This window comes from Salegentibacter salinarum (assembly GCF_900168115.1).
In the GTDB taxonomy this organism is placed as follows: Bacteria; Bacteroidota; Bacteroidia; order Flavobacteriales; family Flavobacteriaceae; genus Salegentibacter; species Salegentibacter salinarum.
Window position 1 is genome coordinate 171,625 of record NZ_FUZC01000002.1, and the last position, 57,671, is coordinate 229,295.

Here is a 57,671-nt window from a genome sequence, read left to right on the forward strand (position 1 = left end):
CGAGCATTTTTTTTGCAACATCTTCAAAAACATAGGGCGAAAAACCTTCTTTTTGCTGAAGAACGGTATCAAAAAAATTCCAGTTGAAGAAGGAATCCGGGGCTTCAGGCTCCAAGGTTTCAATTAAATACCTGGCACCATCCTGGAAAGTTTTTACCACAAAATCGCCTTTTCTAAACCTCACCGAATCCATCTTTTTAGATACTTTGGTTTCACTATGCATATAGTGACCTTCGTAAGCTTGATTGCGGGTTTTAAAATTCTCTATTTTGTAAGTTTCAACATATAAAGTAGTATCACTTTGCAAAGGTTCCAGTTTAATTTTGTTCAGCTTTAAAAGATCAGTAAGCTGCCACCAGCCCTGGGGAACAATATAAGCCCGTGGAATTTCAATAGTATCTTCAGCAATAAAATTATTATAGTAATCTATTTCTTTGTTGAATGGTTTGCTACTATCATATTGTAAGCGGTCGCCACCGGTAATTTCACTTTTTATCTTTTCACCTTCGTAACCTTTAAAATTCCGTCGGCTGGGATTTTCCATATCAGGTTTAAAGTTAATAGGATACCATCGCTCTGTCAGGTATTTTCTTGAGGCCCGGTTACGAATATCTTTCATTCGCTCTCTGTCATTTTCAGCAATATCAATCATACTGCGCATTAACTCGTAAGTTCCTCTAACCCGTTTTGGATACGGTTTTAGCATATGCGTTTCTACCATCATTCCAATGGTATTCCACAGCGTGGTATAACCCGTAGAATATCGAGGATGATCGTTAAACTGGGAAAATCCCTCTTCGGGAACTTCATTAAAAACATTTACATAAGGCGTAATATCCCAATCTTTCTTTGCGAGTGAATCTTCCAGCGCAGGCATAATTTGTTCATTTAAATAAGAGCCTAGTTCGCCGCCAAGTTTATTATGTTGCGTAAAAAGATGGGTGAGGGTGTATTGATAATCGGCGCCATTACTTACATGATTGTCAATAAAGATATCGGGTTTTACGTGGTGAAAAATCTCGTAAAAGCTTCGGGTGTTTCGGGTATCGGCTTTTATAAAATCCCGGTTTAGGTCGTAGTTTCTCGCATTTCCTCTAAAACCGTATTCAGCAGGACCATTTTGATTGGTTCGGCTGGTAGAATTTCGGTTTAAAGCGCCACCTATATTATAAACAGGAATTGTTGCTAAAACGGTATTTGTTGGAGTTTTAATAGAATCTCCCGCCAGATCCCTAAAGAGCATCATCGTTGCATCTATCCCATCACTTTCCCCCGGGTGAATTCCATTATTTATTAGAATTATACTATTTTCTTCTCTTAATTCTTCAAAATCAAAATCTTCATTTGGACTGTAAATGGCAAGATGAAGCGGTTCGCCACTGTCAGTTTTTCCGAATTCTTCCAGGCTTATTTTGCCAGAGCTTTCAGCAAGTTGGGTGTAAAAATCAATAACTTCTTCATAAGTACCGGTTTCTTTACCATCACTTTTCTCAAAACGGGTTTCAAGATCATAATCGGTAACCAGTTGATATTTTTCTAAATCGCAGGAAATCAGCGAAAGTAGCCCCACACTCAAAACGAGAATTTTTTTCATAGTATCCTTTGCAATTGAAAGTATAAACTTAACTAAAACGTGCCTAGCCACCAAAAAACTTGGACTAATTGGCGTTTGTTAAAGTAAACCTAATCTGCTTTAAAAACTTTTCAGCCGAAATATTAAAAGCTAATTTTAAACTAAAATGCTGAAATTATGAAAAAGCTTACTACAATTATAGGCCTTTCTCTTTCCTGCTGCTTAGCCATTCCGGCTCAGGCTCAGGTAAATACAGACCTTAGTGAAGAGAAGAAAAAAGAACTGTCGCAACAATCTGCAGACGTGGTAGAAACTGCAATTGGCGAACTTAGGTTAGTGCCACCTTTTTCTTCAGAATCTGTTACTAAAGAGAGTGAAGTTATTGGCTGGGGAGATAAAAAACCACAGGCGCCCGCGGGATTTAAAGTGACGATGTTTGCAGAAAACTTAAAGCATCCGCGTAGAACTTATATCGCACCTAACGGTGATTTTTTTGTTGTTGAATCTAATACAAAAAACAGCGCCGACAGGATTATCTTAATTCGTGATAAAGATAGTGATGGTAATCCAGATTATCAGGATATATTTTTGGATGACTTAAATCAACCTTACGGAATGTTAGTTTTAGATAATTATTTCTACGTTGCCAATACCGACGGACTTTACCGATATCCATATACTGAAGGGGATATGAAAATTGAAGCTGAAGGAGAGAAAATTCTTAGTCTTCCTGCAGGCGGATATAATAATCACTGGACGCGTAATTTACTCGCTAATGAAGATGGAAGTAAAATTTATGTGTCCGTAGGTTCTGCCAGTAACGTGGGTGAGTACGGAATGGATAAAGAAGAAAGACGTGCCGCAATTCTGGAAATTAATACCGACGGAAGTGGGGAGAAAATTTATGCTTCAGGATTAAGAAATCCTGTTGGAATGGACTGGAACCCGGTAACTGGGGAACTTTGGGCTGCCGTAAATGAACGAGACAAAATTGGAAATAATCTAGTGCCAGATTATATTACTAGCGTAAAAGAAGGCGGCTGGTATGGCTGGCCTTATTCTTATTTTGGGCAAATTCAGGATCCTCGCTGGGCCGATGATCCACATATGGAGTTGGTGGAAAAAACTATTGTACCAGATGTACCCGTGGGACCACATACCGCATCTTTAGGATTGGCATTTTACACCAAAGATAAATTCCCTGAAAAATATAAAAACGGTGCTTTTGTAGGGCAGCATGGTTCCTGGAACCGGGCCGTTTTCTCCGGTTACAAAATTATTTTTGTGCCTTTTGATGAAAATGGAAAACCAGGCCAGCCCGAAGATTTTCTTACCGGATTTATAGCTGATGAAGCAGAAAGTAAAGTCCACGGGAGACCTGTAGGAGTTACAGTTACTCCAGACGGAGCTCTTCTGGTAAATGATGACGATGCAAATGTAATCTGGAAAGTTTCAGCTGAATAAAATATAAAATATTGGAAAAAAAATTACTGGCACTTTTGTGCCTACTTTGGATAGGAAACCTGTTTTCTCAGGAAAATCAATTTAAAATACTGAATGCGAATAATAACGAACCTATAGAAGATGTTTCAATTTACAAGGCTTCATCGCTGGTTGCTGTTACAGATAAAGATGGGAATTTTAGCTTTACTTCAGGGGAATTACCTGGGGATTTTCAGATTTCCGTCCTTGGTTTTGAAACCCTAGAAGTTGAACTTACCTCAAGCACTCCGCAGGAAATATATTTGAGTCCGACTTCCGAAACGCTTTCAGAAGTTGTGGTGCGTAGTACCGTAATTCCGAAATCACTTAGAGAAGTTCCGGCTTCGGTGAATCTTGTAACACAAACAGATTTTAATAGAACCGATGCTACCAACGTTCTGGAAACTTTTAATAATGTCCCCGGAATGTTTGTAAATCAGGGAGCTTTAAATACCAATAAGATCAATATTCGTGGTATTGGTGCGCGTTCGCAATACAGTACCAATAGAATTCAGGCGTATTTTGATGGTATACCGTTAACAACTGCAGAAGGAGAGCTCACCTTAGACGATTTTGACCAGGAAAGTTTAGATCGAATAGAAGTGATTAAAGGTCCTACTTCCAGTATTTACGGCGCTGGATTGGGCGGTTCCATAAATCTATACTCCAAACAGTCAGGAAAAGAAGAAGCCCGCTTAGGATTAAAAACGCAGTATGGAAGTTTTAATACCCGCAAACAGGTTTATCAGGCTTCAAATACAACCGCTAATTCTGCTTTATTTGCAACTTTTAGTAATTTAACCAGCGATGGCTACCGCGACAATGGAAATTACGATCGGAAGTCGGCTTTAGTAAACGGAAGTCTTAAAACCAGCGAAAATGGAAGTTTATCTTATCTCGCAAATTTCACCCGCTTAAAAGCTTTTATTCCCAGTTCTATTAACGAAGATGATTTTCTGAATAACCCGGAAACCGCGGCATTTACCTGGGGCCAATCGCAGGGATATGAATCTTACGATCGTGGCATGCTGGGAGGTTCTTATACACATTCACTTTTTGATAATTTAAAGAATACCACCAGTATATTTCTGAGTTTTAGAAATGCCTACGAGCCGCGACCATTTGACATTTTAAAGGAAGAGCGTGTTTCTGCCGGCGTTCGTACAAAATTCAATTTAGATACACGGGTTTTTGAACTGCCTTCAGAAATTAGTTTTGGTGCCGAATATTATAATGAGTGGTATGAAACCGGAACTTTTGAGAATTTATATGAAGATTTTCCCGGGGAAGGAAGTGTGTTAGGTGAACGTGAAAGCAACAATGAACAAGACCGGAATTACGCCAATTTTTTCGCCCAAATTAATTTTGAATTTACTGAAAAATGGAATCTGGAGGCAGGTTTTAATCTGAATACAACAAATTATAGTTTAACTGATCTTTACAATCAAGACGAGTTAGATCAAACCGGGGATTATGGTTTTGATCCCGTTTTTTCTCCAAGAATTGGAACGAGTTATGAAATTGGGACGGGAAAGAATATTTTTGCCTCTGTAAGCCACGGATTTTCAACACCCACAGTTGCTGAAACTCTAACTCCCGAAGGACAGATAAACACCAATCTAAAACCTGAAACCGGAATTAATTATGAAGCCGGATTTAAAGGAAATTGGCTTCGAAATAAATTGTATACCGAAGTTTCTGTTTTTTCCATTCAGATTGAAAATCTGCTTGTGGCGCAACGGGTGGCAGAAGATCAATATGTGGGAATAAATGCCGGAAAAACCAATCATAACGGAATAGAATTCCTGACTAATTATCGTTTTTTAATAGGACCAGATATTTCGATTAAGCCTTATGTAAATGGAGCCATCAATTTTTTCGAATTCGATGAATTTGTAAATAATGACGAAGATTTCTCTGGAAACCAGCTGCCGGGAGTTCCAAAATACACTATGAACCTGGGAGTAGATATTCAAAGTGAATCTGGTTTCGAATTCTATGGAAATTTTCGAAATGTAGGAGAAATTCCTTTGGATGATGCGAATTCTGGATATACAGATCAATACAGTCTACTTAATTTTAAAGCTGGTTATACTTTTAATATTTTTCAGGAATTAAACCTGAATTTATACGGCGGAGTAAACAATGCTTTGGATGAACATTATGCTGCGAGTGTGTTATCCAATGCAGTAGGTTTTGGAGGTGCCGCTCCGCGCTATTATTATCCCGGTAATCCTAGAAATTATTTTGGAGGCGTTCAACTAAATTATATTTTTTAAAAGAAGTTAGTTCTCACAGTTTTTTAAACCTGTGAGGTTTTAAAAAACTTTAATATTAAACGTCATCGCTAGTGAAGAATGATTGTGGCGATCTTTTTTAGTCATAACAACCCGACCTGTAAATCTGCACCCAACCCGAAACTCCTACTCACTCACAACCGAAAACTTTTATATAAAATTTAGCATAAAATAGAACCCATTCCTCTGAATGTTTTAATAGTTTTCAGCAACAACTAAGTATTGCTAACTAATTAAACTAAAAAAATGAAGATTCAGAAAGTATTGGTGGCTAATCGTGGAGAAATCGCGATTCGAATTTTTAGGGCCTGCACCGAAATAGGAATTAGAACCGTAGGTATTTTCACCTTCGAGGATCGCTACTCCCTTCACCGCTATAAAGCCGATGAATCTTACCAAATTGGTCCCGATAAGGAGCCGCTAAAACCTTACCTGGATATAAATGCCATTATTAACCTGGCTAAAAAGGTGGGGGCCGATGCTATTCATCCCGGTTATGGTTTCCTTTCTGAAAATGCCAATCTTGCGCAGGCCTGTAAAGACAATGATATAATTTTTGTTGGTCCTGAAGTTTCAGTTTTAAAAAGTCTGGGCGACAAAGTAACGGCCAAAACCGTAGCCGTGAAGAATAATGTTCCAGTGATTCAAAGTAACGAGAAGGAACTGGAAAGCCTGGATATAGCGATAGAAGAAGCTAACCGAATTGGTTATCCTATTATGCTGAAAGCTGCCAGCGGCGGTGGAGGACGCGGAATGAGAGTGTTGCGTGAAGAAGCAGAATTAAAAAAAGCATTTTCAGAATCTAAACGTGAAGCGCTCAACGCTTTTGGGGACGATACTGTTTTTATTGAAAAATTCATTGAAAACCCTAAGCATATTGAAATTCAGATCGTGGGAGATAACCACGGGAATATGGTGCATCTTTTTGAACGGGATTGCTCGGTGCAACGCCGCTATCAAAAGGTAATCGAGTTCGCACCTTCCTATAACCTGGATCAAACCACCAAAGAGAAACTGTATGAATATGCCGTCAACATTTGTAAGGCGGTAAATTATAATAATATTGGTACGGTAGAATTTCTGGTAGATCAGGATGGAATTATTTATTTTATTGAGGTAAACCCCAGGATTCAGGTAGAACATACCGTTACCGAAGTCGTAACCGGAATAGACCTGGTAAAAGCCCAGCTGTTTATTGCCGGCGGATACAAACTTAGCGACGAACAAATTAAAATTAAAGATCAGGAGTCGTTAAGTACTAACGGATTCGCGCTGCAATGTAGAATCACCACCGAAGATCCCGCGAACGATTTCCAACCCGATTATGGCACTATAACGACTTACAGAAGTGCCTCCGGATTTGGTATCAGGCTTGATGCCGGGAGTTTGTACCAGGGCGTGACCATTTCGCCATTTTTTGATTCCATGCTGGTAAAAGTTTCTGCCAGCGGAAGAACCCTGGATGGTGCCTGCCGAAAAATGCGCCGGGCTTTAGCCGAATTTAGAATTCGTGGGGTAAAAACCAATATTCCGTTTTTAGACAATATTCTTCAGCATGAAAAATTCAGGGATGGTAGTGTAACCGTGAATTTTATCGCCGATAATCCCGATCTTTTTAAGTTGAAGGAAACCCGTAACCGCGCTACCAGGATGGTAGAATTTCTGGGCGATGTGGTGGTAAACGGAAATCCCGATGTCAAGGACGTAAAAGATAAACCGAAACTTATAAAAGCTGATGTTCCTGCGTTTGATCCTCACGCAGCTTACCCCAAGGGAACTAAGGATTTACTTACCGAGCTGGGCCCTGAGAAGTTTGCTGAATGGTTGAAGAATGAAAAGAAAATTCATTTTACCGATACTACCTTTCGCGATGCACACCAGAGTTTGCTGGCCACCAGGATGCGAAGTATTGATATGCTGAAAGTAGCCGAAGGTTTTGCCAAAAACCATCCAGAAACATTTAGTATGGAAGTTTGGGGCGGTGCTACTTTTGATGTTTGTCTTAGGTTTTTAAAGGAAAATCCATGGGAGCGCCTGCAATTACTTAGAAAAGCAATGCCTAATATTTTGCTGCAAATGCTAATGCGCGGTTCTAACGGCGTTGGTTATACCGCTTATCCCGATAATTTAATCGAAAAATTTGTTGCCGAAGCTTGGGAAAACGGAGTGGATATTTTCAGGATTTTTGATTCCCTAAACTGGATGAAATCTATCGCGCCCTGTATAGAATATGTCCGAAAGAATACTTCTGGACTTGCGGAGGCTTCAATTTGCTATACGGGCGATTTACTTGATAAAAACAGCAAATATAATATGGAGTATTACCTTCAGCTGGCAAAAGATATAGAAAATGCTGGGGCCCATATTTTAGCGATAAAAGATATGGCCGGGCTGCTTAAACCTTACGCTGCCGGTGAGTTGATTTCCGCATTAAAATCTGAGATCAATATTCCCGTGCATTTGCATACTCACGATACTTCGTCAATCCAATCGGCTACTTATTTGAAAGCAATGGAAGCCGGGGTAGATGTAGTAGATGTAGCGCTGGGTGGACTTTCCGGACTAACTTCGCAGCCTAATTTTAATTCCCTGGTAGAAATGACGCAATCCAGCGAGCGAAAAGCTGATTTCAATATGGATAAGCTCAACGAGTATTCACATTACTGGGAAGCGGTACGAAAATATTATTTCCCATTTGAAAGCGGACTTAAAGCTGGAAACGCCGATGTTTATAAACACGAGATTCCCGGTGGGCAATATTCCAACCTAAAACCCCAGGCCGAGTCTTTAGGTTTGGCTTCCAGGTTTCATGAGATTACTGCGATGTATTCTAAAGTGAATAAACTTTTTGGCGATATTATTAAGGTTACGCCAAGCAGCAAAGTAGTGGGGGATATGGCGCAATACCTGGTGAGTAATAATTTGAGTATAGAAGATGTAATGGAAAAAGGCGAAGATCTTTCTTTTCCGCAGTCGGTGGTGAATTTCTTTAAAGGAGATCTGGGACAGCCTTATGGTGGTTTTCCTGCTGAGGTGCAAAAAATCATTCTAAAGGACCAAAAACCTTATACCGATAGACCTAATGCACATCTCGAGCCTATAGATTTTGAAAAAGAATTTGGAGAATTCTGTGATATTTTTAGCGAGGGAATGGGACGAAAACTGGAAATGACCGATTTCCTTTCGTATAAATTATATCCAAAAGTATTTACCGAATATTTTAATCATTACCGAAAATTTGGCGAAGTTATGAATATTCCTACTCCTAATTTTTTCTACGGAATGCAACCCGGTGAAGAGATTACGGTGGAAATGGATAAAGGGAAAACCCTGCTTATTGAATTTTTATCGGTAGGAACTGCAGATGAAGACGGGCTCGTTGATGCATTCTTTAAAGTAAACGGCCAGACCAGAACGGTGAAAATTCAGGATAAATCGGTAAAGGTTGAAAAAGTTGTTCATCAAAAAATCAATAAATCCAATGATAAAGAAGTAGGGGCACCTATCCAGGGTTCTATTTCCTCAATTTTAGTCGAAAAAGGACAGAAAGTAAATAAGAACGAACCTTTATTTGTAATTGAAGCGATGAAAATGGAAACCACCATAACCGCCACCAAAGACGGCGAAATAGACGAAATCATCCACACAGAAAGCACCATGGTCTTTGCGGATGATTTAGTAATTAAACTTAAATAGTTATAACTGAATGTTTGGCCTATCCAAAAATTTAACGTCAGATTTGAAGCGAAAACACGTAAAAATTTAGGCTGTTTGGAGCTAAACGCACTTTTGAAGTTTAACTTACTATGATGGTGAGTTCCTAAAATTCAGTGGTTGAGCGATATATCTAGTTAAAGTTTCGTAAGCCTGGACTTTTTTGTTTCTTTTTTTAGTAATGCAAAAAAGAAAAAGTACTACGATTTATTTCAATTTTTTATTTTAAATATTTAGGATAGAAACGATAAAGAACAAACCCAAAATAATAAACGCGAAGCACAATGTTTCACCACACACATCCCTACAAACCTTACATCCCGGAAAATGCTACAAAACTAATTGTAGGAACTCTACCGCCACCCAGGTTTACCAAAAGACAGTTAAAAGAAGGTGATGTTGATTTTTGCTACGGCAGCCGCGACGGACTCTTATGGATCGTTTTAGATAATATTTTCGGTTTGGATTTGAAATTTGAAAACACGGATGATGCGGTAAATCAGCGTAAAGAATTTTTAGAAGAACGGGGAATAGGAATTTGTGATATGGTAGAGAGTAGTCGACGGAAAAAAATAGATGCTTCAGACCTTGGAATGCAAGAAGTGGAGCTTCGGAATATGATTGATATCCTAAAGGAAAATCCGAAAATTGACACCTTGCTTTTTACCGGTGGGAATTCCAAAAATGGTCCGGAATATTTCTTCCGAAAGCATTTGAAAGAAATTGATAGTGAAATTCGGTTAAAAGTAATTTCTAATGAAGTTCCACGGGTTCACCAATTTATCTTGGATGGCCGCTTGATTAAAACAGTGTCTTTAACCGCGCCGTCCGGTTCAGCCAACCGTGCTATTGGTAGTATGGAACTCTACAAGCAACTAAAACATAAAGATAAAGATTTTAATACCATAGATTTTAGGATATTGCAGTATAAGGAGTGGTTTTAAATTTTATTGTCTCACGCCATACAGGACTTGTTTTCAGTATCTACCTACCATGCTTAAAAAAGATAAACTTCTTTTCAACTTAGATCCCGAAATAAATTCGGGATGATGAATATTACATCATGCTGAACTCGTTTCAGCGTTTATTCAAAATCGCAAATCTAAAAACAAAACCCTGAATCTAAAAGCTTAAACTTTCAAATTCAGGGTTTCAAGACGTAGTCAACTTACAACTACTGTAACTCTTTCTTTTCCTGTTGGGCCATGGTGGTTGGTTTTACCTTAAACTTCTTACGTTTAGGTCGTAATTTTCCATGGGTACCAATAGCAATTTTTCCTCGTTTGGTTTTTTTATCACCGCGTCCCATAAATTACTTTTTATTCTGTTGGTCTTTTATGGTTTTCTCGTCAAAATCCACCTCGTTAGTCCGTTTTTTGGTATCTCCCGTAGGATTGGTTGGATTTTCCTGATCTTTATTTCTCTTTCTTTTATTTTCTTCAATTTTCCCTGCCATAATTCCTATATTTTAGATTCATTCACTAAGATAAGAATCGATAATCTTAAAACCTGCCAAGAGCATGTTAGAATTTGGTTAAACCGGCCTGATGCTTTTTACAAAATCGGCTGTATTATTCTTACCATTTTTGTTAAGGTGTTTAATAAAAGCAGAACCAATAATAGCTCCTTTAGCGTGTTGAGTTGCTTGCTGAAAACTTTCGGAATCGCTAATTCCAAAACCAACTACCTGTGGATTTTTCAGCTGCATATCATTTACCCTTTGGAAATATTTTTTTGTCTCATCTCCAAATCCGCTGGTAGAACCGGTAACACTTGCTGAGCTAACCATATAAATAAATCCATTTGAAACCGAATCTATAAACCGAATGCGTTCTTCTGAAGTTTGCGGTGTAATTAAAAATATATTCTGCAGTCCGTTCTCTTCGAAAATCGACTTGTATTCTTCATTATAAACATCAACTGGAAGATCTGGGATTATAAGTCCGTCAATTCCTGTTTCCGCACATTTTTTACAGAATTTTTCCACCCCATACTGAAGAATAGGATTAAAATAGCCCATAATAATCAACGGAATTTCCACAGAATCCCTGATTCCCTTAAGTTGTTCAAAGAGTTTGTTGGTGGTCATCCCGCTTTTTAAGGCTTTGGTAGAACTTTCTTGGATGGTAGGCCCGTCGGCAAGCGGATCGCTAAAAGGCAATCCAATTTCTATAAAATCCACGCCATTTTTTTCCAGATCCTGAATTATAGAAACCGTATCTCCGGTTTCAGGATAACCTGCTGTAAAATAGATAGACAGCAATTTCTGTTCTTCCTTAAGTTTTTTATTTATTCTGTTCATTTGTTATGATTCAATATTCTTATTTAGCAGCTCGAGCGCAGTCGAGAGCGTTTTTGGTTCCTGGGTAAATTCTGCCACGAATACACGAATATTTTTATTTCGTCATTGCAAACGCAGCGTACATTTGAATCTCTAATTTTCTCCGTTCTTCTGAACTTGTTTCAGAATTTAAGATATTATATCAAACTCATCTTAGAACCTGAAGCAAGTTCAGGTTGACGATCAAATCTTAATTCGTCATTGCGAGGGCAGCGCCCGTGCTAATCTTTTATTTTACAGACCTCCCAGGTTTTCAAAACCTGTAAGGTCTCATAGTGGTTTTTTAAAGAAAACATTCGGGAATTCGTGGCTTAAAAACAAAAACCTTCTACAAATCAAAATAATCTATATAAGTACTCAGATCTTTATCCCCACGTCCTGAAAGGTTGATCACAACAACATCATCCTTTTCAAACTTGCGGTCTTCAAAAATAGCCAGGGCGTGAGAGGTTTCTATCGCCGGAATGATTCCTTCCAATTTGGCTAATTCTAAACCGGCGTCCATCGCGGCTTTATCAGTTATGGAAATAAATTCTCCGCGGCCGCTTCTAAATAGGTTGGCGTGCATTGGTCCCACCCCTGGATAATCCAGTCCAGCGGAAATTGAATAGGGTTCAGTAATTTGTCCATCTTCGGTTTGCATAAGCAGCGTTTTACTACCGTGGATAATGCCTTCTTTTCCCAAAGCTGAAGTCGCTGCACTTTCACCACTTTGAATACCTTTTCCGGCAGCTTCAACCGCGATAATGCCAACTTCAGGATTATCTAAATAATGAAAATAAGCCCCGGCAGCGTTGCTTCCGCCACCAACACAGGCCACCACATAATCGGGATTTTCACGATCTTCTTTTTCCTTTAACTGCACTTTGATTTCTTCCGAAATCACCGCTTGAAATCGGGCTACCATATCGGGATAGGGGTGAGGGCCTACCACAGAACCAATTATATAATGTGTATCCAGCGGATTATTAATCCAATCCCGAATCGCCTCGTTAGTAGCATCTTTTAGCGTTCTACTCCCAGATTTTGCCGGAACTACTTTTGCACCCAGCATTTTCATTCGGGCCACGTTAGGCGCCTGTCGCTCGATATCAATTTCGCCCATATACACGATGCATTCAATGCCCATCAGTGCGCAAACCGTAGCGGTGGCGACGCCGTGTTGTCCTGCACCGGTTTCAGCAATAATGCGATCTTTTCCCAGGCGTTTTGCCATTAAAATCTGGCCCACAGTGTTGTTCACTTTATGCGCCCCGGTGTGGCAAAGATCTTCGCGTTTCAGGTATATTTTTGTATCGTATTTTTTACTAAAACGTTCTGCGTAATAAAGCGGTGTTGGTCGCCCCACATAATCACGCAGCAGATCTTTAAATTCTTTCTGAAAAGATTCCTCTTTCATAATATCCAGGTACTGCGAACGCAATTCCTCTACATTTGGATAAAGCATTTCGGGAATAAAAGCCCCGCCAAAATCGCCGTAATATCCTTTTTCGTTAGCCTGATAGCTCATTTTTATTTGTTTTATTTAGTAGCTGTCGCCACGAATACACTAATTATTTTCGTGTCAGTGCAAGGGGGAGGCCCGTGGCAATCTTAACTTTGATAGAAAAGATTGCTTCTCCCGATTTTCATCGGGATCGCAATGACGTTTTTATTTCTTAAATTCTAAACTCCACAACCTATAACCGAGAACTCATATCTGCTTAACAAACTTTTCCAGTTTTACCACATCTTTAAACCCTGGCTGTTCTTCAAATTTACTGTTTACATCTATGGCATATAGTAAATTTTCATTTCCATTCTGCTTAAAATAAGCTTTTAGTTTTTTGATTTCTTCAATTTCATGCGGTCCAATTCCCCCGCTTAGGAAAAAAGGGATTTCCGAAGGATATTCTTTTAAAATCTCCCAATTGAAAGTGATCCCGTTTCCGCCCTTGTTTTTTCCTTTTGTGTCAAAAAGAAAATAATCTACCACGGTTTCATATTCCTTTAAACGCTTAAAATTGAAATCGTCATTTACCGAAAATACTTTAATTATTTCCACGGAAGTTTCCATCAATAATGTTTTTAGTTCAGCGCAAAAAGCCGCAGACTCATCCCCGTGAAGCTGAAGAGCATTAAGATCGTATTTCTTCGTTCTATCCAGTATTACGTTAATTTTTTCATTGACAAAAACACCGGTTTTCTTAATTTCTGAAGGAATTTCCGGGATTTCAGCGTCAAAATTTCTGGGTGTGTTTTCATAGAAAATAAAACCCATATAATCCGGCGGAAGTTTTGCCACTTCGCTGATGTTTTCGGGATCTTTCATCCCGCATATTTTGAGTTTTAGATTGTTCATTTTTACTTGTTTTAACCACTTCTTTATCTTCGGGTACTCCCTCCTCCTTTAAAAGGAGGAGAGCTGGTTTTGGTAGTCATCATCCTAAACCTGTTTCAGGTTATAAATTTATACCAGCTTAGACCCCCGAGAAAAAACAGGGACAGGCTCTGAAAAGAGTCCGCCTGAACGGACGGGCGGGTTCAGGGTGACGTGCTTAACTCTCTCACAAACTCTACCGCGGCTTTGCCGGGATTGTTAGTTTTCATAAAATTCTCACCGATTAAAAAGCCTTTATAGCCGTATTGCTGTAAATCTTTAATCGCTTTAACCGAACTTATTCCGCTTTCTGAAACTTTGACAAAATCTTCTGGTATCTTTTCTGAAAGTGTTTTGCTAATTTCGATACTGACTTCAAAAGTTTTTAAATTTCGGTTGTTTACGCCCAGCATATCCAAACTGGGCATAATAGACTTTTGTAATTCTTCTTCGTTATGAACTTCCAGCAATACTTCCAGCCCTATGCTTTTCGCAAATTCTGAAAGCGATTTTATTTGTTCACGTTCCAGCACTGCGGCGATAAGTAGAATAACATCGGCGCCATGTGCTTTTGCTTCCAGAAGTTGGTATTCGTCAATAATAAACTCTTTCCGAAGCAATGGCATTTTAACCGCTGCACGGGCATAAAGCAGATCGTCTAAAGAGCCGCCAAAATATTTGCCATCAGTTAAAACAGACATTCCCGAAATTCCTGCATCTTCATAACCTCTGGCTACATCCTCCACATTTAAATCCTGATTGATAACCGATTTTGAAGGGGAACGTCTTTTATGTTCGGCAATAATCCCGGTTTTACTGGTTTTCAATTCTTCAGCTAAAGAAATTGTTTCGCGCTCAAAAAGCGCTGCTTGTTCCAATTGAGATATGGGTATGACCAACTTTTTTAGAACCAGTTCTTTATGTTTATCGGCTATTATTTTGTCTAAAATATTCATATTTTTCGGTTGTCAGTTATGAGTTCCCTGTTTTTCCTATCGTCATCCTGAACGTGTTTCAGGATCTAAGTCGATTAATAATCAAAACAGCTTCGAAGCTGAAATAATCCCGAAGCTTCGGGACAGCGTGACGAAAATAAGACTTCATAAATAATTTAGATGTATGTTGTTTCATTTACTCAACTCCTGTAACTTTTCTAATGCGTTTAAAGCTTTCCTCGAATTTATCGATTCTTTTGCAGCTTCAAAACCTTCTTTAACACTAATTTGTTTGGCGGTGGCGATGGCCATTCCGGCGTTGGCGCACACCACATTGTTTTGTGCTTTGGTGCCTTTCCCTTTTAAAATATTTACAAAAATTTCTGCTGAACTTTCTATAGATCCGCCGCCGGCAATTTCTTCCTGTTTCAAGGTTTCTACGCCAAAATCCTCAGGACTCAACATTCCTTCAGAATTATTGGAAATGGTTTTTGTGTTTCCGGTGAGGGAAATTTCATCATAACCATCCAAAGCGTGCAAAATAGTGAAATTCTTATCGGTGTTCTGATATAAATAACCATACATTCTGGCCAGTTCCAGATTAAAAACACCCACTAGCTGATTTTTGGGGAACGCAGGATTTACCATTGGCCCGAGCATATTGAAAAAAGTTTTTACCGCCAAAGATTTCCTGATGGGCGCCACATTTTTCATCGCCGGGTGGAAGAGGGGAGCGTGCAACACACAAATTCCTGCTTCAGCGATACATTTTTCTAAAAATCCGGCGTCGTTGCTAAATTTAATCCCCAAACTTTCCATCACGTTAGAACTTCCACTTACCGAAGAAACTCCGTAGTTTCCGTGTTTTGCCACATTAACTTCCGCGCCTGCCGTTACAAATGAAGAAGTAGTTGAAATATTAAAAGTGTTTTTTCCATCGCCACCGGTTCCGCAGAGATCTATGGGGTTGTAATCGTTTAAATCTATAGCCACGCAAAGTTCCAAAAGTGCATCACGAAAACCTTCGAGTTCTTCTATAGTGATGCTGCGCATCATATAAACCGTAAGAAATGCGGCAATCTGGCTTTCGTTATATTCTCCGTTAGAAATGCTGAAAAGGGCTTGCTTCGCCTCATCCTTGGAGATGGTTTCGTGATTAATGAGCCTGTTTAATAGTTTTTTCATAAGTTTAACTGTTTACCCAATTCTGAATCATCTTTTTCCCATCAGGCGTTAACACCGATTCTGGGTGAAATTGAACACCGCGAACATCAAATTCGCGATGACGAAGCGACATAATTTGACCGTTTTCATCATAAGAAGTGGCTTCCAGTGAATCTGGTAATCCCTTTAATACCACCCAGGAATGATACCGGCCAACATTCATCGTCTTTGGTAAATCTTTAAAAAGTGGTTCATCGTCTACACAGAGATCCATGGTGGTGGCAATACCGTGATAAACCGATTCCAGATTACCTAATTTTCCACCAAAAACTTCTCCAATGGCTTGTTGGCCCAGGCAAACGCCCAGAATGCTTTTTGTTGAAGCATACTTTTCTATAATTGGTTTTAGTAACCCGGCTTCACTGGGAATTCCGGGGCCGGGAGAGAGAAGAATTTTATCGTATTTCTGCACATCTTCCAGTTCCAATTGGTCATTTCTAATGACCGTAACCTCGCAATCAAATTCTTCAAGATAATGCACAAGGTTGTACACAAAAGAATCGTAATTATCTATAACTAATATTTTTTTCATTCTACCTGGTGTGAAATTATGTATTTATTTGTTTAATCACTTAAACTCCACGTCTATCTGAATTCGTTTCAGATTCTAACATTCATTATTATCAGCTTGTTAGATCTCCGAAAAAATCGGAGCAAACTCTGAAATGAATTCAGGATGACGATTAGTTTTATTTCTTTAAATATCTTCAGCTATATCGAGGGCCTTGGTTAATGCTCCGAGTTTGTTGTAAACTTCCTGTAATTCGTTTTCTTCTACAGATTCAGAAACCACACCCGCACCAGCCTGGTAATGCAACTGATGGTCTTTACTCACAAAGGAGCGAATAATAATTGCGTGGTTAAAGTTTCCGTGGAAATCCATAAAACCAATTGCTCCCCCGTAGGCATCGCGGTTTACATTTTCGTATTTTTCTATGAGTTTCATCGCGCTGTGTTTTGGTGCGCCGCTTAAAGTTCCTGCCGGAAAAGTATCCGCTACCACCTGCATTGTAGGGGTCTCTGGATCTTTGGTGCCGGTTACTTTGCTTACAAGATGAATCACGTGCGAGAAAAATTGAATTTCCCGGTATTTTTCCACTTTTACATTATTCCCGTGCCGACTAAGATCGTTTCTGGCTAAATCTACTAACATTACGTGTTCAGCATTTTCCTTTTCGTCTGCGGCCAGTTTTTTGGCTAATTCGGCATCTTCTTCATCGTTTCCAGTACGTTTAAAAGTTCCGGCGATGGGATGGATTTCTGCCTGACCGTCCTGAACCACCAATTGCGCTTCTGGAGAACTTCCGAAGATTTTAAAGTTTCCGTAGTCAAAATAGAAAAGATAGGGGGAAGGATTTACGCTGCGCAATGCCCTATAAACATTGAATTCATCTCCTTTAAACTTTTGCGAAAATCGACGGGAAAGTACAATTTGAAAAACATCACCACGATAGCAGTGTTTTTTCCCCAGTCTTACATTCGCCTTAAATTCTTCATCGGTTAGGTTTGAAATTGGTTCCTGCTGACGTTCAAAATTGTAGGTCGCGAAGTTTTTAACCTTAATAAGTTGTTCGATTTCCGGAATTTTTGAACCGGTATCGTAGCTATGGTCAAAAATATAAGCTTCGTTATTGAAATGATTAATGGCGATTATATTTTGATAAACCGCATAATAAATATCCGGTAGCTTAAGGTCACCATTGCGTTTCTTAATCTCCAGGTCTTCAAAATACCGAACCCCATCGTAAGCGATATAACCAAAAAGCCCATTATTGATGAATTTAAAATCGGAATCTTCAGTCTTAAATTGTTTTGAAAATTCCTGTATTCTAAGTGGTACGTTTACCTCGGGCGTGATTTCGGTAGTTTTCTTGCTTCCGTCAGGAAAAACTTCAGTAATTCTTTCATTCTGAATTTTGATGGAAGCGATAGGATTGCAGCAGATATAAGAGAAACTATTATCGTTGGCGTGGTAATCGCTACTTTCCAAAAGGAGACTGTTGGGATATTTGTCCCGCACCTTAAGATAAACACTCACTGGTGTAATCGTATCTGCCAGGAGTTTTTTATGGGTGGTTTTTAGTTTATACATAAATTGGTTTTTATCACTTCCGCTAAGATGGAGTATATTTAAATTGATTTATTTTTTAAACTTTCATTTTTTGATTTCCGACTTCTGGGAAATGACAAAAAACTGAATAAAAAAAGGCTTGTCGTGAGACAAGCCTTTTGTATGATTTTATACTATAGCGATGTTACTTCACGACGTTTGACGTAAATTTTTCCACCACCAGGTATTTGCTATTCTGTTTTTCATTACTTCAAAGATAGAAAGCATATTTTAATAAACAAGTGAAATTCCTAAAAAGAAAGCCGGAAAAGCGATTTTAACTTTTCCGGCTGGAATTGTGCAATTCAACTAATTAAAATTTCAACTCAATATTCAAATCGAAATTATCGTAAATGGTTTGATCTCCAAGTCCGCTAAAGAAACTACCGGAGTTGTATTTTACGTCATATTTAGAACGATCTATACTTAACTTAGTGGTAGCGGTATTGTTGCTCCAGTCTAAATCGAAAGTTACCGGATGCGTGTTTTCTTTAATAGTAAGATCACCAACCACACCATAAGTACCGTCGTCTTTTTTAGCAACGCTGGTAATTACCAATTTTGAAGTCGGGTGATTATCCACACCAAAGAAATCATCAGAATTTAAATGACCTTCCAGTCCGGCTTTATCGTCACCTTTAAGATCGGTTACGGTAATCGTGGTCATATCCATTACAAATTCACCACCAACTATTTCTTCGTTTTCAAACTGGAATTTACCGTCTTTTAAATCGATAGTTCCTGAGTGGGATCCTAATACTTTTTTTCCTTTCCAGGCGATGTTACTTGCCTGCGCGTTTACTTGTTTTTCCATAATTAATTCAATTTTTATTTTTCAATAGCAATTTCTTTCCCCTCGTAATTAGAATTTCAACTCTACGTCTAATTCAAAATTATCGTAGATAGTTTTATCTCCAAGATTGTCGAAAAAACTCCCTGAACCATAACGTACATCGTACTTAGAACGGTCTATAGTTAGTTCAGTAGAAGCTGAATTTTCTTCCCAATCTAAATCGAAAGTCACAGGATTTGTTTTATCCTTAATAGTAAGATCGGCTACAACACCATATGTTCCATTACTCTTTTTGGCAACACTCGTAATCACCAATTTTGAAGTTGGATGGTTATTTACGCCAAAGAAATCATCAGATTTTAAGTGACCTTCTAATTTTCCTTTGTCTTCACCGGTAAGATCGGTAACGGTAATAGAACTCATATTTATTACAAATTCTCCTCCGGTAAGTTCACCGTTCTGCATAGTGAAATGACCGTTTTGCAAGTCTATGGTTCCGTAGTGAGAGCCGGTAACTTTTTCACCTTCCCAGTTAATGTTGCTTTCTTTTACATCAATTTTTTTATCCTGGGCATTCACTGTTGAAAATGATAGGAATGATACAAGGAATGCAGATGCAAATACAGTTTTTAATAGATTCTTTTTCATAGCAATTTTTAATTTAAATTAATTTTACTCGATAATCGAGATTTAAATGCTCCGAGGTTTGCCTCGAAAATTAAACAATGTTTCTCAATGAATGCCTCGTGCACTTGCTCCGAGGTAGTTTACTTTTGTTTATATTAAATGGAATAATTCTTCTTCTTGTTTTCTAACTTTTTTAGCGTGTTGTAACTGGTCTTCGTCACTTCTATATCCAGCGGTAGCGATCACTGCAGTAGTTAAATTCGTTCCTGAAATTCCAAGGATTTCATCAAACTTTTGCGCATCAAAACCTTCCATAGGACAGGTATCAATCTTTAAATTTGCTGCTGCAGAAAGTAAATTCCCAAGTGCGATATAAGCTTGTTTTTGTGCCCAAATAGTTTGTTGATCTTCAGTTTGACCTAATATATTAGAGGTTAACATATCTTTTAATCCGCCTAAATCCTGAAACTGAACTTTTCTAATTTTACTGATATTCTTCAGATAGGCATCTATATAAGCTTCGTTTAATTTCTTAAGTCCTACAAACACAAATACGTGGGAAGCATCAGTAAGTTGAGATTGGTTCCAGGCAGCAGCTTTCAATTTCTTTTTGGTTTCCTTATCGGAAATTACAAATACCTCGTAAGGCTGAAGCCCGTAGGAAGATGCCGAAAGTTGAATACTTTTTTGAAGTTTCTCTAAATCTTCCTGGCTTAAAGGTTTTGCAACATCAAATTTTTTGGTGGCGTAACGCCAGTTTAAATTTTCTATATAATTTTCCATAATTATTTTCTTATTTTATTTAAGCAATTAGTAACAATTTCAATTTCTTCTTCAGTGATATCCTGTATTAGCTCTTTTTCTACTGCGTCCACTTTTGGATCAATTTCCTTCAAAAGATCCAAACCTTTTTCAGTAATACTTATTTCAACCTTGCGCCTGTTAGCTTCGCAGATAACCCTTTCCGTAAGTCCTTTGGTGATAAGCTTGTCTACCAAACGGGTGGTATTGCTCATTTTACTCACCATCCGTTCCTGAATAGTACTAAGGTTCGCCGGTTTTCCTTTTTGTCCTCTTAGAATTCGAAGAACATTAAATTGCTGAACAGAAATATCAAAAGGTTTGAGCGCAGCGGCTACATTCTCGTCTATTAGATTTGCGGTCACCAAAATGCTAAGACTTAGCTTCCTGGCCGGAGGCAAATTGTTCGTTTTTAATTGGTCTTCTATATTCATTTGTCTAAACAACATTTGTATGTACAAATATAAGTTAGTTTTATATTTTAGTTGTAAAAGAAATGTTAAAATTTTAAAGAAGGAATCATAAGCGAATGGAGGCCTGTTTTTTAAAACTTTCAATATCTTTACTAAAAAATATATTAGGAATTACAGATCACCTCTTTTAGGTGATTAATAAAAAAATAAAATTTATGAAAGAACTTAGTCAGGAAGAATGGCAATCTCAGCTACAGAAGGATGAAAAAGCAGTGATTTTAGATGTAAGAACAGAGGAAGAAGTAGAGGACGGGTATATCCCTAAGGCTAAAAACCTGGATATTTATAAAGGGCAGGAATTTGTAAATGAGGTTGAAAAACTAGATAAAGATAAAAATTATTATATCTATTGCCGTTCCGGAAAGCGAAGTGCGCAAGCCTGTACTATTTTAGACCAGATGGGTTTTGCCAACACGTATAACCTTGAAGGTGGATTTATGGAATGGAAAGGAGATAGGGCTGAAGATTAAGTTTTAGAAAGCAGCAAAGATAAATTTTGCTGCTTTTTATAATTAGATTTATTTATCAGCAACCATCTGGTGCCAATACCGAGAATATTTAGGATTTCCCCATTTGCTATACTGGTTATGCTATTATCCTGAATATCGGGGATACTTCGTCGCCAAAAATGTAGTTTCCAGAAGCGGTTCCTGTACTAATATAATTTTTGGTGTGATTGTGTTTCCTCACCGCGTGTATCAGGGAAGCGATATTCTTCAGCCTCAGTTCTGCCTATTTCAACGGGACCTGCAAAGTAACCCCCAAAAACCCTGGAACTTGGTTACCTATAGTCGGGACAAAAATTCCATAGATCTTACCTCTACCGGTAACTTCACCAATTTCAGTATATAATTCATAATTAGAGCTGTTACCACCCTCTGTTCTCCCCACCGAATATAAATCCCCTAGATGTTAGAACCGCTGGATCCCTGAGAAGTAGAATTATAGAAGCCATATCTTTCCCCGTTACCATCACCGGTTACGTGATTTTTAATTCCGTATTTTATATGATTAGTTTTACTACGATTTCTTATTTCAATTCCGTCTGTATTTCTGGTTTCCGCGGAATTATTATTATCTATTTCCAGACCTTTTTTAATATCCTGGGAATCATCGGTATTTATGGCGATTTGAAGTTTTCTGATAATCTCTTCAGTGCCAATACCGATATTTCCTTTTCTGAATATGTTATCTAAATATTGCCGGGGCTTTCGGTAGAATTCGGATCGTAGAAATTCGCAGCTTTAGCATCTGCAACTATAAACTTCCAGTTGTTTTCCTGATGATGCCAATAGTAAAATCCCTATGGAAGATTATTAAAATCTTCACTGAGAAAAATTAACATTCCGTGCTGTGCACTTACAGGATTTTGGGATGAAAATTTTTTCAGAGGGGGAATTAATATTCCGTCTATGTTCCTTGGACTGTCCTTATCTAACTCAACTATATCCAGCTGAGCTCCCGGTTCGGCAGTTCCAATTCCTACCTGGGAGAAAACTGTGGTTGCTAAAATTAAAAAAATAGAAAAGTATAATTTTTTTCATCCTACTAAAAATACCGGTTAAGACTAAGGTGTTTTCTAGTTAGGGGTGCTTTGGATTTTTAAATATACTTTTTGAAAAGCTTTTTTAAGGAGTCTTCTGATAATAAGGGATTTACCTAGCCCTGCGTTTCTTTTATTTTATTCTGAAGCATTTTTATTTCGTCCCTGTGTTTTGCCGCCGCCATAAAGTCAAGATCTTTTGCAGCTTTTTCCATTGCCTTTCTTTTCTGCCGAATTCTTTTTTCCAGATCTGCTTTGCTCATATAGGCGACCTCGGCTTCTGCAGCTTTTGTAGTTAAAGGTTTTTCAGCATCATAAACATCCAGTTTTTCTTTAATAAGTGTGCTGTTCTCCAGTCGTTTAACCAGCGCGGTAGGACGAATGTTGTTTTCTTTGTTATAATTTATCTGCTTGTTTCTTCGATATTCGGTTTGATCCATGGTTTTTTGCATACTGTCGGTAATCTTATCGGCATACAATATCGCTTTTCCTTCAACATGACGCGCTGCTCGACCAATGGTTTGGGTTAGCGAACGGTTACTTCTTAAAAATCCTTCTTTATCCGCATCAATTACTGCTACTAGAGAGACCTCCGGAAGATCCAGACCTTCCCTTAACAGGTTTACCCCAATTAAAACATCAAACAATCCCCGGCGTAAATCCTGCATAATTTCTACACGTTCCAGGGTATCAACATCAGAGTGAATATAGCGGCACCTTATATTAATACGGGTGAGATATTTAGTAAGTTCTTCGGCCATTCTTTTAGTAAGCGTAGTAACCAGAGTTCTTTGATCTTTCTCATTTCTGGTATGAATTTCTTCAATAAGATCGTCAATTTGGTTTAAGCTGGGTCGTACTTCGATTACCGGATCTAGAAGTCCGGTTGGTCTAATTACCTGTTCTACATAAACACCTTCAGATTTCTGTAATTCGTAATCGGCAGGAGTTGCACTCACATAAATCACCTGATTTTGCAAGGCTTCAAATTCTTCGAATTTTAAAGGGCGATTATCCATTGCGGCTGGCAATCTGAATCCATATTCTACCAAGGTTTCTTTCCTTGACCTATCTCCTCCATACATCGCGTGTACCTGCGGAATGGTTACATGGCTTTCGTCTACCACCATTAAAAAATCATCCGGAAAATAATCCAAAAGACAGAAAGGACGTGTACCGGGTTGCCTTCCGTCCAGATACCTGGAATAGTTCTCGATCCCCGAACAATAGCCCAATTCCCGTATCATTTCCAGATCAAAATTGGTGCGTTCATCCAGACGTTTTGCTTCCAGATGTTTACCTATGTCCCTGAAGTAATCTACCTGTTTTACAAGATCGTCCTGGATGTGGTGGATCGCATTTTGCATCACATCAGGCGATGTCACGAACATATTGGCAGGGTAAATATTCAGGCGTTCGTATTTTTCTATTATATCGTTGGTACCAGGATCAAAAGCTTCAATTTCTTCAATTTCATCTCCAAAAAAGTGAATTCTGAAAGCATTATCGGCATAACTCGGGTAAACATCTACGGTGTCCCCTTTGATTCTGAAATTTCCGTGGGAGAATTCAGCTTCGGTACGGGAATACAAACTTTGAACTAGTTGATGTAAGAATTTGGTGCGGGAAATTTGCATATCCCTTTCAATAGAAACTACATTTTTACGAAACTCAACCGGGTTACCAATGCCATATAGGCAGGAAACCGAAGCTACCACAATAACATCACGTCTTCCGCTTAAAAGGGAAGAAGTGGTACTGAGTCGTAACTTCTCAATTTCTTCATTGATAGAAAGATCTTTTTCAATATAAGTTCCCGAACTGGGGATAAATGCTTCCGGTTGATAATAATCGTAATAACTCACAAAATATTCCACGGCATTATTCGGAAAGAATTGTTTGAATTCTGAATAAAGCTGAGCGGCGAGTGTTTTGTTATGTGCCAGGACCAGGGTGGGTTTTTGCACCTCCTGAATTACATTAGCTACGGAAAAAGTTTTACCCGAACCCGTTACCCCAAGCAGGGTCTGGTATTGATCGTTATTGTTTATTCCGGTTACCAGTTGTTCTATCGCTTTTGGCTGGTCACCGGTAGGCTTGTAATCTGATTCTATCTGAAATTTCATTCGTGTTCCTCGCTTATTATCACGAAACTAATCAATAATCCTGCCTATTCAAACTGATAAACTTTTCCTTAACGTTTTTATTGCGAAAGCTTTAGGAACCAAAACTGATATTGCTAAAATGTCATATTTTTTGAACTACAAATCACGCTTTTTAAGTAAACGGTATGAAAGAAAAACAAAGATGGTAGTCCAGAAGATAACAATTAATAGCTGGTCCCAATGGATTCCATAATCTTTATCAAATTCAGATCCTAATTGGGTGGCGGCGGTTTGCACGGCAGATAACCTTGAGAACGGTTCTTTAATGAGATTGCTCATAGATTCCAGCGGAAAAAATCGTGCGATATTATCGGCAATTTCGGAATCCCTAAAAATCTGCCATTTTAAAACTCCATACACAATGCTTTCTAAAATCCACCAGATAAATAGAAAACCAAGTGCAAAGGCCGATCGTTTTATGAGAATTCCCAGGAACATACAAAAGGCAAAAAAGCCGGTAAGTTTCACGAAATAGGCGATCATATATTCCATATCTGAAAAGATGATGGAAGCTTCTGTAAAATCTGAGAATGAAAGTCCTAAAATCAACGAAACGATGAATAGAAATAAGGTCGAAATTAAAGAAAACACCGTGACAGTTAAGAATTTTGAAGCGATGAACTCCTTTTTGCTCAGGCCGTCTATCAGGTTTTGTTTTAGGGTACGGTTACTATATTCATTAGACATCATCGAGACGATTACGATGGCCAGGAATAGTTTTAACAAAGCCGCGATATAGGAATTAAAATGCCAGATATATGGGAAATTAAAAATCCCCTGATCGGCAACGCGAAAGTTTATCGACCCTAAATTGAATTCAATAGAAGCAATTAAAGCGATGAAAGTTATTAAAATGAAATAGGTGAAAACCAGTATTTTTGCCGAACGGCTATAGCGTAATTTATGATATTCTATCTCTAAAAGTCGTAACATTATACAGCAGTAGTTTGATTGGTTAATTGAAGGAATTGCTCTTCCAGGCTTTCTTTGCGTTTTACCAGGTAGGAAAGCGAAAGTCCTTTTTCAAACAAATATTCGTTAATAGTTTCAGCATCCATTGGCTCTTTAAGAATAGCCGTGACAATATTTTCTTTTTCCGAAACATTTTCTATACCGGGATGGGCAATAAGTAATTCCTGGAGCAATTGCATATTTTTTGCCTGCAGTTCAAAGAAGCCGTGGCTGGCATTTATAGCATCTACAGGCCCGCTGTAAAGTTTCTTCCCATTTCTTATAATAACGACATGAGAGCAAACTTTTTCAACTTCATCTAGTAAATGTGAAGCGAGTAAAATGGTAGTTCCACCGGCAGCGATTTTCCTGATGATCTCCCGAATTTGATGAATTCCCTGCGGATCCAGTCCGTTTGTTGGTTCATCCAAAATCAAAATCTTCGGATCGTTAAGTAGGGCAGAGGCAATGGCCAGGCGTTGTTTCATCCCTAAGGAAAAAGTCCGGAATTTACTGTCTTTTCTATCCAGCAATCCAACAATTTCCAGTTTTTCGTTAATTTTATCCTTGGGAACATCTTTGATTTTACATACCAAAGCCAAATTTTGTGCGGCCGTCATATATGGGTAAAAATTAGGATGTTCTATAATGGCCCCTACTTTTTTCAGGGCGTCGTGCGTATCGGTATTTCCGCTAAACCAGGCGAACTCGCCAGAGGTTTTATTAACTACATTCAGCACCATCCCGAGCGTAGTAGATTTACCACTTCCGTTAGGGCCTAAAATACCGTATACGTTGCCTTTTTCTATGGTAAAAGACAGGTTGTCTACCGCGGTTAGCGAGCCATATTTTTTAGTGAGGTCTTTAAGACTTAGAATTGTTTCCAAAATTGAAGAAAAGTTTAAAGTATGACGACGAAGTTATGAAATTGTTACAGATTCCGCTCTAGAAAGCTTATTTTTGATAAAAAGCAAACACAATATGGAAGAAAAGCTGATGTCTAAGAAGAAACCTTCATTTGCCGTAAATGAAAGGTTAAACCGATATCTGGCCAAGCATAATCGAAATACTAAAATTCCGGTTTTTTATGATGATTTATTGCGCTTTTCCGGATCGGTGGTGGTTTACGATCAGCACGAAGAAGACACGTTTTGGGTACGGTGTTATTATCCCGATTTTGAACGGGAAGAAATTGATAACAGCCTAAAACAGGTGTATACCATAATGCATTCTGACGGAAGCGACGACTCGCTAGAATTTTTAAATGTAGATGCTATTGATTATTGCACTTTTGGGAATTCGAAACCTTTCCGCATAAAAGTGCGAAATATTCTGAATGATAGTTTTACCTATTTCTATGTGAAAAAAGCCGATGCTTCCCGAATCTACGGCCTCGAATTTGAACATTTGCTTTCTCCACATCGAATAAATTTCCTGGTTTATAAAGACACTTTAATTGAAGAGCATATTGCGGGGATTCCTGGCGACGTTTTTATTGAAGATCATTTGCCAAGCTGTGATAACCGGGCACAAACTCAAATCGCCAAGCAATTTGTGAAATTCAATGAGCGCTGTACGGTAAGATTGTTGGGAGATATGCGTTCTTATAATTACGTGGTAATCCCTACCCACGACTTTGATCACGTTGAATATCAAATAAGAGCAATAGATTTTGACCAGCAGTGTTTTGAAGGGAATTTAAAAGTTTATCGTCCGCAGTTTTTTAAAGAGAATTTAAAAATGGTGGAGTTGGTGCAGGACAAACTTCAGGAATCTTCAATAGAACAATATAGAAAAGAAGAACGTTCCCTTCTTGCCAAAAGGATTATTAATACACGGCCGCGTTATAAAGAATTGTTGCGTTGCATGATAAACGATCACGTTTCTACCCAGGCCAATGTAAAAACCCTAAGAAGCGATCTTTATAAATATACCAAGGATATAAAATTTAAGCGTGCCAGTACAATGGGCCAGATTTTAAGAACTGCGCTAGATTTTGTACGCCGAAATTATGAAGATGTGAATATGAAACGTTTGCTGGAGAGTTCTTAAAAGAATAAAAAGTTTGTCTGAATAGTATAATTTCGTCAAGCTGAACATATGATTATCCAGATCTTTGATCCTTAAATAAATTCAGGATGACTAGATTAAGAATTTTTTCAGAAAGCCTTTAGTTGTAAAAATTTTTAATGTCAGGAATAAAAAAGACCTCACAGGTTTTCAAAAACCTATGAGGTCTGGTATTTCTCTAAACCCACAAATAATATTAGTGTATTCGTGGCTACTATTTTTATATATTCTATCTAACTCTTTTCCTCTTTATTAAAATAAACCAGGTAATAATACATTTGTTTTTCTTCGTCCCAGCCTTTTTCCACAAACTTATCGGCCGATTCTGCGTTTACAAAATCCATTTTAATTTGAATATGGGTATCCAGGTTAATAACACTTTTGATCTTTTTCCGCGCATCGGTAACCGCTTTATTAGCGATAGGAAAATTAGTTAGATCTTCAATTTTGTATTTTGGAGCTTTTTCGGTTTTGTAATGCTGAAATTCTGGTAATAATTCAGGATTGTCTATTACCGAATTCAGGAAATTACTTTCCTCAAAATCGTCATTTTTAGCGAAGTAATCCATACTTCGATTCATAAACATTACCTCTTCTTTTTTGTCTTCTGCAGGTAAAACAACGTCTTTAGCAAAGTTCTTACAGAAGTTCAGGTAACTTTTGGTGTTGTAATTCTCATCACGCATTACATCCACACCCAAAAAGTTCTCAAGCCAGTATTTGGTATCGTATTTATTAGAGTCTACCGAAAGGATTTTATAACCTTCCTCACGATTTTTATTGAAAATCAGTGCGCCTTTATCCAGTTTATTGAGATTAATTCCCTGCTGAACGATCATTTCTAAAATACTGCCATTTTCTTCAAACTGAAGAAAATCGTGCTTTAACTCAGATTTAAAAATCCCAATTCCGGAAACCTTTTCATTATCCATTTGAAGATTTTCGAAATATACAACATAAACTTCCCCGCTTTTGATGTGAGGATGCGAAGATTGTTCAAATAATAAAGTGGTGATCTTTTTGGAAGCCTCGTGAATGTTGGCTGGATCGTCAAAAACTGCATTCGCTAAATTGTATAATTCGTTGAATTCAAGATCGGTTTCGTGAGAAAAATTGAAGTAATTCTCTTCCTTTTCCCTAAAAGGTTTCAGAAAATATTCCTTTATCAAAGGAGTGATCTCATCGTTTAACTGATAAGGAGCCGCCGAGAGGAAAATATTCTCATTTCGACTTTTGTTCCCAACCCTGTGAATAGAAAGGGACTCAATTTGCGCATTAAAAAGGTTGATCATGTATGTTATATTTTGTTATTTCCGTCCCGATAAATATCGGGATAAACTGCGACGGAAACCTTATTTTAATTTATGAAGCAAAGAATTCTAAATTCCATCAAGTTAGAAGCTGAGACACGTTCAGCTTAACGTGAGCTTTCAGAAGCACTGTTAGTTTAGACTCCGAAAAAAGTTCAGGATGATTCCTTTCCAATCAATTCCAATTTTCGTCAAAAGAAAGATCGTCGTAATCGTTGGTATTGAAACCCTGATCAAACATATCGCCACCACCTGCATCTTCATCATCTTCTCCAACAAAATCTTTGTCCGGTGCTTCATCTGGAAGTTGACCGTGCACAAACATTAGGTTTGGATAATCCCTTCCGGCTTCAACTTCGCCTACTTGAGCAAGTTCAATTAAGAAAGTCCACATTTTCAGGAAGTCGTAAATATAGATTACTTTTCTATTTTCTTCATCTAAAATAGACTCAAGGCTGGTTTCGTTCATTAAACGAACTTCACCACCCATATCAAACTGAGAAAATTCTTCACCTTGCTGCCAGTCATCATCGCTTAAATAGAAAGAGGCCATCTCAGTTCCATCAAATCCAAAAGACTGTAAAATGGTATTGTGTAGGTCTTCCAGGGTGTCTTCCTGCAGTATTTCTATGTCCCTAAACACGTCTTCCTCAGCATCAAGAATTACTCTAAATCGGTAAACCATAATATCAAATTTTAAGGAGCAAAGTTACAAAGTTTTCAACTTTCTGCCCGCTGCAAAGCATTCCAATAATAAATAAAACTGAAACCCAAACAATACTGAGGCAATTACCAAATGAAACGGTTGGGAAAGAAACGGAAAATCAAAATTATACATCGCAATTCCGGTAGCAATTTCCAGTAATAGGAACAACATAACCCAATTTATTTTTCCGAATTGAAGCTGAAGTTTTCGGTTTTTCCACCAGAGTACAGCGTTAACCAGGAAAACTAGAATAGAAAAACTGCGGTGTACATAGAAGTTAAGATTGGGATTGGCCAGCCATAATTCCTTTGCATCGTATCCAAGCATTTTCACCTGCTCGTCAACAAGTTGTCTAACCTGGGTTCCTAAAACCACCTGGATAAGTGTTAATCCCACCGCGAGAATCATTAAGTTTCTAAAAGTTCTATTTGGAACTTTATTTTTGACTTTTTCCTCGGCGATAAATAATAAATAGAGCAAAAGCGCTACAATTACCAGCGCCATAACCATATGAATGGTGATTCTTACAGGCGATAAAACCGAATAAACCACGGTTGCACCAAGCCACGCCTGGAATCCCATAAGAAAAACGCTAAGCCAGGAAAGAATAGTGATACGTTTTCTTTTTTTCCATTTTTTGAACGAGAGAAACGCCATAATTAGTACTGCAAAACCGGCTAAAGCTCCGGCCAGCCTGTTTATATATTCAACCCAGGTATGCGTTGGATTAAAAATAGCGTAATCGTGTTTTATATAAGTGTCCCAGTTTTCTTCAGAATAGTTTTCTTTGGAAGTAAAATCGGTTGCGGCCACCTTTAAAGTTTCATCCACGATAATTACCTGACCTTTTTCATACTCGCGATTGGCTTGAAATTCCAATTCTGAAACTTCTGTGGGAGGAATATAATAGCCGAAACATTTTGGCCAGTCTGGGCAACCCATCCCGGAGCCCGTCATTCTTACCACTGCACCGGCAACAATTACGAGGTACACCAGGATCAGAGATATTTTAACCGATTTTCTATACATTTTTATTCAAGCTTTATTTTCTACTGCACACTGCCAACTGCTTACTAAACTCACTGCCTACTGCGAATGATCACTGCCCACTGATAACCCCAGTTCTCTACCTTTTTTCAGCATTAATTCCCTTGCGGCTTCGTGCTCGTTAGGGATCTCACCTTCCAGAATTGCTTCTTTAATAGTCTCTTTAATAATTCCTATTTCTCTTGAAGGTTTGATATTAAAAGTTTCCATAATCTCCTCACCGCTTACCGGAGGTTGAAATTGGCGAACGTGATCGCGTTCTTCTACCTCTTTCATTTTCGTGCGTACCACTTTAAAATTATTGTGATACTGTTTATAGCGCTTCGGATTCTTAGTAGTAATATCGGCCTCACAAAGCGTCATTAAATCTTCAATATCTTCCCCCGCGTCAAAAATAAGCCGGCGTACTGCAGAGTCGGTTACATCATTATCTACAATCGCAATAGGGCGGGAGCTCATCAAAACTAATTTCTGAACATATTTCATTTTTTCATTTAAGGGCAGACGAAGTCGTTTAAATAATTTAAAAACCATTTTTGCGCCCACAAACTCGTGCCCGTGAAAGGTCCAACCGATTTTCTTATGAAATTTTTTAGTCGGCGCTTTTCCAATATCGTGTAATAAAGCAGCCCAGCGAAGCCAGAGATCATCTGTATTTTCTGAAATATTATCTACCACTTCCAGCGTATGCCAGAAATTATCTTTGTGTTTTTGACCCTCAATTTCGTCTATGCCTTCCAAAGCGGTTAATTCGGGTATAATAATATGCAGCAAACCGGTTTTATGCAGCAGGGAAAATCCTTTTGAAGGTTTTTCCGCCAGCATAATTTTATGAAGTTCGTCTGTGATCCTTTCGTTTGAAATTATTTTAATGCGTTTCTTATTTCTGGTAATCGCCTTCAAGGATTCCTTTTCAATCTTAAAATTAAGTTGCGTAGCAAAGCGAATCGCTCGAAGCATTCTTAAAGGATCATCAGAATAAGTAATGTCAGGATCCAGAGGCGTTCTGATAATTTTCGAATTTAAATCTTCAATTCCGTCAAAAGGATCCAGTAGATTTCCGAAGTTATCTTCATTTAAACCCAGAGCAAGGGCATTTATTGTAAAATCCCGCCTATTTTGGTCGTCTACCAGGCTTCCATCTTCAACGACTGGTTTTCTGCTATCTTTTTGATAACTTTCCTTTCGGGCGCCTACAAATTCGATTTCCATATCGTAAGCACGCAGCATTGCAGTGCCGTAATTTTTAAAAACCTGCACTTTGGGTTTGTGAGGAAGGATTGTTGCAACTTTTCGAGCTAATTCTATACCACTGCCTACGGCAACTATGTCAATATCTTTGGGCTCACCACGCTGTAAAATATGATCGCGAACAAATCCTCCAATCACGTAACTTTCGAGCTTAAGGTCTTCTGAGGCCTGGGTAATGACCCTGAAAATATTGTGGGTTAAGGCTCCTTTATAATTCTTCACTATTGTAATTTCTTTTGAAACTTTTTAATCGTTAAAGCTCTTTCATTTTGAGCTCTTTTACGTGGATTCTTAGGAAACGTCATCCTAAATTTAAGTCAGGATCTAGGTTGTAAATAGTTAAAAGGTCTTAGAAGCTGAAACAAGTTCAGCTTGACGTAAAAAGTTTTCTAATGGCTCTTATTTCCTAATCACTTTAACCTTCCCATCGTTACTTAGTTTAATAATGGCAGAGGGTTTAGCCGATTTTTTATTTTTTTGCAAATTTACTACATAGTCCACACCTTCTAAAATTTCGGGGCTTATTTCAGCAAAGGATTCGGGGGTTTTTTCACCACTGATGTTGGCCGAAGTAGAAACGATTGGTTTTCTGAATCTTTTTGCCAAATCGTTACTAAATTTATCTTTTGAAACCCTAATTGCCAAAGAATTATCATCGGCTATTAGGTTTTCAGCTACTCGAATAGGATCATCATAAATAATCGTAGTAGGTTTTCGGGCAAATTTTAGAATATCGTAAGCAACTTCAGGCACGTCTTCCACAAACTGGTTCAGCATTTTGTAGTCTGAAACCAGGCAAATTAACGCCTGACTTTCGTGACGTTTTTTAAGTTTATAAACTTTCTCTACCGCTTCAGCGTTTGTAGCGTCACAGCCAATTCCCCAAACCGTGTCGGTAGGGTAAAGTATAAGTCCGCCGCGCTTTAAAGTGGCTAAGGCGTTTTGCATTTCAGTTTTAAGATCTTCCATAAAGGACGTTTTTGTATTCTTGTAGTGTTTGTTGCGCCATTTGTTTTGTTGTAAAATTTTCTACCAGTTTTTTATGGGCATTTTCGGTAAAACGAGGGATTAACTCCTGGTTTTTTTCTAAAAACAGGATATGCTCAGCTAATTTTTCAGCATTAAAAGCATCGGCTAAAAGTCCGTTTTCTAAATGGTTCACAATTTCGGGAATTCCGCCCACATTTGTAGCAATTACAGGAACTTTGTGGTAAAAAGCTTCATAAATTACATTGGGTAGACCTTCTACCCGGGAGGTTAAAAGGAAATAATCGAAAATTTTAAAGAATCTCGATGCATTGTCTTTAAAACCGTAGCATTTAACGTGGCCTTCCAGTTTTAGTCCTTTCAGACGTTTTAATAAATGCGGTGTTTCTCTAAAGTAAAATCCAATTTGTACAAAATACAGATCCTTGCGATTTTTAGTATATACCAGGTGGTGAGCGACTTTTAAAAAAGTTTCCAGGTCTTTTGGCCAAATATGATTAGCGATGTTTCCAACTACAGTTTTTCCTTCAGGAATGTCTAATTCGGTTAAAAGTTTTTCCCTAGTAGTTTTAAATTGTTCTCTTTCTGCTCTAAATCCGTGGTAGATTTTAATAAGTTTTGAAGGCTCCTTTATATGCGCTGCAATTATGCTTTTACTTTTTTCCGAAACGCACAGGATCTTTTTAATTTTTGGATAATTGTATTTATAAAGTGTACGTTTTCTATCCCGAATAGGGAAAGAGGTTTTTTTGCTGAAGATAAAAGGTGGAAGCGCTGTAAACTTATCTGCTATCACGGCAAAAGCCAATGCTGTAGGGTCGTGAATATGAATAATCTTAATTTTTCTTTCTTTCACGAGGGTCATTAATTTAATGACATAGCGGAAATCAAAATTGGTCAATATTGGCGTAGCAGCATACGGCAGGTTATTCTTTTGGAGGCTTTTTTCAAATAAATCGCCCTTTTTACAGAGAATAAAATTGTTTACCTCAGGATTTGATTCTGCCAGTTCCAAACATAAGTTCTCAATATGTTTTTCCCCACCACCCCAGTTTCTAACAGCCGATAGATGGAGAATATTCATATTTGATTATTTGGAATGAAATTAATGACAAAATTATGGTAAAAATTACAAATATTTTGAAGCTGATGTGTCGATTTGAAATCAATCAGTAAAACTAGCTTTTTATTCGATTTTTAAAAGCAAATAAAGGAAACTATTTCTCCCCGGAATTTTGATCTTTTGCGCCCCAATGCACGGGTGCTTCTAATGATTTTATATAATACTCTTCTTCTGAAGATGGTTTAGCCGAATTTACATACCAGGGAAGATGATGGCATTGATATGGCCAACCGGAACGCAGCATTTCCATAGATCCGTCGCGTTTTCCCCTTTTTGAAAATGGCCGGTAGAGGGCAAAAGTGGTATCTATAGGAGCGATAAATACATTTTTTTCTTTTGGAGTTTTGTAAAATTTTGATTCCCAGTCTATAACTTCCTGTTTACGATGGTAGACATCGGGCAAATCATCAATTTTTAATGAAAATCCTACTTTATGAACTTCAGGATATTTTTTTAACAGTTTATAGAAAGTTTCCATGAAATCATCAGGGCAATCTTCCACAAGGCTTAAATCAGAATCAGTATAACAATAATATTCCTGAAAGAACCGATACCATAAACCACTACGCCATAGTGCTTTAAAACCAATATTCTTTTTTAATCTGTAAACTTTATAAGGGCAGGTCTGGTAGTAATCGAGAAGCGGAGGATAAGTAGATTTATTATCTATTATATGAATATTGTGATAACCGCGTTTTTCAAGATCGGATATCAGCTTTTTTAAGGTAGTGACCCGGTTATAATTATTTATTATAATCGGAATTTGTTTAAAATTTTTAGGTTCCTTGCCGAAGATATTTTCAAAAAAACCTCGTATTTTTTCCTTAAAAACCTGCGCCATAACCTATTTTTTTTGAAATTCTTCCTTAATTATGGGCATCCAGAAATCAATAACCTTCCGTTTATTAAATCCGTGGCATCCAAATGGTAATTCGCCTGCATTTAATTTTAGACCAATTTTTGGTTTCCTATCCAGGGCAAATTCAGCAGCAATTGTATAATCGGGAATGTTGAAATCGGGATAATGTTCAGGGACTTTTAAAGACCAAAACACGTCTTCAATAGCATAAATTTCATCTTTTTTTTCAAGTTGCTTTTCAATTACAGGCGCAAGTTCTTTAGAAATATGGTGAAAACTTTGAGTTTTACGCAGGGAAAGCCCTCCATTTCCCACCTTGTAAAAAATAGGTGCCCTTTTTTTCTTCTTTTTAGACTGAAAAGGCTTCAGAATCTTTGAAGTAAGGTTATTTGTGGCCAGCCAGGGTGCGCCAATATAATCGTAGTCTTTTTTACACCAATCTTCTAATTCATTTTTAAAAATAAACGCATCCAGTTGATGAATTAAAATATATTCAAAAGCTAAAAAACGTTCATAAAAATGAGAATCCAGCATTAGGCTGTTATAACCGGAAATATCCTTAAAATAATGAGTTTCAAATTCCTCAAAAGTAATCCGAAAGTTTTTGAATGATTCTTTATTAAAACCTTCGGGACAGGCAATAATAATTGGAAAGTCGCTAAGAGTTTTTAGGCATTGCTTAAAAGAAATCTCTTCCGTTTCAGACATTTTTTGTTTGTAAACAGGAATAACAACAGCGACTTTCATTTCGTTTTTTAATCTTTAGGTGCGAATATAATATTAAATTCGTAGTTTAATTGTTCTAAAACCCATCCCGGTTAATCTTATATATTCTTTGAATTTCAAATCAATAAAAACAGTCTATTTCTGTAATATTCCTTTGCACTTCATACATTTGGATATATTATATCCTAAATTTGCGACTATAGCGATTATAGCTTAATTAGTTTCTATGAAAATTATAACTTCCGAAAATTACCGGCATCTCCAGGCTGAAATTGGAAATTTAATTCAAAATTTTAATGAAACCGGTATCATGCTGGTTGATGGGAAGCGTAATAAACTGAAATTATTTAAGTTGAAAGGATTAAAGATTAATGTAAAATCTTTTAAAATCCCTAACGCTGTTAATAAAATAGCTTACCGTTTTTTTAGGAAATCTAAAGCCGAACGCTCCTTTAAATATGCTGAATATTTATTGAGTAAAAATGTGGGTACGCCACAGCCAATCGCTTATGTAGAAGAAACCATTGCTTTTTCATTTTTGCGAAGTTTTTATTTGAGTGAGCAGCTAAGTTATGATTTAACTTTTAGAGATATAGATTTAAGCAAACCCGGGCACGAGGCGATTTTAAGAGCTTTTACGCGATTTATTTTTGAACTTCACGACAAAGAAATAGAGTTTTTAGATAATTCTCCCGGCAATACATTAATCAGGCTAAATGACGGAAATCCTCAATTTTTCCTGGTAGATTTAAATAGGATGAATTTCAAAACTCTTAATTTTTCAGAACGAATGAAAAATTTCTCAAGGCTAACGCAGGATAAGGAGGTAGTTAGGATTATGGCTAACGAATATGCGAAGCATATTGATAAAAAGGAAGAGGAAGTTTTTGAGAAAATGTGGTTCTATATTAAAAAATTCCAGGAAGGTTTTGTTCGAAAAAAAGCATTTAAGAAAAAATTCAAACTTTAAAGAGTCAATTATAATTTACAATTATGTTTCAACATTATATTCTTACACGCTTTAATTTACGGGCCGAAGACTGGACTACTACTAAAAATAATGAAAAAGTACTCACTGAAGAATGGTTAGAGGAACGCTTTGATCTATTTGAGAATTTCTGTTTTACTTCGGTGAAAAATCAAACTAATCAAAACTTTAAATGGTTAGTTTTTTTTGATATTAATACTCCTGACGTTTATAAACAAAAAGTAGAAGAGTACAGAAAAACTTACGATAATTTTCTTCCATTTTTTATTGATGGAATGAATAATTTTTTACCGGAGATTATAAATAATATTAATAAACTCGATTCCCGGGAATATATAATTACTTCGCGTCTGGATAACGACGATTGTATTCATGAAAATTATACAGAGGTAGTGCAAAATTATTTTAGTAAGCAAGATCACCAGGCCCTGGATATAATTGACGGTTATACCCTGGAAACAGGACAGAACACTCGCTTGGGTGTATTAACAAAATTGAATAACCCTTTTATTAGTCTTATAGAAAAAAAGGAAGATTTTAAAACTGTTTGGTTTCGAAATCGTCACGGCTCTTGGAAATATGAAAAAAATATGATCAGGATTGAGAATCAAAGACTCTGGTTAAGCATTATTCATTCTAAAAATAAAGTAAACAGATTTTCGGGCTACGGAAATGTAGATCCTAAAAAGCTTTATGAATTTCATATTTCAAAAGAACGAACTGCAGAGATTATAGATCGTTTAATGAGCTTTAATTCGTGGAGATTTTTGAGCTTTAAAAACAGGGTGAAATTTACGTTTAAGCGGTATTATAAAGATTTAAAGACTTCCCTGGGACTTTATAAAAAAAGGAAATAAGTTGAAATGAATCAACTCTCAATTAAAATTTAAAATATCCCAGTTTTTTACGCATCTTATATTTCCTGATTAAGTTGAGTGGTTTCTTTTTAAGATGTGAATTATCTCTATTTAAAAATTCAATGCAAGCATCAAGTACCCTCTCGCTTGAATTACCATCTTTATAAGGATGGGAATAATCGGCAAATGTTTTAATTTCTTTCATTAAATAAGCAGGTTTGGAAATTGCTTTTTCTAATGCAGGTTCAATTTCTGAAACCTGAGAAATATCTATTAAATATGGCCCGGGCATATTATTTTTAAAAGTAACTACGGGTTTTTCCTGGATAAGGAATTCAATAAGGGCAGAAGTTGTATCAGCAAACATTATATCAGCCTTCTTAAATAGCGGTACGAGGTCTGTAGTATCATAAAACCTGAAATTCTCATTCTCCAGCGCTTTAAACTTGCTGTACACTTCATTACTTAATTTGGGATGTAAAACAGCCATAAAATACCACTGATTTGTTTTAGAAAGTCTTTCAATTTCGGCTACTACCGCTACGTTTAAAGCGAGGCTGTATTGCTTAGTAAAGGTTGAAGCAATTAAAACCACCGGTTTCTCATTTGTGGTTGGCTCCAACGGAAATAAAGGGTCTAATTTAGACCAGCCGGTTTCAATAACTTCAAAGTTTCTATGCTTTTGTTGTTTTTTCTGAAATGGAATTGTACTGGATGGTCCCTGGGTACAGTAAAGATCAAAAAAGCCACGAATTTTAAACTGATCCGTGCCTTTTCTTTTGTTAGCAGGAAAACCGTGAAAAATCTGCACTTTTATTCCGGGTATAAAATCGGCTACACTATCGGTTATAGTAAGAACTATGTGCGGGTTGTAGGAAACCGCATCGTTTACTTCAGGTATTAATTCTCCATTTTCGGTAAAATATTCTTTGGTTTCTTCTACATCGCAAAACCACTTTACTTCATAACCGCGCTTCAAAATTTCCTCCTGAAGGGGAGCGCCTATTGGAAAAGCGTAAGGATAACTTATATAAATTAAGAATCGATACTTCATTATTTCAGTCTTTTCAGAAATTTATTTAGCCCGGGTATGATATACTGGGGTTTAAATTTTTCGTAGAGAAACGAAGTTTTTTTTCTAATTTCCTTTTTTGAGCACTGTTTAAAATCTTCTGGCATAAAATCTTCCAGGTGTACAGAAACCTGCGATATTCCATCATCATATACACTCCAGTTTTGCTTTTTTACCGATGGTGAAAAAATTGCGAAAGTAGGGATGTTTAATGCTTTGGCCATATTCACGGCACCACCTTCGTTCCCAATTAATGCGGTGCAATATGAAGTTAATGCCATAAATTCCCGCAAGCTTTCCCCTAATATATTTAAATGAATAGCTTTTTGGGTAACCGGGGCACAAAGTCGGTAAATATTTAAAGCTTTTTCTTCTTGTGAGGGTATATAATTAAAAATTAGATTACCATTGGTGAACTCCACAATATGATCTAGTAAAACGGCTAAATATTCGGGCGGATAGGTCTTTTCTATTGAACTTCCTAAAACCGAAATCATAAAAAGTGGCTTACCTTCTAAAAGCCCTGCATTAGTTAACTGCTTTTTGGCCTTTAATTTTTCATTTTCAGTAAGATAAATTTGGGGTTTAAATTCCGAAGAAAAATTTCCCTTTAGTGGTGACAATAATTGAAGTCGTTTTTCTATAGCAATTCCGGCCGAACTTTTTTCCTGGATATTTTGGTTGAAAACATGGCTATAAAAGAAATGGGTATATGGTTTTTTATAACCAATCCTCATATCGGCTGTAGATAAAAAGCTTAGAATTCCGGTGCTAATTTTGGAATAAACATCTATAACAACGGTATAGTTTTCTTTTCTTAATTTCTGCAGGAACGAAATGAAATTTACCGGAGATTTATTGCTTGTGTGATCATACTCGATCACTTTGTCTATTACCGGATTATTCTCAATCACCGGGCGGGTATGCGGATAAATTAAGTAATGCAGCTCAGCATCGGGATAGTTTTTTCGAAGCGCTTCAAACAAGATTGAGGACGTTAGCACATCCCCAATCATTTTTTGCTGAATTATGAGTATTTTCATAGGCCCCTTCCAGTCTCCCGAAAGGGAGCTGTTAATTGAATTTACTTTATTTGGAACTTCCTGCCTTTTCCATTAGACAAACCTAATTTCCTCTCAAGGCGCGAGGTTTTTAAACCGCTACATTATATTCTCGTAAAGCATCGTTAAGGGAAGTCTTTTTATTTGTAGACTCTTTTCGCTTGCCAATAATTAACGCGCAAGGAACATTATATTCTCCCGCAGGAAATTTCTTTGCAAAACTTCCAGGAATCACTACCGATCTTGCCGGAACAATTCCTTTCATTTCTTTAGGTTCATCTCCGGTTACATCTATGATTTTAGTTGAAGCAGTTAGAACCACATTGGCGCCTAAAACCGCTTCTTTTTCAACCTTAACGCCTTCAACAACAATACTTCTAGATCCTAAAAATGCATTATCTTCAATAATTACCGGTGATGCCTGAAGAGGTTCTAAAACTCCACCAATTCCAACGCCACCACTAAGGTGAACATTCTTGCCAATTTGAGCACAACTACCTACAGTGGCCCAGGTGTCTACCATAGTGCCTTCGTCTACATAAGCACCAATATTCACATAACTCGGCATCATAATCACTCCGCTGGAGATATAAGCACCGTGTCTCGCAACTGCATTTGGCACCACACGAATTCCTTTTTCCTTATAACCTCTCTTTAATGGGATTTTATCGTGGTATTCAAAAATACCCGCCTCTAAAGTTTCCATTTTCTGAATGGGAAAATAAAGAACCACGCCTTTTTTCACCCATTCGTTTACCTGCCATCCGTTTTCCGTAGGTTCGGCGGTTCGCAACTTGCCGGCGTCTAAAAGCGAGACAACTTCGCGAATGGCTTTTATTGTTTCTGTATCTTTTAAAAGCTCCCGATTTTCCCAGGCAGCTTCAATGGTATTCTTTAATTGTTCCATACGTAAATATCGTTTATTGTAATTTTTGGATGGTTTATTTCTTTATTCTGTATTCTCTTATAAAATCTAAAATACTATATACAAAGTAACCTATGCCTATCATTTCAAAAAGTTCTTCAAAAGTAGACAATATAAAAGTATCCGGTACCCTTAATAAATTCTCGTTTTGTAGCTGGTTATACTCTACATACCAGCCTGTAAACATTTCAATTCCCATAGCGCCAGATACAAAAATAGCTCCTGCCATTATAAAATTTAATCTTGTTTTCTTCGGAAGTTTTAATAAGGATTTTAAAAGTGCTAAACCAATAAGAATCAATGCGATGCCGTAGGGTACCACCCAGGCAAAGAAGAATATTCCTGATGTTTCTACATTTTCGCCAAAGGCTCTTCCAACTTTTTCATGGATAACAAGCAACTCATCCAGACCGATAAATAAAATAAGAATACTTAAAAATACCCAGAAACTTTTGATTTTTTTAATACTAAGCTTACTATAAGCTACAATTGCCAGTAAAATTGACGCAGTAAAATGTAAACTGCTGGAAAAAATAGTAGGCGCATTACGCTCTAGGTTAAAATTGGTTTTTCTAAAAAAATAATCTCTTTGATCTAAATTATTATAATAGAAATCTAAATAACTTAAAATATTAAGCACCAGGAGGATTAAGATACATACCATAATCCCCGTAAAAATTTTCTCAGGATAATTCTTTTTCAATTTTTCTCATTTTTAGATGTGCAAAGCTAAAACAATTAGAAGAATCTCACACCCAAGCTTTAAATAATAGATAAGCCGGGACAAATTTTTATATTGTCTTTTTAAACGTATTTTTGCAAGCGAAATGGGAAGAGTATTAGCACTTGATTTTGGGACAAAGCGTACCGGTATTGCCGTGAGCGATGAGCTTAAAATGATTGCCTCGGGACTTACAACGGTAAAGACACCTGAACTTTTAGGTTTCCTGGAGAATTATTTTAAAGAGGAAAACGTAGAACTGGTGTTAGTGGGAGAGCCTAAACAAAAAGACGATTCAGCTTCGGAAAGTGAAGTTTATATCCAGGAATTTTTAAAAGTTTTCACCAATAAATTTCCCGAAATGCCGCTTAAAAGGGTAGATGAAAGGTTCACTTCCAAAATGGCTTTTCAGTCTATGATAGACAGCGGACTTAAAAAGAAAAAACGCAGGGATAAAGCGCTTATAGACGAAATTAGCGCGACGATAATTCTGCAAACTTATTTATATGAATAATCTTTAAATGAATTGTGAATAATTTTCAGGAGTGTAAGATTTATGAAAGCTGACTTTATTATTCATTATAAAATATAAATTTAAAAATGATTTTACCAATTGTAGCTTACGGAGATCCGGTTTTACGAAAAAAATGTAAAGAAATTCCGGAAGATTATCCTAAACTGGATGAGTTGATAGAAAATATGTGGGAAACCATGTATAATGCATTTGGAGTTGGTTTGGCTGCGCCGCAAGTTGGGAGGCCTATACGTTTATTCCTTGTAGATTCGAGTCCGTTTGCAGAAGATGAAGAGCTGGAACTTCAGGAAAGGGAAGAGCTTAAAAAACTAAAAAAAGTTTTTATTAACCCTAAGATCGTTGAAGAAGAAGGTGAAGAATGGGCTTTTAACGAAGGCTGTTTAAGTATTCCTGAAATTAGGGAAGATGTATTTAGAAAGCCAAAGATTACCATAGAGTATCAGGATCAAGATTTTAAATCGCATCGCGATACTTTTACCGGTTTAGCGGCGAGAGTAATTCAGCATGAATACGACCATATTGAAGGGATTTTGTTCACCGATAAACTTTCCAGCTTAAAAAAGCGTTTGCTAAAAGGAAAACTTGCCGGCATTTCAAAAGGGAAAATAAAGATCGAGTACAAAATGCGTTTTCCGGAAATGAAAAAAGGAAGGTAATCACTTTGATAATTAGTTCTGGCAGCTGATATTTGCCAGCCAAAATTTAACACACACTATGGGATTAGATAAAATATTAGCGATTTCGGGAAAACCCGGTTTATACGAATTAACCGCACAAAGTCGTGGCGGCTTTATTGTAAAATCAATTCCTGAGGGAAAGAAAATGGCGGTGAATATTCGCCATAACGTTAGTTTATTAAGCGAGATCGCTATCTACACGTATACCGAAGAAGTTCCGCTTGCGGAGATTTTTCAAAAGATGAAGGAAAAAGAAAATGGGGGAGAAGCCATTAGCCACAAATCTAATAAAGCTGAATTAGAAAATTATTTCGCTGAAATTCTACCAGATTATGATGTAGACAGAGTTTATGCCAGTGATATGAAGAAAATCTTCCAGTGGTACAACCTATTAATCAAAAACGGGATTACCGATTTTGCTACAACTGAAGAAGAAAAACCAGCCGATAAAGATAATTCAGGCGAGGAAGAATAGGGGTTTCAAGTTGCGATTCGTCATTGCGAGGCACGAAGCAATCTTTAATTAAGTATTACTTCAAAAATACAAACCTCAAAGGTTTTCAAAACCTGTGAGGTTTGTTGTTATTACGAAAACTTACGTCACCCGTTAGAACTCTTAATTCACGCCTTCATTATCCCATCCCACTAAAGTTACATACTTTAAGTCATTTCTTTCCTTAAAACTTCCAAAGGGGGTTTTCTAATTACGCTTAAACTATTGCTTAATCCAATAATTAATACCAGTAATACAATTCCCGGGAAGAGCACCAAAAACGGAATTAAAGATGGCGTAAAAGACGATTCAAAAACTAACCAGGCCAATAATTGGCTACTTATTAAAGATAATAAAACACCCGATAATCCGCCAAGAACACCTAAATAGATGTATTCTAAAGCGGTAATGTTTAGAATTTGTTTGCCTTTTGCTCCAAGGGTTCGCAGTAGTACGCTTTCCCGAATTCTTTGATATTTGCTGGTTCTTATTGCGCCTAACAGCACTATAATTCCGGTAAGAATACTAAAGAATGCCATAAAATTAATGATCCAGGAAATTCTTCCTAACAGCATTTCAATAACATTTAAAACCTGCCGAAGGTCTATGATAGAAACATTGGGGAACTTTCTTACCAATTCCTGCTGTAATTCAGCTGATTTTTCTTCTCCTGGTACCTTTGTAGTTAAAACGTGAAATTGTGGGGCTTTTTCCAAAACTCCGTTAGGAAATACCAGCGAGAAATTCATTTGCATACGCGACCAATCTACGGTTCTTACGCTGCCAACTACGGCATCAAGCAAAACACCCTGAACATTGAAAACCAGCTCATCTCCAACTTCAACTTTAGCATCTTCCGCAAAATTATCGCTTATAGAAACGGGAACGGGGGAAATATCACCTCCTTCAGCAGTCCAGGAGCCACTTTCAATATATTCCGAAGCGCTAAGGGAATCACGATAAGTCACCCGAAATTCGTGATTTAAAACCCAACCGTTAATTTGTGAAGTAGTATCATTTCTTATTTCGTTAACCGATTTTCCTTCTATACTTTGCACTCTCATAGTTACAATAGGAAGATCGTCTAAAACCGGTAAATCATTCGTTTTTATAGTTTGAGCTACGGCTTCCCTTTGTTCGCTTTGTACGTCTAAAAGAATCATATTCGGGCTATCGGCCTGGGACTCTATGGAAGCCTGCGCAAGCAATAAATCTTTGCTGAAATAAAGTGTACTGATTAAAAAAGTTCCAACGCCAATGGCAAGAACAAGCGTTAAGGTTTGGTTTTGGGGCCTGAAAAGATTCAGCAAACTTTGCCTGGCCACAAATCCCCAGCTATGGGGAAAATACTTTCGAATAGCCTGCATAAATAAGTAGGCGATTCCGGCGAGGATAGAAAAGGTTACTAAGATCCCACACACAAAAGCAAGCGAGTATTCCCAATCTTCCAGTAGCCAAAGCGAAAACAAAAAGATGAATAAAAAGATTCCTATGGAAACCAAAATAATTGCCTTTCGAGATTTTTTGGATTCTTCATTTACAACCCGTAAGGCCTGCAAGGGAGAAATATAAAGGGTGCCGATTAATGGATACAAAGCGAATAAAACCGACATTAAAACTCCCAGTAAGATTCCCATTACAATTACCTGTAAAGAGAAAGTGATTTGCACATCTACCGGCAGCAAACCTTCCAGCAGTAAAGGGAATAGTTGCTGAAGCACCAAGCCAACGGCCGTCCCAATGATGCCGCCAATGAGGCCCATAAAAGCAACCTGGATGAGGTAAATTAAAAAAGTTTGTTTTTTACTGGCACCTAAACATTTTAAAACCGCAACTGCACGTAATTTTTCTTTTATGTATATATGGATTGCACTTGCTATACCAACACAGCCCAGTAACAATGCAATAAAGGCAACCAGGTTGAGGAATTTCCCGAAGTTCTCATAACGCCTGCCGAGTCGGTCACTGGTAGAGGTGTGGGTGTCTAGATCGGCATCTTCTGCATCAAGAATGGGATCCAGAGCTTCATCCAGCTTTTCCATATCGGTTTTAGGATCGGCCGTGAAATAAAATTCATAGTCTATCCGGCTCCCGGTTTGAACGAGGCCAGATTCTTCAATAAACCTATACGGAATTAACACCGGCGGGGCTACCGAACTAAAAATAGCCGTACTTCCGGGGACACTGTTAAGTGCTCCGGCAATAGGCAAAATTACTTTTCCTATTTTTATGCTGTCTCCCGGTTTTATTCCCAGCTGTAGCATTACCGTAGCATCAAGCAAAGCCGCACCATCTTCCTGATATGTATTTGCTGCTGATACCGGTTGAGTTTCCAACTCGCCATAAAACGGAAATCCGCCTTCAATTCCTCTCACCTGCATCAATTTGGTAGCTTCATTCTGCGGAAATGCAGCCATAGAAGCAAATTTGATTTCCCTGGCTTCAGCTCCCCCCAATGAATCCATAATTTGCATTACGCGTTCATTGGGAGCATCGTCACTGTCTATTTTAAAATCGGCGCCCATTAGCGCTTTGGATTGCAAAGAAATATTGTCCTTAAGGTTTTCTCCAAAAGATTGAATGGAAACTACCGCGGCAATTCCCAGCACAATAGAGGCCATAAAAAGCGTTAACTTTTTACCACTTGCTTTCCCATCACGCCACGCCATTTTAAAAAGCCAGTTAAAGCCCGGTTTCGAGGTTTTATTGTTGCTCATTATACGTGCTTTTGCTGGTTTTCAACAATTCGTCCACCTTTTAACCTAAGAATATGCTGGGTTTTTTCGGCTAATTCAATATCGTGGGTGACGATTATTAAAGTTGTACCGGCCTCTTTATTAAGATCGAAAAGCAGGGCTTCTACTTTTTCCCCCGTTTCAGCATCAAGATTTCCGGTAGGTTCATCGGCAAATAAAATGGATGGTCTGGTGGAAAAAGCACGGGCCAAAGCCACTCGCTGCTGTTCTCCGCCGGATAATTGTGAAGGATAATGATGTATTCGGTCTCCTAATCCTACTTTTTCCAGTAGTTCTTTTCCAATTTTAGAAGCATCCTTATTTCCTTGCAGTTCTAAAGGAACGGCCACGTTTTCTAAAGCCGTAAGCGTTGGCAGCAATTGAAAATCCTGGAAAACAAAACCAATATGTTTATTCCGTAGAAGTGCCCTTTCATCCTCGCTCAGGTTGCTTAGTTCGCTTCCGCATAAATTGATAGACCCAGTATCTGGTCGGTCTAACCCGGCGCAAAGTCCTAACAGGGTGGTCTTTCCACTTCCTGAAGGTCCGACGATGGCAAAGGTTTTTCCTTCTTCAACATTAAAATTGATATCCTGTAATACTTTAAGTTTTTTGGATCCGCTGGAATAGCTTTTCTCCAGGTTAGTAACGTTTAATATCTTTGCCATCTTAGAACTTAATTATTGTCTTTTTTGATTAAAGGCAAAATAAGGAAATGATTTGATTATAAACAGCCTTGCTATGAGAAACTTGATGCGTTATTGCATGATTCTGTCAATATTTATGATATTCTCCTGCGGAGAAAATGCGGAAAAGAAATCGGAAGAAACTACTGCTGAAGAAACCGAAACTAAAAAGGAAACTGAGGTAAGTGAAAAGAACGTGATTCTTTTCTTCGGAAACAGTTTAACGGCAGGAATGGGGCTGGAACCTTCTGAAGCTTTTCCGGCACTTGTTCAAAACAGGTTGGATTCCTTAGGCTATAATTACGAAGTGGTGAACGCAGGATTGAGCGGAGAAACCACTGCAAGCGGTAAGAATAGAATTAACTGGGTATTAGATCAGGATGTAGATATTTTTGTTCTGGAACTTGGAGCAAACGATGGTTTACGCGGCATTCCCTTAGAAGAAACCCGCAAAAACCTCCAGGATATTATTGATACCGTAAAAGAAGAAAATCCCGGCACAAGAATAGTGCTAGCCGGAATGCAGATCCCACCAAATATGGGAGAAAAATATACCAGCGAATTCAGGAATATTTTCCCTGATCTTGCTGAAAAAAATGATGTAGAACTTATTCCATTTCTTCTTGAAGATGTTGCCGGAGACCCTGAATTAAATCAGCAAGACGGTATACACCCCACCGCCGAAGGTTACAAAATTGTAACTGAAAATGTTTGGGATGTACTTGAGGGTGTATTGGAAAAAGAATAATCTTAATATAATTAAATTTTCAGCTTTCGTCATACTAAATTTATCTCAGGATCTAAGTTGATCACAATCTTGAATTTAATAGCAATAAATTTCTAAAGTTATTAGCTATGTAGCGAAACTCCTTGTTTTTCATATTCAATCCATAATTTTCTACTTCCTCTTCACAATACTTCAACTCTTCTTCTATTTTGGCAGTAAAGTTTTGAAAAAAAATGCTATTTTAGGTTTTTATTAAGAATAATAGCGAGAGAATTAGCTTTATGCCGATTTTTAATAATCTAAACTTTATTTAATTCCTGGATTTAATGCTTCTTTTCTTAATAATTCAAGCAATTCATTCAATCACAAAAACAGAATATTTTTTATGAAAAGAAGAAAGTTCGTTCAATTAACCGGTATGGGCGCAGGTGCTTTGATGGTTCCTTCCTATTTAATGGGAAGTAATATTTCTGCCGAGGCGCTTTTGCATCCCGGTATGGATATCCTTACCAAAAGAAAGCTCGCCGATGTAGCACTAAACACCGCAAAATCCCTGGGTTCTACGTATGCCGATGCCAGGATAGGCCGCTATCTTAATCAATATGTTTTTACCCGCGAAGATAAAGTTCAAAACGTGGTAAATACCGAATCTTTCGGGATCGGAATTCGGGTAATCGCTAATGGAACCTGGGGTTTTGCCTCTACCAACAGCGTTACCGAAGACGGAATTAAGAAAGCCACGCAACAGGCAGTAGCTATTGCAAAGGCGAATTCTAAAATTCAGAGAGAACCTGTAAAACTTGCACCAGTACAATCTCACGGGGAAGTTTCCTGGAAAACCCCGATTGAAAAAGATTTTAAAGAAGTTCCGGTTTCGGAAAAAGTAGATTTATTACTTAGTGCAAATGCTGCGGCGATGGATAACGGCGCCAATTTTGTGAACTCAGCCCTTTTTATGGTAAACGAGCAGAAATATTTTGCTTCTACAGAAGGTTCTTATATAGATCAGGATGTACATAGGATATGGCCAACCTTTGGGGTTACTGCTATAGATCGTGAAGCCGGTAAATTCAAATCCCGCGATGCAATGAGCGCTCCAATGGGAATGGGTTACGAATATATGGATGGGTTGGAATCTGAAAAGCTTGAGGGTCCTTCAGGATTAAGATTATATCGAAACAGTTATGATATTGTAGAAGATGCAACTTTGGCCGCAAAACAGGCCAAAGAAATGCTTTCAGCTAAATCTGTGGAACCAGGGAAATACGATTTAGTGTTAGAACCAAACCACCTGGGGCTAACAATTCATGAATCTGTAGGCCATCCACTTGAACTGGATCGTGTGCTTGGTTATGAAGCCAACTATGCAGGTACCAGTTTTGCTACTTTAGATAAATGGAAATCTGGGGATTTCCAATACGGAAGCGATATTGTAAACCTTGTAGCCGATAAAACCCAGGTTGGATCTCTTGGAGCTGTTGGCTATGATGATGAAGGTGTGAAAACCAAGAAATGGGATCTTGTTAGAAACGGGATTTTAACCAACTACCAGGCGATTCGCGACCAGGTGCATATGATAGATCAAAACGAATCTCACGGGTGTTGCTATGCTGAAAGTTGGAACGATGTTCAATTTCAGCGTATGCCAAATGTTTCATTGGAACCCGGAAAAGATAAATACTCCATAAATGATATGATTAAGGACGTGGAAAAAGGTATTTACATTGCCGGGCGCGGTTCCTATTCCATAGATCAGCAGCGCTATAATTTTCAGTTTGGCGGTACTGTATTTTACGAAATCAAAAACGGGGAAATCGTTGGAATGTTAGACGATGTCGCCTACCAGTCCAATACCCAAGAATTCTGGAATTCCTGCACCAAAATTTGCGATAAGAGTGATTACCGTATGTTCGGTTCCTTCTTTGACGGAAAAGGCCAGCCTTCTCAGGTAAGCGCTGTTTCCCACGGAAGTTCTACCTCCAGGTTTGATGGCGTAAATGTGATCAATACCGGTAGAAGTGTTTAATATAGGTTTACTTAAAAAAGAAATATAGAAATGGCAATATATACAAAAGAAGAAGCCAGGCAAATTATGGAAAAAGCATTAAGCTTTTCTACCGCAGATGCCTGTGTAATTAATATGGGAGGTAGCGAAAGCGGAAATATTCGCTACGCCCGAAATACGGTTTCCACTTCCGGGCACCGCTCTAATCAAACTCTGGCTGTCGAGGCTAGCTTCGGAAAAAAATCGGGTACGGCTACCGTTGATGAATTTGATGATGAATCGCTGGAAAGCGTGGTCAAAAGAGCCGAAGAACTTGCAAAACTTGCTCCTGAAAATCCGGAGTTTATGGCGCCGCTTGGTCCGCAAACTTACGATGAATCCATAAGTTTTGTAGATGCTACAGCCAATATCAAGCCTGAATACAGGGCAGAGGTTGCTGCAAAAAGTATTAACCCTGCTTCTGAAAAGGACGTGACCGCTGCAGGTTTTTTAAATGATTCTTCCGGATTTAGTGCAATGTTAAATTCCAGCGGTCTATTTGCTTACAATAAATCTACCGATGTGGATTTTACGGTAACCATGAGAACCAACGATGGAACCGGTTCAGGTTGGGTAACCCGTGATTATAATGATGTAACTAAATTTGATCCTGCAGAAGCTGCAAAAGTGGCTATAGATAAAGCGGTAATGTCTCGTGAAGCAAGGGCTATAGAACCCGGGAAATACACAGTGATTTTAGAACCGGCTGCTTCCGTAGATTTACTTCGGAATATGTCTGGCGCTTTTAACGCCCGTACTGCCGATGAAGGTCGAAGCTTTATGTCTAAAGACGATGGCACCAAAATGGGAGAAAAGATCGTAGATGAACGCGTTAATATTTGGAGCGATCCGTTACATCCCGATGTGCCAACATCAACCTGGAATGGCGAAGGAATGCCGCTTAAAAAAATGAAATGGATTGAAAACGGAGTGGTTAAAAACCTAGCTTATAGTCGATACTGGGCCGAGCAGCAGGGTGTAGACCCGGTACCATTCCCATCTAATTTTATTATGGAAGGTGGCGATGCCTCGCGGGAAGAACTTATTAAAAACACCAAAAGAGGAATCCTGGTCACCAGGTTATGGTACATTAGAAGTGTAGACCCGCAAACCTTATTATACACCGGACTGACCCGGGACGGGACTTTTTATATAGAAAACGGAGAAATAAGATACCCGGTGAAAAACTTCAGGTTTAATGAAAGCCCGATAATTATGCTGAATAACCTGGAAACCCTGGGTGAACAGGTAAGGATCAACGGAAATTTAATTCCGTATATGAAAGTAAGGGACTTTACTTTTACCAGTCTTTCAGACGCAGTTTAAAATGTAGGGGACTTTAAAAACTGGTTGTAATGAAATTTTCATTGCAACCAGTTTTATTTTTTTGCTTTTATCAAATTTGAATATTTGATTTTTTGCAGACCTACAAGGTTTCAAAAACCTTGCAGGAAGTTTAAAAAAGTGTCAGGTCGAGCGCAGTCGAGACCTTAGTTTTAAAGGAATAACATGAATCAAGATTTAGTTTTTTTACATTTCACCATTTTCAGAGTCTAAATAATAAAATAGCATTTTCAAATATTAGTGAATTCGTGGCAACAAACATTATACAATAAAAATGAACAGCTTTTTCTTTACCAGGCTTCAATACGAATCAGGAGATTGGGATGTGGATCAAAGGATGCCCTCCAATTTGCTGAATTCCCTAGTGGAGTACACCACGCTGGAAGTAGATACTAAAGAAAATATTGTTCCCCTTAGTAGTGATGAAATTTTTAAATGCCCCTTTTGTTATATTTCAGGCCATAAATTAGTGCAGTTTACCACCAAGGAAAGGGAGAATTTTGAAAAGTACATAAGAAATGGCGGCTTCGTTTTTGCCGATGATTGCAATCATGATATCGATGGACTTTTCGCCAAATCTTTTGAGCGCCAGATGGAAGAAATATTTGGACCTGGCGAATTGGCAAAGATCCCGAACGACCACGAAATTTATAATATCTTTTTTGAATTTGAAGACGGTCCGCCAACTACGTCGCAGGAACTGAACGGCTGGGGTGACGACCTGGTTCATGAATATTTAAAGGCTATTGTTGTAAATGGCAGAATTGGTGTGCTTTACAGTAATAAAGATTACGGGTGTGAATGGGATTATGATTTTAGGAACAAAAGATTTTACAAAATAGATAATACCCGGTTTGGGGTGAATATCGTGATGTATGCACTTACATCTTAGCCAGAAAGATGCTGGAAAAAATAACAAGCAGGCTTTAGATTGTAAGCCTTGGAAATATCCTCTATGAGGTTAAAATTATATAGATGAAATTATGGATCAGCAATTAGCCGATTTAAACCAGGAAGTAAAAACGCTTACCGGAAAACTTAAAGACCTTAAAACCGAGATCGCCAAGGTGATTATCGGGCAGGAAGAAACCGTAGACCAATTGCTTATTACTTTCCTGGCTGGTGGTCACGCACTTCTGGAAGGTGTTCCCGGTTTAGCGAAAACTCTAATGATACGTAGCCTCTCCCAGGCGATAGATCTCAAATTCAAAAGGATTCAATTTACTCCAGATTTGATGCCGTCAGACATTATTGGTACCGAAATCCTCGAGGAAGACCATACCACGGGCAAAAAATTCTTCGAATTTAATAAGGGACCAATTTTCGCGAATATTATTCTGGCCGATGAGATTAACCGTACGCCCCCAAAAACCCAAGCCGCGCTTTTAGAGGCCATGCAGGAATTTGAGGTAACCTATTCAGGAACCACTTACCAGCTGGAGCGTCCGTTTTTTATCCTGGCGACCCAAAACCCTATAGAACAATCGGGGACTTTTCCCTTACCGGAAGCGCAGCAAGATCGTTTCCTTTTTTATATAAAAATCGGTTATCCTACTGAAATCGAAGAAAACCAGATTTTAAAACATACCACAGGTTCTAAAAAAGCAACAATCAAACCCGTGCTTACCGGATCGGAAATTTTAAGACTTCAGGAACTGGTACGTGAAGTACCCATTAGTGATGAGCTAATTTCTTATGTGAATAAACTTATTCGAGCCACCCGGCCGGAAACCAGCAACAATGAATTTGTAAAAGAATGGGTAAGCTGGGGTGCAGGGCCAAGAGCAGGGCAGGCTTTAATTTTAACCGCGAAAGCCAGGGCTTTACAACAGGGCAGACTGGCAGTAACTCCTGAAGATCTGGAACATTGCGCCTATCCGGTTTTACGCCACCGGGTGATTGTGAATTTTAAGGCGGAGGCAGAAGGAATAACTTCAGATGAGGTGACTACTGGATTAATGAAATCTATATTTCCGGCAGAAAAAGCGAGAAATAAGTGAAGCAGGATTATCGGCAGTTATTAAAACCGGAGGTGATTAACAGCGTGAGCGGACTTTCTCTTATCGCCAGGGTTATTGTGGACGGTTATCTTTCGGGACTAAACCACAGTCGCCGGCTGGGACCGGGAATGGAATTCAGCCAGTACCGCGGTTATGAACCCGGGGACGATATGCGGCTGCTGGACTGGAAAATGCTTGCCCGTTCCGGGAGGTATTACATCAAACAATCTGAGGTAGAAACCAATATTTCGGTAAAATTCATTTTAGATGCGAGTAATTCTATGCAGCACCGCGAAGATGGAATTTCCAAAATAGAATATACGCGGGTTTTGGTAGCTTCTTTGGCGTGGCTAGCCCAAAATCAAGGCGACGCCGTTGGCCTGTTTGCGTTGAACGATCGGGAATTGCACGCACTTTTTCCCCGGGTTCAGAAAAAGCATTTTAATCGGTTGCTTCAGGAATTGATCAATATCAAAACCGAAGGAAAATGGCCTAAAGACCCAAAAGCAGCCGAAAAATTACACGATAGGGGCCATAAAGAACTTATTTTCTTTATTTCAGATCTTCACGAGGAAACTTCCGAATTAACCAATGTGATCACCAAATTGAAAACTCCAAGGAATGAAGTCGTTGTTTTGCATCTGCTTGGAAAAAACGAAGTGGAGTTTAACCACAAAGGTTCGCTTACTTTTGAAGACCTGGAAACCGGTGCAAGAATGGAGGTAGACGCTAAGGAAGCGCGTTCGAAATACCTGGAAGCCCTTGAAAAATCGATTAAAACCACCAAAGAAATTATGCTCGCCAACGCGATTAGCTATCAGCTTTTAAGGCTCGACGAACCAATTGGTGAAGCGCTGCAATTATTATTGAAGAAACGTAATAATTTAATGTAATATGTTTTTCGTTAATCCTTCATTTTTATGGGCTTTAATAGGACTTGCAGTTCCGGTAGCGATACATTTATGGAGCAAAAAAGAGGGGAAAACCATAAAAGTTGGCAGCATAAAATTTTTGCAGGAATCTGATTCACAAAAAAGCAGGAGCATTAAATTAAACGAACTCTGGTTGCTATTATTGAGGATGCTCATCATTACAATTGTGGGGCTTATTTTAGCCGAACCCCACTTAAATTATAAAGCCGAAAATTCGCCCATCACTTATTTGGTAGAATCTTCTTTGCTCTCTTCTTTGGAAGTAAAATCCCTTACCGATAGTTTAAATAATACGGCTGAGTTACGATTTTTACAATCTGGATTTCCGGAATATCAACCTGAAATAGAGAATAATTTTTCGGAAACTCCAAGTTACTGGCAGCTTGCTGTAGAGATGCAAACTTTAAAAACCGATAGTATTGTGGTTTTTACCAATGCTTTTTTGAGTGGGATTAAAGGAAAACGACCGGAAATCAGCAAAAATATTAACTGGATTAACCTAAATCCCGGGGAGACAGAAAAGAATCGGGTGGGAGCGATAAAAAAAGGGGATAGTTTGGAGCTTATATCAGCGATAAGCGATGCAGAAAGTTTTAGATTTCAGAAAGAAAAACAACATACATCTTCTGGAAATCAAGAAAGTGAATTAAAAAATGTTCCTGTTTTAGAAGTGGATCCACTTCAGATAACTATTTATTCCGATGAAGAATTTCAGGCTGAAAGAAGGTATTTAGAAGCTTCGTTTTTGGCTGTTGGAAAATACCTGGAACAACCAATTGAAATTAGAAGTTTTGAAGAGGATAATTTTAAGCCTGATTCAGATGAATTTTTAGTTTGGTTGAGCGAAAAACCGGTGCCAAAAACTGAAGGGAAAATTTTAAATTTCCGAAGGGGTACTTTAGCTAATTCATTAATTGAAACCGGAAATTCCAAAAATGAATACTATTTAACCAATGAATTAAATTCAGAAAATGTTGTTGAAGAGCATTTGGGCGAACAGCTTATACAAATGCTGGATCTTTATTCTGAAATTGAAAATGTAGCGAATAAATATGACCGCCGGATTATGAATGTGGGCATTTTAAAACCAAATTTTGAAACTGGTTTAGCACCGATTAAGAATAAGGAAGGACGGGATATTGTGAAATATTTATGGATACTATTAATAATTTTCATCTTATCAGAAAGAATCCTGGCACGAGTTAGAAAACAATGAGTAAGACCGGAAAAAATATATTAAAAAGATATCAAAAACGCTGGCAGTTTTTGTTATGGCTCGAAGTTTTCCTCTATGCTATTGGTGCTGCATTTTTTACCTGGTTCCTTTCTTTTAGTTTGCTCCTTAGTATTTTTGCTGCTTTGCTTGTTTTTCTGATTGTTATGGTTTTAGAAAGACCCTGGGAAATCGACATAAAAAGAGTAAGCAGGTTTATAGACCGGAAATCGGATAAACTGGAATACAGTAGCGGATTATTACTTCAACCAAGCGGAGATCTTTCCGGATTGGCGAAGCTTCAGCAGCAAAAAGTCGCAAAAGAAGTCGAAGCCGAAAGCAAGAGAATTCAACCGAAAAATAACCTGAAAACCGCTGCAATTACTTCCGTAGGAATGATCGGGATTGGTTTTTGCGCATTTTATTTCGGATTAACCGAGACTTACCTTTTAAAAGATAAAAATATTCCCACCGATGAAATTATAAATTTCAAACCCACAGATTCTTCCGGGATTAAAATCGAAACACCAGTTTTAAATGATCAGCAACTAACTATTAGTTATCCTGCTTATACCGGTGTTCCTGCTACCACTACTTCTAAAATGGATATTAAAGCCGTGGAGGGCTCGCGGGTGAGCTGGAAACTTGGTTTTGAAGGCGGGGTAAATAGCGTTAGCATTGAAAGTATGGGCAAGCGCCGGACTTTAAAAAAAGATAATGGTGAATATAGCGGAAGTACAGTCTTGGAGAATTCAGGATTTTATAATTTTAGGTTTACCGATACGGCCGGGAGTGCATATGTTTCAGATCTTTTTGCGATTGAAGTTATCAAGGATAAAGCACCGATGATTCTTCTGGAAGATTTACAGCAGTTTACTACCTTTAATTATGATGATCGAAAGCTGATCAATTTTAGTGCTTCCATTACCGACGATTTTGGGGTGGCAGACGCATATATTATCGCCACGGTAAGCAAGGGAACGGGGGAATCGGTAAAGTTCAGGGAGGAACAATTGAGTTTTGATAATTCGGTAGCCCGCGGAGAGAGGAAGCTGAATTTGACCAAAAATATAGACTTGGATCAAATGGAAATGGAACCCGGCGATGAGCTCTATTTTTATGTGGAAGCCCGGGATCTTAAACAACCGCAAGCCAATATTGCTCGTAGCGAAACCCATTTTGCTGTGATAAAGGACACTGTGGATTACGGTCCGGGTGTGGAGGGCGGACTCGGCGTAGACCTAATGCCCGATTATTTCCGTAGTCAGCGGCAATTGATTATCGATACAGAAAAACTGATTAGTGAGCGCAGGAAGCTTTCCAAAGAAGAATTTAATGATACCAGCAACGATCTTGGTTTTGATCAAAAAGCACTTCGATTAAAATACGGACAATTTATGGGAGATGAAGCTGAAGGCGGTATGGAAAGCGGGGGCGAAACTTTAGAAGAAAATAATGAAGATCCTTTAGCCGATTATACCCACGATCACGATGGTGATAATGGGCATAATCTGGTAGAAGAAGAACACGATCACGACAACGGGGAAGAAAATGAAGAAGGGGAAGACCCGCTTGCCGAATACCTTCACGATCACGGTGATCCTGAATCTTCAACTTTGTTTACCGATAATTTAAAAAGCAAGTTACGGCAGGCACTGAATATTATGTGGGATGCCGAGCTGTATTTACGACTTTACGAACCAGAAAAATCATTGCCATTTCAATATGAAGCTTTGGATCTTATTCAAGAAATAAAAAATAGCGCAAGAATTTATGTGCATCGCATAGGTTTTGATCCGCCGCCAATTAAAGAAGATGCCCGCTTGTCAGGAGAGCTTGAAGAAGTTGGTAATTTCAGTAAAAAAGAAGAACTAGAAAATCCAGATGAGTATCTTTTTATGAGGAACAGTATTTTAAGATTAGAGGAGCTGAAAGATTCAAATTCAGAAATTTCGGAAACCGATCGTGAACTTTTTGAGAAAGCGGGAAATGAGCTGGCGGAAAAAGCAATAGCTGAACCCGGCAAGTATCTGAATACTTTGCAGCAACTAAAGCAACTTGCCGAAGTGCAGCAGACGGAGCAGGACCTTATATCTGAAGTGCAAAAAGGTCTAATGCAGGCCCTTCCAAAAGTCAGCCCGGAGCCCGGGAAAAGAAACGGTTTTAGCGACAAATTGAACGATCTACTATTGAAAGAACTGGAATTGAATGGACAATAACATAACATTTTTAAATTCCACCTGGTTCTGGCCGGTGCTTATGTGCTGGCTTCTTCTGATGTTGGTTTTTGTATGGAAAGAAGTCTCTCAGTCTGGGAAAAAACGATTAATACTGAAAGTTTTCCTGATATTTCTAGCAGTTTCCTCGTTGGCACTAATAGCCATAAAACCGGCAATTCTAAAGGAAATAAAAGAAGAAAGTTATTTAATTCTTACTGAAAATTTTAAGCAAAAACAGTTAGATAGTTTAAAAAATAAATATCGAAAAATCGAGGTAATTGATTATCGTAAGAACAAAGTTTTACCGACGCTGGGAAACTCAAAAGAGATCTTTGTTTTGGGAAGCGGAATTAGGGATTATGATCGATGGCAGTTTGAAGATTTACCTGTCACTTATTTGCCCGGGGAAACCCCTTCCGGAATTGTAAAACTAAATTTTAAGCAGCAAAAGCAGGTTGGAGATAAGCTGGAATTAAGAGGTGAATTTTTAGCACCAAAACCCGGAACCCAACTGGTTTTAAAAGATGCCGGTGGGATTTCTGTGGATTCTATTGTATTTACTTTGGAAGAAAATACAAACTTTAAACTGTCAACCGATCTAAAAGCAGCGGGAGATTATGTTTTTAATATTGTAGAAAAAGATTCTTTGGGGGAAATTCTTAATCGAAATCCTTTTACGGTAAAAGTGGATAAAAAAGAAAATTTAAGAATTTTAATCCTGAATTCTTATCCCACTTTTGAAATTAAGTACCTAAAAAACTTTTTAGCAGAATCAGGCCACGAACTCGTAGTAAAAAACCGGATTACCACCGGCAGGTTTAAATTCGAATTTTTTAATACCAAAAGAGGGAATTTAGGAAGATTACAGCAATCAAATCTGGAAGATTTTGAACTGCTTATTTTAGACTCTGGAGCTCTTAGAAACCTTTCATCGGCAGAAAGAAATGCGCTGCAAAATTTGGTCAGGGAAGCAGG

At 38.0% G+C, this 57,671-nt stretch carries 51 protein-coding genes (2 of these 51 only partly in view); 20 read left to right on the plus strand and 31 right to left on the minus strand.

Annotation, left to right across the window (positions count from 1 at the left end; genetic code table 11):
* On the minus strand, positions 1-1,594 hold the 5' portion of the coding sequence (locus B5X53_RS03690) for a hypothetical protein (RefSeq protein ID WP_079711893.1). It extends 158 nt beyond the left edge of the window; only the first 1,594 of its 1,752 coding nucleotides appear in the window; it begins with the start codon at positions 1,592-1,594; its stop codon lies beyond the left edge, outside the window.
* A 156-nt stretch (positions 1,595-1,750) separates the two neighbouring features.
* Between B5X53_RS03690 and B5X53_RS03695 the strand changes: the two genes are divergently transcribed.
* The 4 genes from B5X53_RS03695 (at position 1,751) to B5X53_RS03710 (ending at position 10,010) form a co-directional block, all read left to right on the plus strand.
* Positions 1,751-3,037, plus strand: coding sequence for a PQQ-dependent sugar dehydrogenase (locus B5X53_RS03695; protein WP_079711894.1), 1,287 nt, complete (start codon positions 1,751-1,753; stop codon positions 3,035-3,037).
* Between the two features lie 11 nt (positions 3,038-3,048).
* The gene (locus B5X53_RS03700; RefSeq protein WP_079711895.1) at positions 3,049-5,334 is read left to right on the plus strand and encodes a TonB-dependent receptor; all 2,286 of its coding nucleotides are present in this window, start codon (positions 3,049-3,051) and stop codon (positions 5,332-5,334) included.
* Positions 5,335-5,598: 264 nt separating this feature from the next.
* Positions 5,599-9,048, plus strand: a complete 3,450-nt coding sequence (locus B5X53_RS03705) for a pyruvate carboxylase (RefSeq protein WP_079711896.1) — start codon at positions 5,599-5,601, stop codon at positions 9,046-9,048.
* 302 nt (positions 9,049-9,350) lie between these two features.
* Positions 9,351-10,010, plus strand: coding sequence for a uracil-DNA glycosylase family protein (locus tag B5X53_RS03710; RefSeq protein WP_079711897.1), 660 nt, complete (start codon positions 9,351-9,353; stop codon positions 10,008-10,010).
* A gap of 230 nt (positions 10,011-10,240) precedes the next feature.
* Here the strand turns inward: B5X53_RS03710 and B5X53_RS03715 are convergent, their stop codons facing one another.
* From B5X53_RS03715 to B5X53_RS03770, 13 genes are all read right to left on the minus strand, one after another.
* Positions 10,241-10,375, minus strand: a complete 135-nt coding sequence (locus B5X53_RS03715; RefSeq protein ID WP_079711898.1) for a 30S ribosomal protein THX — start codon at positions 10,373-10,375, stop codon at positions 10,241-10,243.
* A 3-nt stretch (positions 10,376-10,378) separates the two neighbouring features.
* Positions 10,379-10,522, minus strand: coding sequence for a hypothetical protein (locus B5X53_RS19115; RefSeq protein ID WP_198550751.1), 144 nt, complete (start codon positions 10,520-10,522; stop codon positions 10,379-10,381).
* A 78-nt stretch (positions 10,523-10,600) separates the two neighbouring features.
* Positions 10,601-11,368 (minus strand): tryptophan synthase subunit alpha, encoded by a 768-nt coding sequence (trpA, locus tag B5X53_RS03720; protein ID WP_079711899.1) that lies wholly within the window; start codon positions 11,366-11,368, stop codon positions 10,601-10,603.
* Positions 11,369-11,735: 367 nt separating this feature from the next.
* Positions 11,736-12,917: a tryptophan synthase subunit beta gene (gene trpB, locus B5X53_RS03725; protein WP_079711900.1), complete on the minus strand. Its 1,182-nt coding sequence runs from the start codon at positions 12,915-12,917 to the stop codon at positions 11,736-11,738.
* A gap of 183 nt (positions 12,918-13,100) precedes the next feature.
* Positions 13,101-13,748, minus strand: coding sequence for a phosphoribosylanthranilate isomerase (locus B5X53_RS03730; protein WP_232764110.1), 648 nt, complete (start codon positions 13,746-13,748; stop codon positions 13,101-13,103).
* Positions 13,749-13,930: 182 nt separating this feature from the next.
* Positions 13,931-14,722: an indole-3-glycerol phosphate synthase TrpC gene (gene trpC, locus B5X53_RS03735; RefSeq protein WP_079711902.1), complete on the minus strand. Its 792-nt coding sequence runs from the start codon at positions 14,720-14,722 to the stop codon at positions 13,931-13,933.
* 171 nt (positions 14,723-14,893) lie between these two features.
* On the minus strand, positions 14,894-15,886 hold the full coding sequence (gene trpD, locus B5X53_RS03740) for an anthranilate phosphoribosyltransferase (RefSeq protein ID WP_079711903.1): 993 nt from the start codon (positions 15,884-15,886) through the stop codon (positions 14,894-14,896).
* 4 nt (positions 15,887-15,890) lie between these two features.
* Entirely contained in the window at positions 15,891-16,457 is a 567-nt protein-coding gene (locus tag B5X53_RS03745) for an anthranilate synthase component II (protein ID WP_079711904.1), read from the minus strand.
* 165 nt (positions 16,458-16,622) lie between these two features.
* Positions 16,623-18,017, minus strand: a complete 1,395-nt coding sequence (locus B5X53_RS03750; RefSeq protein WP_079711905.1) for an anthranilate synthase component I family protein — start codon at positions 18,015-18,017, stop codon at positions 16,623-16,625.
* A 331-nt stretch (positions 18,018-18,348) separates the two neighbouring features.
* A complete protein-coding gene (locus B5X53_RS03755; protein WP_079711906.1) occupies positions 18,349-18,849 on the minus strand; it encodes a YceI family protein in 501 nt (166 codons plus the stop codon).
* Between the two features lie 48 nt (positions 18,850-18,897).
* Positions 18,898-19,476 (minus strand): YceI family protein, encoded by a 579-nt coding sequence (locus B5X53_RS03760; RefSeq protein WP_079711907.1) that lies wholly within the window; start codon positions 19,474-19,476, stop codon positions 18,898-18,900.
* 129 nt (positions 19,477-19,605) lie between these two features.
* Positions 19,606-20,238 carry an NAD(P)H-dependent oxidoreductase gene (locus tag B5X53_RS03765; RefSeq protein WP_079711908.1) on the minus strand — a complete coding sequence of 211 codons (633 nt, stop codon included), beginning with the start codon at positions 20,236-20,238 and terminating at the stop codon, positions 19,606-19,608.
* A 2-nt stretch (positions 20,239-20,240) separates the two neighbouring features.
* Entirely contained in the window at positions 20,241-20,690 is a 450-nt protein-coding gene (locus B5X53_RS03770; protein ID WP_079711909.1) for a MarR family winged helix-turn-helix transcriptional regulator, read from the minus strand.
* A gap of 194 nt (positions 20,691-20,884) precedes the next feature.
* Here B5X53_RS03770 and B5X53_RS03775 point away from each other — a divergent pair, with 194 nt between their 5' ends.
* Positions 20,885-21,199, plus strand: a complete 315-nt coding sequence (locus tag B5X53_RS03775) for a rhodanese-like domain-containing protein (RefSeq protein WP_079711910.1) — start codon at positions 20,885-20,887, stop codon at positions 21,197-21,199.
* A 1,189-nt stretch (positions 21,200-22,388) separates the two neighbouring features.
* Here the strand turns inward: B5X53_RS03775 and uvrB are convergent.
* The 3 genes from uvrB to B5X53_RS03795 form a co-directional block, all read right to left on the minus strand.
* Positions 22,389-24,398: an excinuclease ABC subunit UvrB gene (gene uvrB / locus B5X53_RS03785; protein ID WP_079711912.1), complete on the minus strand. Its 2,010-nt coding sequence runs from the start codon at positions 24,396-24,398 to the stop codon at positions 22,389-22,391.
* 135 nt (positions 24,399-24,533) lie between these two features.
* Positions 24,534-25,370: an ABC transporter permease gene (locus B5X53_RS03790; protein ID WP_079711913.1), complete on the minus strand. Its 837-nt coding sequence runs from the start codon at positions 25,368-25,370 to the stop codon at positions 24,534-24,536.
* Entirely contained in the window at positions 25,370-26,275 is a 906-nt protein-coding gene (locus B5X53_RS03795) for an ABC transporter ATP-binding protein (RefSeq protein WP_079711914.1), read from the minus strand. The genes B5X53_RS03790 and B5X53_RS03795 overlap by 1 nt, the downstream gene beginning before the upstream one ends.
* Before the next feature lie 94 nt (positions 26,276-26,369).
* Here B5X53_RS03795 and B5X53_RS03800 point away from each other — a divergent pair, with 94 nt between their 5' ends.
* Entirely contained in the window at positions 26,370-27,440 is a 1,071-nt protein-coding gene (locus tag B5X53_RS03800; RefSeq protein WP_075326256.1) for a hypothetical protein, read from the plus strand.
* Positions 27,441-27,691: 251 nt separating this feature from the next.
* Here B5X53_RS03800 and B5X53_RS03805 read toward each other — a convergent pair whose 3' ends face one another.
* The 8 genes from B5X53_RS03805 to B5X53_RS03840 all read right to left on the minus strand — a co-directional run bounded on the left by B5X53_RS03805 (position 27,692) and on the right by B5X53_RS03840 (position 35,488).
* Positions 27,692-28,750 (minus strand): nucleoid-associated protein, encoded by a 1,059-nt coding sequence (locus B5X53_RS03805; protein ID WP_079711915.1) that lies wholly within the window; start codon positions 28,748-28,750, stop codon positions 27,692-27,694.
* A gap of 193 nt (positions 28,751-28,943) precedes the next feature.
* Positions 28,944-29,453 (minus strand): IS1096 element passenger TnpR family protein, encoded by a 510-nt coding sequence (locus B5X53_RS03810; RefSeq protein ID WP_079711916.1) that lies wholly within the window; start codon positions 29,451-29,453, stop codon positions 28,944-28,946.
* 24 nt (positions 29,454-29,477) lie between these two features.
* The gene (locus B5X53_RS03815; protein WP_079711917.1) at positions 29,478-30,503 is read right to left on the minus strand and encodes a COX15/CtaA family protein; all 1,026 of its coding nucleotides are present in this window, start codon (positions 30,501-30,503) and stop codon (positions 29,478-29,480) included.
* A gap of 57 nt (positions 30,504-30,560) precedes the next feature.
* Positions 30,561-31,997, minus strand: coding sequence for a CCA tRNA nucleotidyltransferase (locus B5X53_RS03820; protein ID WP_079711918.1), 1,437 nt, complete (start codon positions 31,995-31,997; stop codon positions 30,561-30,563).
* 174 nt (positions 31,998-32,171) lie between these two features.
* The gene (locus B5X53_RS03825) at positions 32,172-32,741 is read right to left on the minus strand and encodes an L-threonylcarbamoyladenylate synthase (protein ID WP_079711919.1); all 570 of its coding nucleotides are present in this window, start codon (positions 32,739-32,741) and stop codon (positions 32,172-32,174) included.
* Positions 32,728-33,843: a glycosyltransferase family 4 protein gene (locus B5X53_RS03830; RefSeq protein WP_079711920.1), complete on the minus strand. Its 1,116-nt coding sequence runs from the start codon at positions 33,841-33,843 to the stop codon at positions 32,728-32,730. Before B5X53_RS03830 ends, B5X53_RS03825 begins: the two co-directional genes overlap by 14 nt.
* Positions 33,844-33,976: 133 nt before the next feature.
* Entirely contained in the window at positions 33,977-34,723 is a 747-nt protein-coding gene (locus B5X53_RS03835) for a glycosyltransferase (RefSeq protein WP_232764111.1), read from the minus strand.
* Positions 34,724-34,726: 3 nt separating this feature from the next.
* Positions 34,727-35,488, minus strand: coding sequence for a DUF5672 family protein (locus B5X53_RS03840; RefSeq protein WP_079711921.1), 762 nt, complete (start codon positions 35,486-35,488; stop codon positions 34,727-34,729).
* Between the two features lie 205 nt (positions 35,489-35,693).
* Between B5X53_RS03840 and B5X53_RS03845 the strand changes: the two genes are divergently transcribed.
* On the plus strand, positions 35,694-36,437 hold the full coding sequence (locus tag B5X53_RS03845; RefSeq protein WP_079711922.1) for a lipopolysaccharide kinase InaA family protein: 744 nt from the start codon (positions 35,694-35,696) through the stop codon (positions 36,435-36,437).
* Positions 36,438-36,460: 23 nt separating this feature from the next.
* A complete protein-coding gene (locus B5X53_RS03850; protein ID WP_079711923.1) occupies positions 36,461-37,312 on the plus strand; it encodes a glycosyltransferase in 852 nt (283 codons plus the stop codon).
* Between the two features lie 22 nt (positions 37,313-37,334).
* On the opposite strand, the gene B5X53_RS03855 is transcribed toward B5X53_RS03850, so the two are convergent.
* The 4 genes from B5X53_RS03855 to B5X53_RS03870 all read right to left on the minus strand — a co-directional run bounded on the left by B5X53_RS03855 (position 37,335) and on the right by B5X53_RS03870 (position 41,073).
* Complete coding sequence (locus tag B5X53_RS03855; RefSeq protein WP_079711924.1) at positions 37,335-38,366, minus strand: CDP-glycerol glycerophosphotransferase family protein; 1,032 nt, start codon at positions 38,364-38,366, stop codon at positions 37,335-37,337.
* On the minus strand, positions 38,366-39,427 hold the full coding sequence (locus B5X53_RS03860) for a glycosyltransferase family 9 protein (protein ID WP_079711925.1): 1,062 nt from the start codon (positions 39,425-39,427) through the stop codon (positions 38,366-38,368). The genes B5X53_RS03855 and B5X53_RS03860 overlap by 1 nt, the downstream gene beginning before the upstream one ends.
* Before the next feature lie 109 nt (positions 39,428-39,536).
* Positions 39,537-40,352: a 2,3,4,5-tetrahydropyridine-2,6-dicarboxylate N-succinyltransferase gene (locus B5X53_RS03865; protein ID WP_079711926.1), complete on the minus strand. Its 816-nt coding sequence runs from the start codon at positions 40,350-40,352 to the stop codon at positions 39,537-39,539.
* 34 nt (positions 40,353-40,386) lie between these two features.
* On the minus strand, positions 40,387-41,073 hold the full coding sequence (locus B5X53_RS03870; RefSeq protein WP_079711927.1) for a hypothetical protein: 687 nt from the start codon (positions 41,071-41,073) through the stop codon (positions 40,387-40,389).
* A 124-nt stretch (positions 41,074-41,197) separates the two neighbouring features.
* On the opposite strand from B5X53_RS03870, the gene ruvX reads away from it, so the two are divergent.
* From ruvX to B5X53_RS03885, 3 genes are all read left to right on the plus strand, one after another.
* The gene (gene ruvX / locus B5X53_RS03875; protein ID WP_079711928.1) at positions 41,198-41,605 is read left to right on the plus strand and encodes a Holliday junction resolvase RuvX; all 408 of its coding nucleotides are present in this window, start codon (positions 41,198-41,200) and stop codon (positions 41,603-41,605) included.
* Positions 41,606-41,691: 86 nt separating this feature from the next.
* A complete protein-coding gene (gene def, locus B5X53_RS03880; protein WP_079711929.1) occupies positions 41,692-42,282 on the plus strand; it encodes a peptide deformylase in 591 nt (196 codons plus the stop codon).
* A 58-nt stretch (positions 42,283-42,340) separates the two neighbouring features.
* On the plus strand, positions 42,341-42,778 hold the full coding sequence (locus B5X53_RS03885) for a DUF5606 family protein (protein WP_079711930.1): 438 nt from the start codon (positions 42,341-42,343) through the stop codon (positions 42,776-42,778).
* 185 nt (positions 42,779-42,963) lie between these two features.
* Here the strand turns inward: B5X53_RS03885 and B5X53_RS03890 are convergent, their stop codons facing one another.
* On the minus strand, positions 42,964-45,513 hold the full coding sequence (locus tag B5X53_RS03890) for an ABC transporter permease (protein ID WP_198550752.1): 2,550 nt from the start codon (positions 45,511-45,513) through the stop codon (positions 42,964-42,966).
* Positions 45,513-46,199 carry an ABC transporter ATP-binding protein gene (locus tag B5X53_RS03895; protein ID WP_079711931.1) on the minus strand — a complete coding sequence of 229 codons (687 nt, stop codon included), beginning with the start codon at positions 46,197-46,199 and terminating at the stop codon, positions 45,513-45,515. Before B5X53_RS03895 ends, B5X53_RS03890 begins: the two co-directional genes overlap by 1 nt.
* 73 nt (positions 46,200-46,272) lie before the next feature.
* On the opposite strand from B5X53_RS03895, the gene B5X53_RS03900 reads away from it, so the two are divergent.
* From B5X53_RS03900 to B5X53_RS03940, 9 genes are all read left to right on the plus strand, one after another.
* Positions 46,273-46,965, plus strand: coding sequence for an arylesterase (locus tag B5X53_RS03900; RefSeq protein WP_079711932.1), 693 nt, complete (start codon positions 46,273-46,275; stop codon positions 46,963-46,965).
* 364 nt (positions 46,966-47,329) lie between these two features.
* Positions 47,330-48,970 carry a TldD/PmbA family protein gene (locus B5X53_RS03905; RefSeq protein WP_079711933.1) on the plus strand — a complete coding sequence of 547 codons (1,641 nt, stop codon included), beginning with the start codon at positions 47,330-47,332 and terminating at the stop codon, positions 48,968-48,970.
* 30 nt (positions 48,971-49,000) lie between these two features.
* Positions 49,001-50,314, plus strand: a complete 1,314-nt coding sequence (locus B5X53_RS03910; protein ID WP_079711934.1) for a TldD/PmbA family protein — start codon at positions 49,001-49,003, stop codon at positions 50,312-50,314.
* Positions 50,315-50,606: 292 nt separating this feature from the next.
* The gene (locus tag B5X53_RS03915) at positions 50,607-51,224 is read left to right on the plus strand and encodes a DUF4159 domain-containing protein (protein ID WP_079711935.1); all 618 of its coding nucleotides are present in this window, start codon (positions 50,607-50,609) and stop codon (positions 51,222-51,224) included.
* Positions 51,225-51,315: 91 nt separating this feature from the next.
* Complete coding sequence (locus B5X53_RS03920; RefSeq protein ID WP_079711936.1) at positions 51,316-52,332, plus strand: AAA family ATPase; 1,017 nt, start codon at positions 51,316-51,318, stop codon at positions 52,330-52,332.
* Positions 52,329-53,225, plus strand: a complete 897-nt coding sequence (locus B5X53_RS03925; RefSeq protein WP_079711937.1) for a DUF58 domain-containing protein — start codon at positions 52,329-52,331, stop codon at positions 53,223-53,225. The genes B5X53_RS03920 and B5X53_RS03925 overlap by 4 nt, the downstream gene beginning before the upstream one ends.
* A 1-nt stretch (position 53,226) precedes the next feature.
* On the plus strand, positions 53,227-54,480 hold the full coding sequence (locus B5X53_RS03930) for a BatA domain-containing protein (RefSeq protein WP_079711938.1): 1,254 nt from the start codon (positions 53,227-53,229) through the stop codon (positions 54,478-54,480).
* On the plus strand, positions 54,477-56,696 hold the full coding sequence (locus tag B5X53_RS03935) for a tryptophan-rich sensory protein (RefSeq protein ID WP_079711939.1): 2,220 nt from the start codon (positions 54,477-54,479) through the stop codon (positions 56,694-56,696). The genes B5X53_RS03930 and B5X53_RS03935 overlap by 4 nt, the downstream gene beginning before the upstream one ends.
* Positions 56,686-57,671, plus strand: the 5' portion of a protein-coding gene (locus B5X53_RS03940) for a hypothetical protein (RefSeq protein ID WP_079711940.1). The gene runs 757 nt beyond the window's last position; only the first 986 of its 1,743 coding nucleotides appear in the window; the start codon lies at positions 56,686-56,688; its stop codon lies beyond the right edge, outside the window. The genes B5X53_RS03935 and B5X53_RS03940 overlap by 11 nt, the downstream gene beginning before the upstream one ends.

Excerpts from the sequence above, each read along its gene's own strand:
- B5X53_RS03750 (WP_079711905.1), bottom strand. The coding sequence starts at position 18,017 with ATGTATAAACTAAAAACCACCCATAAAAAACTCCTGGCAGATACGATT.
- B5X53_RS03910 (WP_079711934.1), top strand. The coding sequence starts at position 49,001 with ATGGCAATATATACAAAAGAAGAAGCCAGGCAAATTATGGAAAAAGCA.
- B5X53_RS03895 (WP_079711931.1), bottom strand. The coding sequence starts at position 46,199 with ATGGCAAAGATATTAAACGTTACTAACCTGGAGAAAAGCTATTCCAGC.
- B5X53_RS03760 (WP_079711907.1), bottom strand. The coding sequence starts at position 19,476 with ATGAAAAAGAATCTATTAAAAACTGTATTTGCATCTGCATTCCTTGTA.
- B5X53_RS03770 (WP_079711909.1), bottom strand. The coding sequence starts at position 20,690 with ATGAATATAGAAGACCAATTAAAAACGAACAATTTGCCTCCGGCCAGG.
- B5X53_RS03715 (WP_079711898.1), bottom strand. The coding sequence starts at position 10,375 with ATGGGACGCGGTGATAAAAAAACCAAACGAGGAAAAATTGCTATTGGT.
- B5X53_RS03805 (WP_079711915.1), bottom strand. The coding sequence starts at position 28,750 with ATGATCAACCTTTTTAATGCGCAAATTGAGTCCCTTTCTATTCACAGG.
- B5X53_RS03765 (WP_079711908.1), bottom strand. The coding sequence starts at position 20,238 with ATGGAAAATTATATAGAAAATTTAAACTGGCGTTACGCCACCAAAAAA.
- B5X53_RS03915 (WP_079711935.1), top strand. The coding sequence starts at position 50,607 with ATGAACAGCTTTTTCTTTACCAGGCTTCAATACGAATCAGGAGATTGG.
- def (WP_079711929.1), top strand. The coding sequence starts at position 41,692 with ATGATTTTACCAATTGTAGCTTACGGAGATCCGGTTTTACGAAAAAAA.
- B5X53_RS03790 (WP_079711913.1), bottom strand. The coding sequence starts at position 25,370 with ATGTTACGACTTTTAGAGATAGAATATCATAAATTACGCTATAGCCGT.
- trpC (WP_079711902.1), bottom strand. The coding sequence starts at position 14,722 with ATGAATATTTTAGACAAAATAATAGCCGATAAACATAAAGAACTGGTT.
- B5X53_RS03710 (WP_079711897.1), top strand. The coding sequence starts at position 9,351 with ATGTTTCACCACACACATCCCTACAAACCTTACATCCCGGAAAATGCT.
- B5X53_RS03890 (WP_198550752.1), bottom strand. The coding sequence starts at position 45,513 with ATGAGCAACAATAAAACCTCGAAACCGGGCTTTAACTGGCTTTTTAAA.
- B5X53_RS03695 (WP_079711894.1), top strand. The coding sequence starts at position 1,751 with ATGAAAAAGCTTACTACAATTATAGGCCTTTCTCTTTCCTGCTGCTTA.
- B5X53_RS03705 (WP_079711896.1), top strand. The coding sequence starts at position 5,599 with ATGAAGATTCAGAAAGTATTGGTGGCTAATCGTGGAGAAATCGCGATT.
- B5X53_RS03855 (WP_079711924.1), bottom strand. The coding sequence starts at position 38,366 with ATGAAGTATCGATTCTTAATTTATATAAGTTATCCTTACGCTTTTCCA.
- B5X53_RS03830 (WP_079711920.1), bottom strand. The coding sequence starts at position 33,843 with ATGAATATTCTCCATCTATCGGCTGTTAGAAACTGGGGTGGTGGGGAA.
- B5X53_RS03755 (WP_079711906.1), bottom strand. The coding sequence starts at position 18,849 with ATGGAAAAACAAGTAAACGCGCAGGCAAGTAACATCGCCTGGAAAGGA.
- B5X53_RS03900 (WP_079711932.1), top strand. The coding sequence starts at position 46,273 with ATGAGAAACTTGATGCGTTATTGCATGATTCTGTCAATATTTATGATA.
- B5X53_RS03935 (WP_079711939.1), top strand. The coding sequence starts at position 54,477 with ATGAGTAAGACCGGAAAAAATATATTAAAAAGATATCAAAAACGCTGG.
- B5X53_RS03810 (WP_079711916.1), bottom strand. The coding sequence starts at position 29,453 with ATGGTTTACCGATTTAGAGTAATTCTTGATGCTGAGGAAGACGTGTTT.
- B5X53_RS03800 (WP_075326256.1), top strand. The coding sequence starts at position 26,370 with ATGGAAGAAAAGCTGATGTCTAAGAAGAAACCTTCATTTGCCGTAAAT.
- trpD (WP_079711903.1), bottom strand. The coding sequence starts at position 15,886 with ATGAAAAAACTATTAAACAGGCTCATTAATCACGAAACCATCTCCAAG.
- B5X53_RS03835 (WP_232764111.1), bottom strand. The coding sequence starts at position 34,723 with ATGGCGCAGGTTTTTAAGGAAAAAATACGAGGTTTTTTTGAAAATATC.
- B5X53_RS03930 (WP_079711938.1), top strand. The coding sequence starts at position 53,227 with ATGTTTTTCGTTAATCCTTCATTTTTATGGGCTTTAATAGGACTTGCA.
- B5X53_RS03850 (WP_079711923.1), top strand. The coding sequence starts at position 36,461 with ATGTTTCAACATTATATTCTTACACGCTTTAATTTACGGGCCGAAGAC.
- B5X53_RS19115 (WP_198550751.1), bottom strand. The coding sequence starts at position 10,522 with ATGGCAGGGAAAATTGAAGAAAATAAAAGAAAGAGAAATAAAGATCAG.
- B5X53_RS03865 (WP_079711926.1), bottom strand. The coding sequence starts at position 40,352 with ATGGAACAATTAAAGAATACCATTGAAGCTGCCTGGGAAAATCGGGAG.
- trpB (WP_079711900.1), bottom strand. The coding sequence starts at position 12,917 with ATGAGCTATCAGGCTAACGAAAAAGGATATTACGGCGATTTTGGCGGG.
- B5X53_RS03845 (WP_079711922.1), top strand. The coding sequence starts at position 35,694 with ATGAAAATTATAACTTCCGAAAATTACCGGCATCTCCAGGCTGAAATT.
- ruvX (WP_079711928.1), top strand. The coding sequence starts at position 41,198 with ATGGGAAGAGTATTAGCACTTGATTTTGGGACAAAGCGTACCGGTATT.
- B5X53_RS03825 (WP_079711919.1), bottom strand. The coding sequence starts at position 32,741 with ATGGAAGATCTTAAAACTGAAATGCAAAACGCCTTAGCCACTTTAAAG.
- B5X53_RS03840 (WP_079711921.1), bottom strand. The coding sequence starts at position 35,488 with ATGAAAGTCGCTGTTGTTATTCCTGTTTACAAACAAAAAATGTCTGAA.
- B5X53_RS03815 (WP_079711917.1), bottom strand. The coding sequence starts at position 30,503 with ATGTATAGAAAATCGGTTAAAATATCTCTGATCCTGGTGTACCTCGTA.
- B5X53_RS03885 (WP_079711930.1), top strand. The coding sequence starts at position 42,341 with ATGGGATTAGATAAAATATTAGCGATTTCGGGAAAACCCGGTTTATAC.
- B5X53_RS03730 (WP_232764110.1), bottom strand. The coding sequence starts at position 13,748 with ATGAACAATCTAAAACTCAAAATATGCGGGATGAAAGATCCCGAAAAC.
- B5X53_RS03775 (WP_079711910.1), top strand. The coding sequence starts at position 20,885 with ATGAAAGAACTTAGTCAGGAAGAATGGCAATCTCAGCTACAGAAGGAT.
- B5X53_RS03905 (WP_079711933.1), top strand. The coding sequence starts at position 47,330 with ATGAAAAGAAGAAAGTTCGTTCAATTAACCGGTATGGGCGCAGGTGCT.
- uvrB (WP_079711912.1), bottom strand. The coding sequence starts at position 24,398 with ATGAAATTTCAGATAGAATCAGATTACAAGCCTACCGGTGACCAGCCA.
- B5X53_RS03920 (WP_079711936.1), top strand. The coding sequence starts at position 51,316 with ATGGATCAGCAATTAGCCGATTTAAACCAGGAAGTAAAAACGCTTACC.
- trpA (WP_079711899.1), bottom strand. The coding sequence starts at position 11,368 with ATGAACAGAATAAATAAAAAACTTAAGGAAGAACAGAAATTGCTGTCT.
- B5X53_RS03860 (WP_079711925.1), bottom strand. The coding sequence starts at position 39,427 with ATGAAAATACTCATAATTCAGCAAAAAATGATTGGGGATGTGCTAACG.
- B5X53_RS03745 (WP_079711904.1), bottom strand. The coding sequence starts at position 16,457 with ATGAAAAAAATATTAGTTATAGATAATTACGATTCTTTTGTGTACAAC.